Origin of the sequence: Egicoccus sp. AB-alg6-2 (assembly GCF_041821025.1) — a bacterium.
Classification (GTDB): Bacteria; Actinomycetota; Nitriliruptoria; order Nitriliruptorales; family Nitriliruptoraceae; genus Egicoccus.
This window is the reverse complement of sequence record NZ_JBGUAY010000009.1, coordinates 57672-113543: the sequence shown is the minus strand read 5'-3', so window position 1 is coordinate 113543 and position 55872 is coordinate 57672. Positions and strand designations below refer to the sequence as shown.

Here is a 55872-nt window from a genome sequence, read left to right as displayed (position 1 = left end):
GACGACCCTGAACTTCACACTCACCGACGGGTGGGAGCTGGCAGGCGTCACCAACAATGTCAAGATCCACCCGTTCGCCTGCCCGAGTAACCCCAGCACGTTCAAGTACGTCCAACCGGGACAGTTCTCGTCGAAGACGACCGTCAGTTCGACGCAGACTTCGTTCTCGGTGACCGGCTTGACGAACACCACCTGCTACGGCATCCACCTGGATGTCGGACGCTGGGTCCCTGACCCGACCTTCTAGCAGGACAAGGTCGCACGAGACAGCGCTGGGGCCCGCACCGAATCTCGGTGCGGGCCCTCGCTTTGACGCTTACCAGCTCGCGGTCACCAGCTTCGAGCAGCTGGACAGGTCGCAGACCTGGTAGGTGATCGTCGTGCTGCCGCGCTGGCCGGTGGCGTGCTGGTACGAGCCGCTGTTCGGTACCGAGGTGGCACGACCGTCGATCCGCAGTTCGACGCGCGAGCCATTCGCGGCCGACCAGCGAACACTCGCCGTGTTGAGCCCCTTCTGCTTCGACGTGCTCACCAGCAGGCTGATCGTCGGCTCCGGTTCGGGGTCCGGCGCGGGAGCGGGAGCTGGCGAGGGCTCCGGCGTGGGAGCGGGGGCTGGCTCCGGCGCTGGATCGGGTTCCGGGTCCGGCGCTGGTGCCTTGGGCGCCGTCGAGGCCCCGAGGAGGTCCAACGCGGCCTTCGCGTCGATCCGGCCGTAGCGAACGGCGCTCAGCGGGGCGGAACCGTCCTGCAGCGCGGTCCGGGCCGCGGCAGCGCTTGCTCCGGCCGAGCGGAGCAGACCGAGCACTCCTGCGACCGCCGGCGTGGCCGACGAGGTTCCGCCGTACAGGAAGACGGCGCCGTCCTTGTTGAGGGTGCGGTTCTGGCCGGGTGCGGCCACGTCCACCCACGAGCCGAAGTTGGACCAGCTGTAGAGCTCGTCGGAGCTCATCGTTCCCGCCACCGCGATCACTTCGGGATACGCGGCTGGGTAGCGGACGATGCTGTCGCCCTGGTTGCCGGCAGCTGCCACCAATGAGACGTTCCGATCGCGGGCGTAGCGGACCGCGTCGAGCACCGTGGTCGTCCCGCTCGCGCCGCTGAGGCTCATGGAGATGACGTCGGCGCCGTTGTCGGTCGCCCAGACGATGCCGCGGGCGAGGTCGGACATGGTGCCCGAGCTCTCCATGACCTTGACGGGCAGGATGGCGCAGTCCCAGCAGTAGCCGGCCACACCGATGCCGTTGTTGGTGCTGGCCGAGGCGACGCCTGCCGACATCGTGCCGTGACCGTTGCTGTCGGTCGTGTCGCTGGTCCCGGTCATCACGTTGCGCCCGGGAAGCAGTTTGCCCTTCAGGTCGGCGACCGGGGCCACCCCGGTGTCGAGGACGGCGATGACCGTGTCGCGCACGCCGGTGGTGACGGCCCAGGCCTGCGGCGCGTTCACCTTGACCGGCCCCCACTGCCGGTACCACTCCGGGTCGTTGGGCGCAACGGTCTCGGCCTCAACGGCCGCGTCAAGCTCGGCATAGGCGACCCGCGGCGTGCGCTGCAGGGCAGCGAGCGCACGTGGTGACGCCTTGGCCGGAACGGCGAGCACGTCGACGCCCAACGGGTCGATGGCACCGATCTTCTTCGCACCGACTGCCGAACGGGCGGCCGCCTTGGCATGATCGGGTGTGCCCTTCTCCCACTTGACCAGGATCCGGTCGGGGATCCGCCCGGTGTCACTGGCGGCCGCCGGTGCGGCGGCGGTGGAGAACGGCAGCAGCGACGCGATGAGCAGCAGCGTCAGCAGGGCGTGGAGCGGGGCGCGACGCGCGCGGGATTCGGTCATGGCGGAAGCAACCTCGTCGATCGGGAGCCGGCACCCCATGTGCGGGCAGGCGCCCCTGCCGGCTTCACTCAGACATCGGTCGTGGATCGCAGACGCTCGACACGCCATGCCGTGGCCGCGCAATCGCTCAAGGCGCGGCCCGGAAGTGCCGATGGCGGCCGCCTCCGCGCCGTGTGCCCCCTCTGTCGGCGACGACACAGATCGGGTGTGTCACGCGACGTGGTAGCCGCCGAGACCGACGCGCAGCATGGCGAGAGCACGACCGGCCAAGCTTCGGGCAACGCGCTGACCGACCCAGATCTCGCCGCCGGGGATCCTCGGCGCGAGCCCGGGCACCCGCGGGTCCCCATCCCGACGGGTGCCCGGCGGCGCCGATCGGACCGCCACTGGGCCGAATGGGCTGGCCCGGTCGCGCGCCAATTGCACCATTGCGGTCGCATATGGCCCGATTGCCCAAAAATCCCACGTTGAAGCGCTGCTGAAGGCAGGCTCGACCATCGTTTCAACGGCGGACGCAGGGGCAAGCGTGCGAGACGTCAACGCCGGGGGCCGGGCCTCCGTTCACGATGCCGTGTCAGCGGCACGCGCCTCCTCCTTATTGGGGGCGCTCGGGGGTGACGATCTCTCTGCCGTGCTCGGCGCGGCCAGGGTCGTCCGACACGTACGGCGCGAGGTGGTGCTCCGTCGCGCCGACGATGCGGCGCTGGTGGTTCTCCGCGGCGCCGCCAAGGAGCACCGCACCAACCTCGACGGCCTCCAGGTTCTGACCAACGTCCTGGGCCCGGGCGATGTCGGAGGACTGACGACGGCGCTGGGCTACCCGGGCGGAAACGACGTCACGGCGCTCGAACGCTTCGAAGGACTCGTGCTGCGGGGACGCGACCTGCGTGACCTCGCCGCTTCACGCCCACCCGTCGCACAGGCGTGTTTGCGCACGGTCACCGAACAGTACGCCGACCTCCACGAGCGTTCCGTGGCCTTCGCGGGCACGTCAACGACCCGACGGATCGTGCACCGGCTGCTGGAGCTGGCAACCCGGTGGGGGCAGCCGGTCGACGGCGTGGTGATGGTTCGGCTACACCTGACCCAGGAGGAACTGGCGTCGTGGGCCGGTGTCTCGCGGGAGTCGCTGGCCAAGGTGCTCGGCGAGCTGCGACGCGCCCACATCCTCCACACGGGCCGGCGCGAGCTCATCATCCGTGACCTGTCGGCGCTGCAGGCACGGCAGCGCAGCAACGGCACGGCGGCCTCGGTCATCGACGTCCTGCTCGCCGACGCCGGTAGCGACGAGCCACGCACCGCTGGTCAGCGCCGCTGATCGGACGTGCCGTCACGCCAGCGCGGGTGATGCGGGAACCGCTGTCGCAGCGTCGGGTTGGCGCGGTCAGCCGCCGACACCGCTGGAACCTCGATGCCCCAGTCGACGGCGAGGTCGGGATCGTCCCAGGCAACCGCGCGTTTGTCGGCCGTCGCCGCCCATTCGCGGCTGACCTCGTAGACGTAGTCGGCTGGTTCGTCGCCGCGCACGCCATAGGCGTTGGCGAGTCCTTCGGCCACGAACAGCGCGGCCTGCTCCCCCGGGTGGTCGCCGAGCAGGAAGGTCGCCACCTCACCGAAGGTGCCATGATCCGGCCGGATGTCGGCGACGGCCGCCAGCACCGTGCCGCGGGTGACGTGGACCAGCTTGTCCCAGGGCTCGGCGTGGAAGCCGCGGATCACGCCCGGCGCACTTCGGGCATGGTTGCCCTGACGCAGTCGCACCTCGCGGCCGAGGGCATCCTCGAGTTCGCCGAGCTGGAAGGCCTGGCGGAAGAATCCGCGCTCGTCCGTCGCGGGCTCGAAGCGCAGCACGAGCAGACCCTCGATGGCGGTCCGTTGCACGGGCACGAGCGGCGCTCCTGGGCGAACGTGCGTTGCCGTGCGGGCACGCTACTCGGGCGGCTCGGTGCTCCGGCCCCACTCCAGCGTGCGGATGGGCCACGGGATGGTCATGCCCTCGGCCTCGACGGCCGACTTGCAGGCGCGCAGGACGCGGTCGCGTGCGAAGCGGACCTCCTTCATCTGTGGCCGCGACCAGAAGCTGACCTCGAAGTCGACGCTGGAGTCGCCGAGTTCCGTGCACAGCACCTCGGGTTCGGGTACGGGCAGCACACCCTCGACGCCGCGAACCGCCTCGAGCAGTACCTCGCGGGCTCGGTCGTGGTCGTCGCGATAGTCGACGCCGATCGTGATACGGGTGCGCCGGCGACCGAGGCGGGTGAGGTTCACGATCGGCTCGGTGAACACCATCGCGTTGGGGATCAGCACGACCTGGTCGTCGAAGTCGCGGATGCGCGTCACACGCAGGTCGATGTCCTCGACCGTGCCCATGAACTCGTTGGACTCGATCTGGTCGCCGCGCCGGAACGGCTTTCTGATCAGGATGAGGACGCCGGCGACGAAGTTCTCCAGGATGTTCTGCAGTGCGAACGCCAGCGCCAGGCCGGCCAGCCCGAGACCCGCCAGCACCGCGCCGATCTGCACGCCGGCCACGCTCAGGGCGTACAGCGTCACCAACAGCACCAGCACGACCCGCGCGAGCTGGATCGCCAGCCCCTGCACCGTCCGGTCGGCGCGCCGGCTCTGCAGGGCACGTTCGACGCCGCGCAGCACCCACCGCACCAGCAGCAGGCCGGCGAAGAACAGCACCAGGGCCAGCGCGATCAGCGGCAACCGCGCCACGAAGCCTTCCGCCAGCGCCTGGAGCGAATCGCTCAGCAGTTCGACGAGCTCGTCCCAACTGCCGGGCGGATCGACGTCTTCGAGGATGACGGTCTCGCCGCCACCCTCGTCCTCCGGCGTCCCGTCCTCCACCGCTTCCGGCCTCCCCACTCGACACCCGTGCCGCTCGACGTGCGCGGGTGTCTGGGCGCGTGCGCGCGCTCGCGAAGCTAGCTGCTGGCGCCCGATCACGACCGGCCCGACCGACCGGCCGGCCGGTCCCATCGAAGGGGAGGCGACACGTTTGCCACCGCGGCCGGCAGCGGGTGCTCGGCCGTGTCGCGGCCGTGCCGTACCGTGGCCTACGACGGTCAGGACGGCCCGGTCGCCGCCTTCGGGATCGCCACTACGGCACCCGGGCGGGGACGGCGCGCGCCGATGCCGGACCGGCGCCAACTCGCCCGCGCGTCTCGCGCACCGACCACTGAGGGCACCACCACGTGACGGAGTACAGCGCTCAGAGCATCAGCGTCCTGAAGGGCCTCGAGGGCGTGCGCAAGCGGCCCGCGATGTACATCGGCTCGACCGACGTGCGCGGACTGCACCACCTGGTGTGGGAGGTCGTGGACAACGCCGTCGACGAACACCTCGCCGGTCACGCGAAGAAGATCGCCGTACGCATCCTCGAGGACGGCGGCATCGAGGTGTCCGACGATGGACGCGGCATCCCGATCGACAAGCACCCGACCGAGAAAGTGCCGGCCGTCGAACTGGCGCTCACCACCCTGCACGCCGGCGGCAAGTTCGACCGACAGGCGTACGCGGTCTCCGGCGGCCTGCACGGCGTCGGTGTCTCGGTCGTCAACGCCCTGGCTACCCGCACCGAGGTCGAGGTGGTCCGGGGCGGCAGCCGCCACACGATCGCGTTCTCCCGGGGCGAGAAGACCCAAGACCTCGAGAAGGCGGGCAAGGCCAAGGGTTCGGGCACGCTGGTGCGGTTCTGGGCCGACCCCGACATCTTCGAGACCACGACCCTCGACTACGACCGCATCGGCGAGCGCCTGCGCGAGACCGCGCTGCTCAACCCCGGCCTCGAGATCATGCTGGCCGACGACCGCGACGGCCGCTCGCAGACGCTGAAGTTCAAGCACGGACTGACCGACTTCGTCGGCGAACTCCTGCGCGGCAAGGACCCATTGGTCGCACCCATCGAGGTGCACGACCAGCGTGACTTCGAGGGCAACCCGGTCGCCATCGACCTCGCCTTCACCTGGTCCGATGCGTTCCACGACGACCGCCTGCGCAGCTACGTCAACATCGTGCGCACCGCCGACGGCGGCACCCACGAGGAGGGGTTCCGTCGGGCACTGACCACGACGCTCAACAAGTTCGGCCGTGACTCGGGCGCCCTGCTCAAGAAGGACCCCAACCTCACCGGCGACGACATCCGCGAGGGCCTCGTCGCGGTCATCTCCATCAAGCTGCCCGACCCGCAGTTCGAGGGCCAGACCAAGGGACGGCTCGGCTCGACCCTGGCGCGCGGCTACGTCGAACAGGTCGTCGCCGAGGAACTCGCGGCGTGGCTGGTCAAGCACAAGGCTAAGGGCAAGCAGATCATCAAGCGGGCCGCGGTCGCCGCCAAGGCGCGCCAGGCTGCCAAGGCCGCCCGCGAGCTCACCCGGCGCAAGGGCCTGCTCGACACCCAGTCGGCCGGGCTGCCCGGCAAGCTGGCCGACTGCACCAGCCGTGACCCGTCGGAGACCGAGCTCTACATCGTCGAGGGCGACTCCGCCGGCGGCTCGTCGAAGTCGGCCCGCGACCGCCACACCCAGGCGATCCTGCCGTTGCGCGGCAAGGTGCTCAACGTCGAGAAGGCGCAGCTGAACAAGGTGCTGGAGAACGCCGAGATCCAGGCCCTGGTGAAGGCGATCGGGACCGGTGTCGGCGAGGGCTACGACCACGACCGGTTGCGGTACGACAAGATCGTGCTGATGGCCGACGCCGACGTCGACGGCGGGCACATCACCACCCTGCTGCTCACCTTCTTCTACCGGCTCACCCCGAAGCTGATCGAGAAGGGCCACCTCTACCTCGCCCAGCCCCCGCTGTACCAGCTGCGCAAGGGCTCCAAGGTGGCGTACGCCATGAGCGACAAGGAGCGCGACACGCTGCTGCGCACCGAGTTCAAGCGCAACAGCAACGTCGAGGTGCAGCGCTTCAAGGGGCTCGGTGAGATGGACGCCGAGCAGCTGTGGGCCACCACGATGGACCCGGGCCGCCGCACGCTGCTGCGGATCAACATCGAGGAAGCGGCCCGCGCCGACGAGCTGTTCGTCCTGCTCATGGGCAACCAGACCGACCCCCGCCGCGACTGGATCGTGACCAACGCGAAGTTCGCCGAGAACGTGGACGTGTGATGCCGACCGAATCGACGCTCAGCGCCGGCCAGATCCTCGACGTCAGCCTCGAGTCGAGGATGGAACAGTCGTTCCTCGACTACTCGATGTCGGTCATCGTCGGGCGCGCCCTCCCCGACGTCCGCGACGGCCTCAAGCCGGTGCAGCGCCGGATCCTGTACTCGATGTACGAGTCCGGCCTGCACCCCGACCGGCCCTACCGCAAGTGCGCGTCCGCGGTCGGCGAGGTCATGAAGACCTACCACCCGCATGGCGACAGCTCCATCTACGACGCGCTCGTGCGCATGGCCCAGGACTTCTCCACCCGCGAGCCGCTCGTCGACGGGCACGGCAACTTCGGATCGGTCGACGGCGACCCGCCGGCGGCGATGCGCTACACCGAGGCGCGCCTGTCGCCGTTGGCAATGGAACTGCTCGCCGGCATCGACGAGGAGACGGTCGACTTCGTCGACAACTACGACGGCTACGACACCGAACCGTTGGTGCTGCCGTCCCGCTTTCCGAACCTGCTGGTCAACGGTGCGTCCGGCATCGCGGTCGGCATGGCCACCAACATCCCGCCGCACAACCTCGGCGAGGTCATCGACGCCTGCCTGACCCTGCTCGACAAGCCCGATGCCGACCTCGAACGGCTGATGCGCCACGTCCCGGCGCCCGATTTCCCGACCGGCGCCCGCATCATCGAGGGCGGCGGCATCCACGACGCCTACGTCTCCGGGCGCGGCGCGGTCACGGTGGAGGCGGTCGCCAGCACCGAGACCCGCACCGGCAACCTGCCGCGCATCGTCGTCACCGAGATCCCCTACCAGGTCAACAAGTCGGCGCTGCTGCAACGGATCGCCGACCTGGTCAGCAACCGCAAGATCGACGCCATCCGCGACCTGCGCGACGAGTCCTCGCGCGACGGCATGCGCATCGTCATCGAACTCAAGCGCGGCGAGGACCCCTCCGCGGTGCTCGAGAAGCTGTACCGCACCACCGAGTTGCGCACGAACTTCAACGTCAACCTGGTCGCGCTGGTCGACGGCGCCCCGCGCACCCTCGGCCTGCTCGAGTGCCTGCGCCACTACCTCGCCCACCAGCGCCAGGTCCTCACCCGACGCACCGAGCACCGCCTGCGCAAGGCCCAGGCCCGCGCCCACGTCGTCGAAGGCCTGCTGCTCGCCCTCGACCACCTCGACGAGGTCATCGCCCTCATCCGAGGCAGCGAGTCGGCGGCACACGCCCGCACCGGCCTGATCGAACGCTTCGCGATGAGCGAGATCCAGGCCCAGGCGGTCCTCGACATGCAGCTGCGACGGCTGGCCGCGCTGGAGCGCGCCGCGCTCGAGGACGAGTACCAGGAACTGCAGGACCGCATCGGCGAACTGCAGACCATCCTCGGCGACGACGCCGTCCTGGACCAGCTGCTCGGCGAGGAACTGCGCGAGATCAAGCGGGTACACGCCACCCCGCGCCGTTCGCGGCTGGTCGGCGCGGGCATCAGCGCCGAAGACGTGCTCGCCGGCGGCTCGCAGGCCGGCTTCGAGGCACAGGAGGTGACCGTGATGGTCACCCGCGGCGGCTACCTCAAGCCGCTGGCGCGTCGTCGCGCGACCCCGGCGCACAAGCACACCCACGACCCGCTCGTCGCCGTGCTGCGCTGCACCACCGACGACACCCTGCTGCTGGTCGACGAGGCGGGCACCGGCTACCGCGTCGGTGTCGCCGACGTGCCGGTCGTGAAGGCCAGCCAGCGCGGCACCCACGTCGGTGGCCTGCTCGGCGGCGGACCGGACGCCAAGCTCGCCGGTGCCGTGGTGCTGTCCGACGATCCGACGCTGACGGTCGTGACGGCCTCGGCCGCGGGACAGGTCAAGCGGACCGCGATGGTTGAGTTCGCCGAGGCCCGTCAACGGTCGCTGCAGGCCAGCGGCGTGAAGGCCGGCGACCGCATCGTCGGCGCAGCGGTGTGCCGCGACGGCGACCACCTGCTGCTGGCCCACTCCGCCGGCAACGTCACGCGCTTCACCGCCGACGAGGTCCGGCCCATGGGGCGCACCGCCGCCGGCGTGGCCGGGATGAACGTGCCGAAGGACGCCGACGTGGTGGCCCTGACGGTCGTCGACGGTGGCAGCGACGACGGCGAGGTGGTGACCGTCGCCGGTGACGGGACCGCCAAGCGCTCTCCGCTGGCCGACTACCCCGTCAAGGGACGGGGCGGCAAGGGCCTGATGACGGGCGCCTCCCCGCTGTTGTGGTGCGGAGTCGCCACCGACCTGCACGTGCACGGCGAGGAACCGACCGTGCTCCGCGCCGTCGACCTCGTCGAGGCCAGGCGGGCCGGACGTGGCGCCGCCGTCGGGAGCGGGCTCGCCGCACCGGTGGTCGCCGAACGGCTGGTTCCCGGCCCGGCCTGATCGGGCGCTCCCCGTACGGATGGCCGACTCGACCTTTAGGACTTCTGTCCCACGGTCGTAGTCTCGGTCATCGACCCGCCAGCCGTGGCTCGCCCGTGCCACCAGGAGCCCACCGTGCACCCCGACCTGCAGCAGCTCACCACCGAGATCCCCCTCGTCGAAGCCGACCTCGTCACCGGCGAGGTGCGATGGTTCAACGAGGAGAAGGGCTACGGCTTCATCGCCCCCGACGACGACGGTGACGACGTCTTCGTGCGCTACTCCTCCATCGCCGGCGAGGGCTTCAAGTGCCTCAGCGCCGGCCAGCGGGTGCAGTTCGAACGCAGCGACGACGGCCGCGGCCCCCGGGCGCTCCAGGTCCGCCTCGCCTAGTCGGCGACCTCACGCTCGTCCAGCGGGACGCTGCCATCGCTTCGGTGCGCCTCGGCGTGGATGGTGAGCAGCTGTTCGTCGATCGACGGCGCGCTCGAGTCGAGGATGTCGAGGCCCGCGAGGTGCCGGGTGATCGGGCCGTCAGCGCGGTCGAACGCGCGCGCACGGGCGAGCACGTCGGCGACCTCCTGGTCCATGCGCGCATGCTGGGCCAGGTGCTCGTCCCAGTCGTGCACCACGATGAATTCGGTGATCCGGGTCGGGCGGTCGGCGTCGCGGTACAGCGACCAGCGTTGCGCGCCGGTTCGGAAGCGCTGACGACGCAGTTCGCGCATGACCGCCATGAACTCCTCGGCGTCGTCGTGGTCGATCTCCCAGGTGTTGACGATGAGCACGGGTGAACCGGCGACGTGCTGGGCGTGACGCGGAACGTGCCAGTCGTCCGGCGCCGCCGGCTCGTCGAACTCGCCGAGCACGGGCAGGCCGAGCCGGAACGCGACGAGTCCGAGCAGCACGGTGCCGAGGTTCCAGATCGCGACCGAGACCCCCGCCCCCGTGACCTCGGCGAGCGCACCCGCGGCGAACGCCCCGACCGGTTGCAGACCGATCGCCAGCACGTAGAGGGACACGACCCGACTGCGCACCCACCTCGGCGCCAGCATCTGCACCGTCGCGTTCATCGTGACGAGGGTGAAGACCCAGCACAGCCCGTTCATGCTCAGTGCGGCGCCGGCGACGACCGGATGCGGCGCCAGTCCGAACACGACCCCCGAGACCCCGAAGGTCAGCATCGCGCCCGGCAGCATGCGGCGGCCGAACCGCACACGGGCGCGCTCGCGCGAGAGCACGCCGACCAGCGCGCCGGCGCCGAACAGGCCGTAGAGCACGCCGAACCCGGTACCGCCCAGGCCCAGTTCGGTGGAGACGACCGGGAGCAGCGACTGGATGCTCGCCGTCGTCAGCGCGAACGTCGCGCTGACCGCCAGCAGGACCCGGATCGGCCGGGTGAAACGGGCGTAGCGCACACCCATCGCGGTGGAGCGCCACAGCGTCGGGCGCGAATGGTCGGACACGGTCGCGCGTGGGAACGTCAGCAGCACCCCGACGATGGCGAGGTAGGACGCCGCGTTGGCGCCGAACGCCGTGCTGGCAAGCCCGGCCCCGACCAGCACGCCGCCCAGGGCCGGGCCGATGGCGCGGGCGACGTTGAACGCCCCGGAGTTGAGGGTGATGGCCTGGGGCATCAGGTTGCGCGGCACGAGGTCGGGGATCAGCGTCTGGAAGGCCGGCAGACCGATCGCATTGCCGACCCCGAGCAGGAACGACAGGCCGAGCAGCCACAGCGGCGTCAGCAAGCCCGTCACGCTCAGCACCGTCATGGCGGCGACCGAGATCGCGCTGGTGAACTGCCCGATCAGCATCAACGTGCGCCGGTCGACCACGTCGGCGAGCGCCCCCGCGGGCAGCGTGAGCAGCAGACGCGGCAGGGTCAGCGACGTGGTGACCAGTGCGACCAGCAGCGGCGAGCCGGTCATCTCCTGCATGACCCACGGCCCCGCCGTCAGCTGCAGGAACGTGCCCAGGTGGCTGACCAGCGCCGCGGACCAGATGCGGCGGTACTCGCGGACCCGCAGCGGCGCGAACGTCGACACGGGCGGCGCCGGCGGGGGCGTCGCTGGCCGGGGGCCGAGGTTGGTGGGGTCGGTGGTCACGATGGCCAGTCAAGCGGATGTGGCCGGACCCGCGGAACGCGGACCCGGCCACGGGGCGCTGGGGCCTACCGGTTGCGGAGTGCCTCGATGAGTTCGGACTTGTTCATGCCGGAGCGGCCCTCGACGTCGAGCTCGGCGGCCCGCTCCCGCAGGTCATCGACGGTCCAGTCGTCGTAGGAACCGCTCTGCCCGCCCTTCTGCGACGACTCGCTACCGCTGTTGGCGATCCGCGCCGCGGCCTCCTTGCTGTGGCCCTCGTCGCGCAGCGCCTCGTACTGGGCGTCGTTCTTCACGGACGGTCCATGGTCCTTGGCCATGCTCTGCTCCTCGTGTTGCGGAAGAGGTCGTCACGCCCCGGCGCGCACCCGGGGGTCGTCGGCCGGGACGTGGAGGATGTCCTGGCCGGGTGCGGGGCCGGTGACGCCGAGTTCGCCGAGCAACGACGACTCGCCGCGGTCCCAGGCGTCCAGGACCCGCTCGGTCAGCTTGCCCTCGAGCTTGCACAACGCCAGGGCACCGAAGACCACTTCCTGCAACCGGCGCGGTTCCTGCTCGACCAGCCCGCCGGCCAGGTCGGTGGCGGCCACGGTCTGGTGGTGGGCATCGGCGACCACGTGGGTGTCGAAGAACAGGCAGGTCCACGGGTCGAAGTGCAGCCGCCGCAACGCGGTGGCGAAGCGTGCCATCGTGGTGACCGACGACATCTCGAACACGGCGAGGTGGCCGATCACGGCGCCGAGCCAGCGACGGTGCAGGCCGAACATGGACACGAGGTTGACGGTGGCCAGGGTGATGCCCGGCAGCAGGTCGATGTAGTGGTTGGGCCGCGACGACAGGCCGAGGCGTTCCATGGTGAGTGCGTACAGCTCGGCGTGGACATCCTGGTCGACCCCGTCGCCGTACTCGTCGGCCTGGATCTCGACCAGTGCGGCCTTCGGCTTGCCGCCCAACCGCGGGATGGCCCAGCTGTGCGGGTCGGCCTCCTTGAGCTGCCACGCGGTGCGGTGCACGGCCTGCTCGCGGAACTGCTGCAGGTCGCCCTCGTGCTCGATGAACTTCGAGATGGAGCGGCCGTCGCCGTCGTCGGTGGTGAGTTCCTGCAGGAAGACGGTGACGTCGTCGACCTCGGGCAGGTCCCCGACGAGTTCGACCAGTGCCGCCTCGAACCGGTCCTCGAGCTGCCCCCGCAGCCGGATGAGGTCGGGGTGCCACTCCCACCGCTCGTCGACGCCCTCGACGCCGCGGTAGTTGAGCTCGTAGACGAGGTAGAGCGCGAGATGGGTGTCGTCACCCGTCAGCGGGTCGTCGGTGGGTGCGGGCCACACCGGCAGGTCGTGCGGGGCACGAACCAGGTGCTCGACGAGGAAGCTGGTGACCGGGCCACGGGGCTCCGGCAGGGGGCAGGGAAGATGGCGTCCCGGGTGCTGCAGGGGGCGCGGGGCCCCGTCGCCCATGGGCTGGCCCGCCAGTGGCGGCGTGCTTGCGATGGCATCCAAGAGTTCGACGTCCTCCGTTGGACCGCGGTGAGCGCGTGGCTGGTCACCTGACCTGAACGGACCGTACGAAGCCGGACCCGGCAGGCGAACGCCCGCGCCGACCGGCCGACCATGGCCCCGACGGACCGCCCGCCCGTACGGGCAGCGGACCCTGTACGTCAGCTGAAGACGACAGGTCATGCCAACTGCGGCAGTTCCTGCTGCAGTTCGGCCACCGGCGCGAACAGGTCGCCGTGCCGCTGGACGCGCTCGACGACCTCGTCCATCACGAAACGCAGCTTCGCGGGATCGCCCTGATCGGCGCCGTCGGAGACCTCGTCCCAGGTCAGAGGCGTCGACACGGTCGGGCGCTCCCGGGCCCGCGGCGAGTACACGCACACCGTCGTCTTCGTGAGGGTGTTCTGGTACCAGTCGATGAGCACCTTGCCGACCCGCTCGGTCTTGGTCTGGGTCGACACGACCAGCTCGGGGTGCACCCGCTCCAGCAGCTGGGCCACCTCGCGGGAGAAGTCGCTGGTGTCGTCGTAGGTGACCGCGTCCTGGTTGATCGGTACGTACAGCTGCAGTCCCTTGCCACCGGAGGTCTTCGGCACGGCGAGCAGCCCGAGGCGGTCGAACACCTCACGCAGGTGCAGCGCGACCCGGGCGCAGGTCACGACGTCCGCCGGCAGACCGGGGTCGAGGTCGAAGACCACCGCCCGCGGGTTGCCCGGCTCGGGCGCGCGTCCCATGGTGACGTGCAGCTCCAGGGCGGCCAGATTGGCCACCCACACCAACGCCGCCGTGTCGGTGAGGTTGCAGTGGTCGACCATGTCCTCGCGCTCGCCCGGACGAAGCTTCCTCGGCTTCTCCTCCTCGGGCTTCGGCCGTCCCCATCGGCCGGTCCCCCGCTTCGGCAGGGGCGTCGTCGTCAGCCAGTCGGGCTTGTGGGGTGGACACCGCTTCTCGAAGAAGCTCTGCCCGTCGACGCCGTCGGGGTAGCGCTTGAGGGTCACCGGGCGGTCGACGAGGTGGGGCAGCATGACCGGGGCGATCGACACCAGGTAGTTGATGTAGGCCGCCTTGGTGGTGCCGTCTGGCCAGAGGACCTTGTCGAGGTTGGACACGCTCAGCTGGCGCGAGACGGTGTTTCCCTGCGCGTCGACGCCGGGCACCTGCACCGTCTGGCGCTTCGACTCGTCCTTCGGCGCCATCAGGCGGTGTCGCGCTGGCCGTCGCCCTTGTCCGACGCCGCGCCAGCTTTGGCCGCCGACAGCGACGCCTCGAGCGCCGCCATGAGGTCGACCACGTCGCCGGCCTCGCGCTCCGTCTCGGGGACGCTGGCGATGTCCTCGCCCTCGGCCTTGCGCTCGATCAACTCGAGCACGCGCTGGCGGTGCTCGTCCTCGTAGCGACTGGGGTCCCACTCGGTGGTCATGGACTCGATGAGCGAGGTCGCCATCGCGAGCTCCCGATCGGCGACCTCGACGTCGTCGGGCAAGCCGTCGAGCTGTTCCGGCGCGACCACCTCGTCGTGGTAGAGCAGCGTCGAGACGGCCAACGCCTTTCCCACCGGACGCAGCACGGCGAGGTACTGCTTGCTGCGGAGCGTGAAGCGCGCCACGCCCGCCTTGCCGGTCTCCTCCATGGCCCGGCGCAGCAGCTCGTACGACTTGCCAGACATGTCACCGGGCAGGAGGTAGTACGACGACTCGTACTGGAGCGGCTCGATGTCGGCGAGGTCGACGAAGTCCTCGATGTCGATGGCGCGCGACCGCTTGGCGTCGAGGGCCTTGAGCTCCTCCGGGTCGAGCACCACGTAACGGTCGGGCGCGATCTCGTAGCCCTTGACGATCTGGTCGTTGGTGACCTCCTCGCCGTCGGAAGCGGCCACCTTGCGGTGACGGATGCGGGAGTTGTCGCCGCGCCGGATCTCGCGGAAGCGCACCGTCTTGCTCTGCGTCGCCGTCACCAGCTTCACCGGGATGTTCACCAGCCCGAAGCTGATCGCACCGTTCCAGATCGCGCGTGGCATGCGCTGCCTCCTCGCCGTCGCACCCCGCGGGCGGAGTGCGCACGGCCGCAGCGTACTCCCGCCACGCGGTCCGCATCAGTCCTCGCGGACGACGTCCGCGGGGTCCTTGTCGTCGCGGCGGCCGAGGTAGACCGGGTGCCGCAGCCGCCCGTCGGGAGTCCATTCGGTGAAGCGCACGTCGACCACGATGCCGGGTTCGGCGAAGCGTGCGTCGCGGTGCTCGACCGCGTCGACGAACGGGCTGTGCGCACGCGGGACGATCGCCGCCTCGAGCGCCTCGATCTCACGCTCGCCCAGTCCCGACCCGACCCCCCCGGCGTACCGCAGCCCGGTGCCGTCGTTGACGCCGACGAGCAGCGAGCCGATCCGACCCGAACGGTGGCCCTTGCCCGGCCGCCAGCCGCCCACGACGACCTCCTGCCGCCGTGCCAGGCGCAACTTGACCCAGGCGCTGGAACGGACGCCGGGCCGGTACGGCGCGTCGAGCCGCTTCGCGACGACCCCTTCGAGCCCGCGCTCGGTCGCGATGGCCAGGGCCGCGTCGAGGTCGTCGGTGTCGGGCGGCACCGACCACGGCCCGCCGGCGGCGATGTCGAGATCGAGCAGGCCGGCGCGCCGCTGCTGTTGCGGCCACGCCAGGCGGTCGTCGCCGTCGTGGGAGAGCAGATCGAACAGGAGCAGGGCGACCGGACGCGTGGCGGCCGCCTGTGCCGCGCGCGCGGGATCGGCGAGGTGCATCCGCGGTTGCAGGGCCGCGAACGACGGTCGGCCCCGCTCGTCGAAGGCGACGATCTCACCGTCGAGCACGGCGGGGGAACCGACGGCGTCGGGCAGTCCGGCCAGTTCGGGATAGCGCGCGGTGATGTCGACGCCGTTCCGGCTGCGCAGTTGCAGCGAACCGTCGGCGGTGATCGCCACCAAGGCACGCACGCCGTCCCACTTGAACTCGTACCGGTGGCCCCGCCGCACGGCGTCCGGCTGACCGGGCGTCGCCAGCATCGGGCGCAGGCCGGCGAGGTCCATGCGGTCTCCTGGTGTCAGGGGCTGGCGCTAGCTTGCCGGACCGTCACGCCCCGAGGAGCGGTCACGGTGAACGACGGTCTGGTCCTGCGGGCCATCCGGGACGCCGACGGCGACCAACTGGTCCACCTCGTCGGCGCTGCCTACGCGGAGTACCCCGGCTGCGTGCTCGACCTGCCCGACCTCGACGACGACCTGCCGGTGCCGGCGACGACGGCCGCACGACGTGGCGGGCGGTGGTGGGTCGTCGAGGACGTCGGAACGATCGTGGCCAGCGTGGGGACCGGGGCACCCGACGACGACGGTCGCGTCGAGCTCAAACGGCTCTACGTCGCGGCCAGCCACCGACGCCGCGGCCTGGCCGGCCAGCTGGTGCGGCGGGTCGAGGCCCAGGCGGCCGGGATCGGCGCCTCGCACGTCGTGCTGTGGTCCGACACCCGCTTCCACGACGCCCACCGCCTCTACGAGCGGCACGGCTACGCCGACACCGGCGCCCGGCGCGACCTCGACGATCCCTCGCACACCACCGAGATCTGCTTCGAGAAGCCGGTCGCTCCGGCGGCGCCGACCCGCACCGTCGGCTGGGAGGGACCCTTCGGTGCCGAACACGTCGATTGGTACGACCTGCCGGATGGCGTCGTCTTCCGCGGGAACGTCGAACCGTCCGGTGCGGGTGGGTTGTCGGCGGCGCTGGGCTACGAGGTCGAGGTCGACGCCGCCTGGCGCACCCGCCGGGCACGTCTCGAGACCGCCGACGACGTCCGGGTCCTGCACAGCGATGGCCACGGACGCTGGTGGCGGAACGGGCAGCAGGTCACCGACCTCGAGGGTTGCCTCGACGTCGACCTCGAAGCCAGCCCCGTCACCAACACGCTGCCGTTGCGGCGCGCCCGGGGTGGCCCGGTGCGGGCCGCGTGGCTTCGTGTTCCAGGGCCGGCGATCGAGCCGCTCGAGCAGTCCTACGCCGAGGAGGGCGAGGGGCGTTGGACCTACCGCTCCGCCGGTGGTTTCGTGGGTGAGCTGGCCGTGGACGAGCACGGGCTCGTGACCAGCTACGCACAGCGGCACGCCGACGGCGCGACCTCACCGGTCTGGATCCGCGTCTGACGGTCAGGGATAGGGCCACGGGTTGGGAACGCAGCCGTAGGTCGACTTCGACAGCTGCATCATGACGGGGGCGGTTCGGCCGCGGCCCGGGCAGTCGCGGTGGCCGTGCCCCAGGCCGTGTCCGACCTCGTGGTTGACGAGATAGGTCCGGTACAGCTGCAGGTCGGCGACGTGACGGACGCCGCCGAACCAGCGGTCGGCGTTGAGCGCGGCGACCCGACCGTTCCAGCACGAGTAGATGCCGGCGGTGTTGAGCCCGGCCTGGCGGCACAACCGGTCGACGGTCGCGGGGTTGCCGAGGACGACCCGGATCCGGGCTTCGGCCGGCGAAGCGACCCGCTGCAGCCGGTGCTCGCCGCGGGCGGTCCAACCGTGTCCCGGCTCGTGCAGTGCACGCTCCACCCGGCGGGCGAAGTCGGACACGTCCTGGCGTGTCTGCAATCCATCGGCGATCTCGACGGTGTAGCGGGTGACGGTGCCGGAGCGACCGGCGACGTCGGTCGTGCCGCCGGCGACGATCCAACCCTCGGGCGAACGCGAGTACGGGGCGGGTGGCACGGTCGCGGGAGCCCGCCCGCCGGTGACGACCAGGTCGTGAGCCCGGGTCAGGATCGACGCCATCTGGTCGCGGCGCAGGACCAGCTCCGGCCGGTACTGGCCGGTGTCGACGCCGGTCACGACCCCGGCCATCGCCAGTTCGTCGATCGCCCGACGGGTCGCGGCCGGAAGTCGGTCGTCGTCGGTGAACAGGTCGCGGTCCGTCGTCGCGAGCGTCCCGGTGGCGCGCAGGGCTGCCGCCGTCATGACCGCCATCTCGGCCCGGTCGACCGGCGTCCGCCCGCGGAACTCCCCGCCACCGGGCAGGGCGCCCGCTGCGACCAGGCGACCGATCGCGTCGGCGTGGACGCTGCCGGCAAGGTCGTCGTAGGGGTCCGCCGCGGGCTCCGGCAGAGGGTGTCCGGCGGCCTCGAGGGTGCGCACGAGCAGCGAGGCGAGCTGGTCACGGCGAAGTGCCCCGCCCGGCTCGTAGGTGGTGGGGGTCCGGCCCGTGGTGATCCCCAGCAGGTGGACGCAGGTGATCGCGGGCGCGTGGACGCCGCCGACGTCGGTGAAGGGATGGTCGCCCCGTGGACAGCTCTGCGAGGTGTCCCGGCCCGGTGTCGCGGCCGCGACGGGAGCCACGGCCAGCAGCAGCGTGGTGGCCGTCACCACGGCCACCACAAGGCGTGCGAACCGACCCCTCGGTAGCTGCACCTGCCGCCCCTCCCCCCCGTGACGGACCCGATGGTGGCAGACGTCGGCCGGAGGGACGGCGACCACAGTGGACGCGATCGGTGGGCGCACCCGCCACGAGGTGCCGGGTGGGTCGCAGGGCCCCCGTAGGCTGCGCGAGAACGACCTGCCCACCGCCGGAGGAGCCCGCGACGTGTCCGAGCCGACCGCGCCCGAGGACCGGCCCGACTTCGTCGGCCGCGTGATCGGGACCGAGGACGCGACGCCCCTGGAATTCTGGGTCGGCGTCGCCCCGGAGCGCTTCCTCCAGCTCGACGACGTCGTGGCGCTGCAGCGGACCCCGCCCGGCCGGGACCCGGTCATGATCTACGGCATCGTCAGCCAGGTCCGCGCGCGCCACGAGGGTGCCCGCTTCGACTCCGACGTGTTCCTGATCGAGGACGGCGTGCTTCCCGCCGAGGTCGCCGAGGCGGCCAAGGTGCTCAGCACCCGGTTCGAACCCGAGGTGTTCGTCCCGCCGCTGCCCGGCCAGGCGGTGCTGAAGGCGGAGGGCGACGACCGTGACCAGGCGCTGTTCTTCGACCGCATGGCCTCGCGGTTGCCGGCCGGTCTGTCGCGGGACGGGCAGCCGGTGTTCGTCGACCTCGAGTTCCTCGACGGTACGCGCGGCGCCCACGTCAACATCTCGGGCGTGTCGGGGGTCGCGACGAAGACGACCTACGCCACCTTCCTGCTGCACAGCCTGTTCACCTCGGGCGTGGTGCCGGCGGCGCACAACGCGAAGGCGCTGATCTTCAACGTCAAGGGCGAGGACCTGCTGTTCCTCGACCACGCCAACCGCAAGCTCGACGACACCCAACGCGACCGATACGCCGCGCTCGGGCTGCCTGCGAGCGCCTTCAGGTCCGTCGACTTCTGGGCACCGCCGCGCCGCGGGGCGAGCAGTGCCGCACCCGACACCGGCGCCCGCAGCGAGGGCATCACCTCGTTCGCCTGGTCGCTCGAGGAGTTCTGCCGCGACGGACTGCTGCCGTTTTTGTTCGCCGACGCGGGCGACGACCGCCAGCAGTACACGATGGTGGTGCACAACGTCACCGCCCAGCTGCAGCGCGAGGCGGTCGCGATCGGGGACGGGGCGGTTTCCATCGACGGTGAGTCGGCGCGCACCTTCCGCCAGCTGATCGACCTGATCGCCGCCCGGGTCCAGGACGAACTGACGGCGCCCGAGTGGGCCGGCCGGGCGGTCGGGATCGGCACCGTCAACGCGTTCGTGCGACGCCTGTACGGCGCGCAACGCCATCTCGAACACCTCGTCCGGGGCGACCTGGCCGACCCGCGGAAGCACACGATCTCGCACGACGCCCAGGTCACGGTGGTCGACATCCACAACCTCAACGACCGCGCGAAGCGGTTCGTGGTCGGCGTCGTGCTGCAGCGGGCGTTCGAGGCCAAGGAACGCGCCGGCAGCCCGGACCCGTTGACCTTCATCGTGCTCGACGAGCTCAACAAGTACGCCCCACGCGAGGGCACCTCCCCCATCAAGGAGATCCTGCTGGACGTCGCCGAGCGCGGACGCTCGCTCGGCATGATCCTCATCGGGGCCCAGCAGACCGCGTCCGAGGTCGAGCGGCGGGTGGTCGCCAACTCCGCGATCCGCGTCGTCGGCCGCCTCGACGCCGCCGAGGCCGCCCGCGAGGAGTACGGGTTCCTGCCAACGGTGCACCGGCAGCGGGCCACGATCGTCAAGCCGGGCACGATGATCGTGAGCCAGCCGCAGTTGCCGGTCCCGCTCGTCGTGGAGTTCCCCTTCCCGGCGTGGGCGACCCGCCCGTCCGAGGCCGGCGAGGGTCCGCCACGCGAGGAAGGCGCGCTCGTGACCCAGCCCGACGACCCCTTCGCCGACCTCGACAGCGAAGGCTCCGGACTGCCGTTCTGAGCGATCCCGCCCGATCCGTGCATCGAGACGCGCAATTCCCCGCCTTCGGATGCACACTTCCGCGGGGGCGGGCGATCGGTGGCGGTCGCGCGACGCGGGACGAGGCGATGAGCGAAGAGGCGACGGCCGGGCGGCTGCACGTGCCCGACGTACTCGAGGGGCCGACGGTGCGGCTGCGGCGCTTCCGGCCAGACGACGCGGACGCGCTTGCGGCCTACCGCTCTGACCCGGACACGGCCCGTTTCCAGGGCTGGTCGACGCCCTTCCCGCTGGCCAGGGCGCGCGAGCTGGTGGACGAGTTCGCGGCCGGCGAGCCCGGCCGCCCGGGCACCACGTTCCAGTACGCGGTCGAGCGCGTCGAGGCCGCGGGGCTGATCGGTGACGTGATGCTGTCGACGGGCGACGACCTCCGCCTGGTCGAGATCGGGTTCACCCTCGCGCCGGAACACCGCGGTGCCGGCCACGCGACCGCCGCGATCCGGCTGCTGCTCGACCACCTCTTCGCCGCCGGCAGCCCGGTCCACCGGGTCGAGGCCCGCCTGGACCCGCGCAACGCGCGGTCGGCGGCACTGCTCGATCGCCTCGGGTTCACGTGCGAGGGCGTGCTGCGCGAGTCCTACTGGGACGACGGCGGGTGGACCGACGACGCGGTCTACGGCCTGCTCGGCCGGGAGTACACGGCGCGTACGACGAGCGTGGAGCCCCGCGGGCTAGCGTCACCGCCCTCCGGGAGGTCTGATCCGACGTGTCACGCTTCGCATGGGCCAACCGCCTGATCGGCGTGACGGCGGCCGTGGCACTGGCCCTGGCGGCCTGTACCAGCGACGAGCCGTCCGCGTCCCCCGAGGGTGACGACGTCGCCGACGCCGAAACGGACGCCGACACTGAGCCGACCGAGCCGGGCGCCACCGCCGCCGAGGACGAAGGCGGACCCGAACCACGGAACTGTGCCGGCGAGGGTCCCGCAGAGGCGATCAGCGACCTCACCGGTGACGACCCGGTCGCCGTCGCGACCGCCGTGGCCGCCGTCACCCACCGCTGCGCCGACACGGTCGTGGTCGCCGACCCCGATCATGCCTGGGCCGCGACGCTCGCCGCGCCCGTCGCTGCGGCTGCGGGCGCGCCACTGCTGTTGGCGTCGGTCGGCGGACTCGACGCGTTGGGCGAGACCATCACGGCCCTCGAGCCCCCGGCGGTCGTGACGCTCGGACTTCGCGAGGACGTCTCCGGACTCGTGGGCAGCGACGTCGAGGTGACCGCCCTCGGCGCCGACGACGCGACCGACACCGACACCGAGGACACGACCGAGGACGCCACCGACGACGACACGGCCGCCGACGACGCGCCCGAGACCGGCGGCGACGACGCGGCGCCCGATCCAGCGCTCACCTCAGCCGTGATCGACCACCTGGGCGAGGAGCGTGCACTGGGCTTCGCCGCCGGCGACGCGGGCTCGCGGGCGGCCGCGCTCTCACGTGCCGGTGAGGGCCTTCCACTGCTGCCGTTGCCCGAAGACGCGGCCGAGCTGGAGGCCACCGTCACGCAGCTGCCGCCGTCGCTGCGGGTCGAGACCATCGCGCGCGACGGCGAGGCGGCCCAGGCGCTGGCGGACCGCCTCGTCGACCTCGGCGTCGACGCCGAGCCCAGCGCCAGCCCGCGCTTCGCCACCGACCCCTCCGAGGTCGCTTGGCTGGCCGACCCGGTCGACCGGGCGTCCTACGCCGTCGCTGCGGCGTCGGCCGGTGCACGCGACGAGGTGCTGCTGCCCGTCCACGGCGACGCTCCCTGGCGGGAGGCTGGCCGGACCGAACGTGTGCGCGAGGTCGGGCCGGAGCGGGTCGCGCTGGTCGGCGACGCCGACGCCGCTGCCGCCGACTGGCAGCTGCGGACCGTCCTCTCGAACGAACCGCTGCCGTCGGGCGGCTACACCCTCTTCGACACCGAGCGCATGGTCGCGCTGTACGGCACGCCCGGCTCCCGTGCCCTGGGCGCCCTGGGCGAGCAGGACCTCGACGCCACCATCGCCCGTCTGCGCGAGGTCGCCGAGCCCTACGGCGCCGACGGCCGGACGGTGCTGCCCGCGTTCGAGATCATCACGACCGTGGCCTCCGCCGAGGCCGGCGATCGCGGCGACTACAGCCGCCGGTTGGACCCTGAGGGTCTGCAGCCCTGGATCGACCGCGCCGCCGAGGAGGGCATCTACGTCATCCTCGACCTGCAGCCGGGTCGCACCGACTTCCTCGACCAGGCCCAGGAGTACCGCGACCTGCTCGCGCAGCCCCACGTCGGTCTGGCGCTGGACCCCGAGTGGCGGCTCGAGGACGACGAGGTCCACCTGCGCCAGATCGGCTCGGTCGCGGCCGAGGAGGTCCAACGCGTTGCCGACTGGCTCGCCGAGGTGGTGCGCGAGGAGCAGTTGCCGCAGAAGCTGCTGATCCTGCACCAGTTCCGCCACGACATGCTGCCCGACCGCGACACCGTCGAGGTCGGACCCGAACTGGCCGCGGTCGTGCACATGGACGGGCAGGGGCCGATCGGGACCAAGTACGACACCTACGCCGCCATCACCGCCGGCGCGGAGGACCGCTGGTGGTGGGGCTGGAAGAACTTCTACGACGAGGACAGCCCGACGCCCACGCCGGAGCAGGTGCTGGCCCTCGATCCGCTGCCGGTGTTCGTGTCCTACCAGTGACCCCGAGCCCGCCGCGTCACGAGCGCGACGAGCGGCCGGGAGGGGCAGCCGCCGGGGGAATGTCACGGCGGCTCCGTAGAGTGCGACCATGCGCATCCTCCACACCAGCGACTGGCACGTCGGCCGGACCGTCCGTGGCCGGAGCCGGGCCGACGAGCACCGCGCGGTGCTCGCCGAGATCGCCGGCATCGCGCACGAACGGCAGGTCGACCTGATCCTGGTCGCCGGCGACCAGTTCGACACGGGCGCGCCGTCGGCAGAGTCCGAGTCGATCGTCTACCGGGCGTTGCTCGACCTCGCCGCGACCGGCGCCCACGTCGTCGTGCTTGCCGGCAACCACGACAACCCGCGACGCTGGGCCGCCGTCCGCCCGCTGCTCGAGCTCGGCAACGTCCACCTCGCCGACCGCGTCATGCGCCCCGACCACGGCGGCGTCCTCGATCTGCCGACCCCGTCCGGCGAGGTCGCCCGCGTCGCGCTGGTGCCGTTCCTCTCGCAGCGCTCGATCGTCACCGGCGACCAGCTGATGGCCAACGACGCCTCGCAGCAGTCCAGCACCTACGCGGACCGGGCCAGGCGCATCATCGCGGCGCTGACGGCGGACTTCGGCTCCGGCGAGACCGTGGACGTCGTCGTCGGCCACCTCACCGTCGCGTCGGGCGAACCGGTGCTCGGCGGCGGGGAACGCCAGGCCCACACCATCTTCGACTACGTCGTCCCGCCCCAGGCCTTCCCTGCCACGGCGCACTACGTGGCGCTCGGCCACCTGCACCTGCCGCACCGCATCCCCGGGCCGGCGCCGACCTGGTACTGCGGCTCGCCGCTACACCTCGACTTCGGCGAGGCCGACCGGGGCGCGAAGCAGGTCCTGCTCGTCGAGGCGCACCCCGACACGCCTGCGAAGGTCGAGGGCATCGACCTGCGCGCCGGTCGCCGCATGCGCACGCTGCGGGGCAGCGTCGACCAGGTGCTCGCCCGCGGCGCGGAGCTGGCGGACGACTACGTCCGCGTCCTGCTCGAGGAGTCGCCCCGACCCGGCTTGGCCGACCAGGTCCGCGAGGCGCTGCCCCAGGCGGTGGACGTCAGTGTGGTGCGGCCGCAGGACGAGGACGGGCCCACCTCGCACGACGTTAACTTCGACGCCCAGGACCTGCGCCAGTCACCGCTGGCGCTGTTCGGCGAGTACCTCGACGAGCAGGGCATCGAGGACCCGCGGCTCGACAAGCTGTTCGCCGAGCTCCTCGAGGAGGCGACCCTCGCCGAGGACGACCCGGGCGGCGCCGCCGGCGGGAGGGTGGCGCCATGAGACCGCTGCGACTCGAGATGGAGGGGTTCAGCAGCTTCCGGGACGCGACGTCGGTCGAACTGGCCGACGCGGACCTGTTCGTGCTGTCGGGCCCGACCGGCGCCGGCAAGAGCTCGATCATCGACGCGATCGTCTTCGCGCTCTACGGCAGCGTGCCGCGCTACGACGACCGCCGCCTGGTGGCCCCGATCGTCAACCAGGGGCGCAACGAGGCCAGGGTCCGGCTCACGTTCGCCGTCGCCGAACGCACCTACCAGGCGACCCGCGTGGTGCGCCGGACCGCGACGGGCGCCACCACCAAGGAGGCGCGGCTCGAGGACGTCACCGACGGCGGCATCGCCACCGTGGCCGGAACCGCCGACGAGCTCTCGACGGCCATCGGCCGTCTCCTCGGGCTCACCTTCGAGCAGTTCACGCGTTCGGTCGTGCTCCCCCAGGGTGACTTCGACCGGTTCCTGTTCGCCAAGCCGCGCGAGCGCAACGACCTGCTGGTGCAGCTGCTCGACCTCGGTGTGTACGAGGAGATCGGCAAGCGCGCCCGGCTGCGCGCGACCCAGGCCGAAGCGCGCATCACCGAACTGCGGCGACGGCTCGATGGCGAGCTCGCCGAGGCGACCCCCGAGGCGCGGGACGAGGCCGCGGCACGGCTGCAGCACCTGCGGGAACTGACGAGTCGCTGTGAAGAACTGCAGCCCGAGCTCGAGCGCATCGTCGAAGAAGGTCGGCGCCGCCGGCAGGAGGCGGACGACGCCCGTCAGGCAGCCGAAGCGCTGTCGCAGCTGGCCATGCCCGACGGAGCCGCGGAGCTCGGGGACCGGCTCCGACAGGCGGCCGAACTCGGCACGACGGCCGAGCGGGCGCTGGCGGACGCCATCACGGCCGTCGAGGCGGCCGAACACGCGCTCGAGAACGTCCCGCCGCTGGAGGTCGCGACCGAGCTGTCCCGGGTGCTGGAGGAACTGACCGCCGCGGCCGACCGCGCTCGCGCCTTGCACGCGACCGCCGAGGCCGCCGCCACCACCGCCGGGGAAGCCGCAGCCGCCGAGGAAGCCGCCGTCGCGGCGGTGTCCGATGCCCGCGCCGCCGTCGAGGACGCGACCCGGGGCGAGTTGGCGCTCACGCTGGCCGCGCACCTGCAGGTCGGCTCGCCGTGCCCGGTATGCCTGGCCGAGGTCGCCGACCTGCCGCAGCATCCTCCAGCCGAACGGACCGAGGCCGCCCGAGCCGCGCTGACGGCCGCCGAGCAGGTCGCGGCGCAGGCCGGCCGCACGCGGTCACAGGCCGACCGTGAGCGTGCGGTCGCCGAGCAGGCGGTGCGCGCCCACGACGAACGCACCGGTCAGCTCACCGACCGCCGCGACGCGTTGGCCTCGCAGCTGCAGGTCGCACCCGATCCCGACGAGGTCGCCGCACTGCTCGGACGCATCCGGGCCGGCCAGCAGGCGCTGACCGACGCACGCGCCCACGAACGGCGCGCCCGTCACGACGTCCAGCAGGCGACCAGGGCCGCCGACGAGCTGCGCGACCGCGAGCGCGAGGCATGGGCCGCCTTCGACCGGGCCCGCGACGCCGTCGCCGCCCTGCGCCCGCCCGCCGCCGACCGCGACGACCTCACCCGTGCCTGGCGCGAACTGCTCACCTGGGCGCGCGACCAGGTTCCGCGGGCGCAGGAACGCGCGGAGCTGGCGCTGGCCGAGGTCGACCGCGCCAAGCAGCGGTGGCGCGAGGTGGACGGGCGCCTGCGGGAGGAGTGCGCCGGTGCCGGCGTCGAGGTGCCCGCGGGCTCGACCCCGGCGCTCGCCGTCTCCGGTGCGTCGGCGCGCGCCGAGGAACGCCTGAAGACGCTGGAGGATCGACTGGCGCGGGCCGGCCAGGCACGCCTCGACCTGGCGGCGGCGCGCGACGAGCAGGCGGTTGCGAAGGCGCTGGGTGACCATCTGCGTGCCAACGGCTTCGAACGGTGGCTGCTCAACCGGGCACTCACGCTGCTGGTCGTCGGGGCGTCGCACCTCATGCGCGACCTGTCCTCCGGGGGGTACTCGCTGGCGCTCGACGACGCCAACCAGTTCCTCGTGCTCGACCACCGCAACGCCGACGAACCGCGCACGGTCCGCAGCCTGTCCGGTGGCGAGCGGTTCCTCGCCTCGCTCGCCCTGGCTTTGGCGCTCGCCGAGCACGTCGCCGACCTCGCCGCCGAGGGCGCCGCCCGCCTCGAGTCGCTGTTCCTCGACGAGGGGTTCGGCACCCTCGACGCCGACACCCTCGACGTGGTCGCGGCCGCCATCGAGGAACTCGGATCGCGCGGTCGCATGGTCGGCATCGTCACCCACGTGGCCGACCTCGCCGAACGCCTGCCGGTGCGCTTCGAGGTGCGGCGGGGGCCGTCGGGGTCGGTCGTCACCCGCCACGACGGCGGCGCGACCGCCGGGGCCGAGTCCGACGCGGAGGATGCGGCGTGAAGCTGGCGGTCGAGAGTTGGGCACCCGAGATGGGCGGCCCCGGCGGAGGCGACGACCTGCCGGCGGGTCCGGGCGAGGTCGATCCCGACGTCGAGGTGGCAGCAGCCCGGTGGGCACCGCGCCGACCTCCGGAGGGCGACGCCGCACCGGTCGCCTTCGTCGACGGGGTGCGTCGGGTCGAGGGCCTCGTCTGGGGCGCCGACGACGCGCCGGCCGGCGTCGTTCGGCAGGCCGCGGCCGTGTCCATCGCCGCGGGTGCGGTGTGTTGCGCCGGGGACAAGGCGACCATCACCACCACCGAGGTGCAGCGGTTGCTCATCGGGCCGGCGGGGTTCGCCCCACTGCAGACGCGGGCCGGACGCTTCGAGCCCCGGGCGGTCGCCGACGACGACCCGGCCGCGCTGCAGCGCGGGATGCAGGAGCGCCTGCGGCGCCTGGAGCGCCGCCTGCTCGATCGCCTCGCCTGGCCCGACGGCGTGGGCGAGGTCGGCCTGCTCGTCCTCGACGGCCCGCTGGACGGCTCGGTGGAGGTCCCCCACGCCATCGGCTACGTCAAGACCCACCACGTCGCCTACCTGCCCGAGGAGGTCCGGCACGTCGTCGGTGCGCTGGCCCCGGGTGAGCGCACCCCGCTGTTCCTGGCCCAGTCGTCGTGGACGCGCTTCTCCTGGTATCAGCGGTTGCCGTACGGCGGCGACCATCCCTGGGCGGGGATCGTGCGCTGTGAGGCATCGGCCGACGTGGGCGTCGCCGAGGCGGCGCGGCTGGCCGACCTCGCCGCCGGCCGACTCCCCCGGTTCGCCTCGCGTCCCCACAAGGACCGTCGCGCGCCGCAGAACCTGTACCCCATCGCCGGGCTCGAGCGGCATCTCAAGCGGCTCCTCGGCGACGGCAACCACGTGCTTCGTGCCCTGCGCGAGGCCGCCGGTCGACCGCCGGCGACGGCCTGACCTCGCGCCCCTGTGCAGCGAGGCGAGCGAACGGCTATGCTTCGTGCATCGCGTGGTCAGGACCCCAAGTTCCTCGCTTTCGTCGGGAACATCCTGGACCGCGCGTTTTTCGATAGGAAACGAAACATGCCAGAGGGCACCGTCAAGTGGTTCAACGCTGACAAGGGCTTCGGGTTCATCACCCCGGCCGAGGGCGGCGATGACCTGTTCGTCCACTTCTCCGCGATCCAGTCCCAGGGCTACAAGTCCCTGGACGAAGGTCAGCGCGTCGAGTTCAACGTCGGTCAGGGTCAGAAGGGCCCGCAGGCGACCGAGGTCACGCCCCTCTGAGGGGATTGACGCACGGACGATCTTGAGGTTCGCGTAAGGCGTTGTAGCCCGACGGACACCACGATCGAGACGAGCCCCGCTTCGGCGGGGCTCGTGCTGTTGTCGATGGTCGAGGTCAGACCGCCGGCGCGGCCACCAGGGCGGCATGGATCTCGTCGGCCCACGACGCCACGTCGGCCCAGTTCCGGAAGTCACCGACGGGTGCCCGCAGCGCCCGCACCAACGCCCGCTCCCCGAAGGTGAGCCGGTCGCGGTCGATCCGGCCCGCGAAGACCCGGTGGGCACGGGCGCCGAGTTCACGCGCGAGCCGTTGCGGCTCGAGCGCCTCCTCGACCGGCTTCGGTGGCGTACCGACCGGCCCGGACGAGAACAGCCACAGCGGCCGCTGCATCAGCGGGTCGCGCAACCGCTCGACCAGGTCGCGGGCCGACTCGAGCCAGTGCCCGGCGTACACGGCGCTCCCGAGCACGACGGCGTCGTAGCGTTCGAGGTCGTCGACGACCTCGGCATCTGCCACCACCACGCGCAGGCCATGTCCCGCAAGGCGCTCACCGAGTGCGGCCGCGATCTCGTGGGTGGCACCGTGCCGCGACGCCACCGCCACCAGTACCCGCATCCTCGTGTCCCCTCGTGTCGAACCGGTGCCCCCAGGTTGCGCCGATCTCCGGTGGTGGCACAGGGCCTTCGGGCCCCACTTCACCGGGCCGCGTGCCGCGCCCGCGATGGTGACCTGGCGGGGTGGCCGCGGCCAGGTTCGCGGGCGGCGGACGGTGGCTACCTTGCATCCTTTGCGCCAGAAACGTTCAGACAAGGAGCGTTGCGTGCCCGACCCATCCCTCGACGACGCCGAGGCGTTCGCTGCGCTCCGACGCAGCGAGGAACGCTTCCAGCTGTTCGTCGAGTCGGTCACCGACCACGCGATCTACCTGCTGGGGCCGACCGGCCTGGTCGAGAGCTGGAACGTCGGCGCCCAACGCCTGCACGGCCACCTGCCCGACGACGTCCTCGGGTCCCACGACGCCGTCTTCCACGCCGGCGATCAGCTCGACGCTGACCTGCCCGCTCATCTGCTGAAGACGGCGCTGGCCGAAGGACGGGCCGAGCACAGCGGCTGGCGGGTCCGCAAGGACGGGTCGACGTTCTGGGCCGACGTCGTGACCACCCCCCTCTTCGACGACGCCGGCGAGCACAGCGGGTTCGCGCAGGTCGTCCGCGACGTGACCCAGGGCCACCAGTCCGCGGCGTCACGCGAACGGCTGCTCGAGGAACGCGGCCAGGCGTTGACCCGGCTCGAGGAACTCGACCGGTGGCGGCGCGACTTCATCAACACCGTCGTCCACGATCTGCAGACCCCCATCATCGGCATCAGCGGTTTCCTCGACCTGCTTGCGGCCGGCGACCTCCCCGACGACATGAAGGACGACATCCATCAACGTCTGCGGTCCAACGCCCGCACGCTGCAGGAACTGATCTCGAACCTGAGTTCCTACACCCGTCTCAGCGAGGGCTGCGTCGTGCTGCGACCCGCCCGGGTCCCGTTGGCGACCTTCGTCGGGCGCCTGCTGTCGGACATGACACCGGTGTTCGGCAACCGGAACGTGACCTGCAAGGTCGACGACCTCGTCGTCGAGGCCGATCCCCACGGCCTCGAACGGATCCTTCGCAACCTGCTCGGCAACGCGGCGCGCCACACCCCGGAGGGCACGGCGATCGCCGTGTGCGCCGAGGTCGACGGCGACCACGTCGTCGTCGAGGTCAACGACGACGGGCCCGGCATCCCGGCCGAACTCCTGGCGCGGGTCTTCGACCGGTTCGAGCGCGGCGACCGGGGCGGAACGGGGCTCGGCCTGTCCATCGCCAGACAGTTCGTCGAGATGCACGGCGGCAGGCTCACCGCCGACAGCCCACGAGGTGCCGGCGCCACCTTCCGGTTCACGCTCCCCAGGGCCGCCTGAGCCGGGTCGTTCTGCCAGAATCGCGGTCAACGAGGACCGATGAGTTCGGTCCCCCGCCGTCGTCTGCCCAACGGACGACCACAGCGACGACGAAGGAGAGCGACCGATGGCTGGCGTGCGGGTCCTGGTGGGCACGGCGAAGGGCGCGTTCGTGCTCGCGTCGGACGAGCGACGCAGGGACTGGGACGTCCAGGGGCCGTTGTTCGGCGGGTGGGAGGTCTTCCACGTCCAGGGCTCGCCACTCGACCCCGACCGCATCTACGCCTCCCAGTGCGGCGGCTGGTTCGGGCAGGTGATCCAGCGCTCGGACGACGGTGGACGCTCGTGGAACCCGGTCGGCAACGAGTTCAGCTATGCCAGCGTGCCCGGCACCCACCAGTGGTACGACGGCACGCCGCACCCGTGGGAGTTCGCCAAGGTGTGGCACCTCGAGCCGTCGCTGACCGAACCCGACGTCGTCTACGCCGGCATCGAGGACGCGGGGTTGTTCCGCTCGGACGACGCCGGCGGGACGTGGCAGGAGCTGCGCGGCCTGCGCGAGCACGGCACCGGCTCGTCGTGGCAGCCCGGGGCCGGAGGCCTGTGCCTGCACACCATCGTCCAGGATCCGACGGACCCGCAACGGCTGCTGGTGGCGATCTCGGCCGCGGGCACCTTCCGCACCGACGACGGCGGGGCGACCTGGAAGGCGACCAACAAGGGGCTGCGATCCGGGGAGATCCCCGATCAGGACGCCGAGGTCGGCCACTGCGTGCACAAGATCGCGCGGCATCCGTCGACACCACAGACGCTGTTCATGCAGAAGCACTGGGACGTGATGCGCAGCGATGACGGCGGTGACTCCTGGCGTGAGGTCAGCGGCGACCTTCCCACCGACTTCGGCTTCGTCATCGACGTGCATGCCCACGAACCCGAGACGGTCTACGTCGTACCGATCAAGTCCGACGCGGAGCACTACCCCATCGACGGCGCGCTGAAGGTCTATCGCAGCCGGACCGGCGGCGGCGAGTGGGAGCCGCTCACCAAGGGGCTGCCGCAGCAGAACTGCTACGTCAACGTCCTGCGCGACGCGATGGCGGTCGACCACCTCGACGACTGCGGCGTGTACGTCGGCACCACCAGCGGGCAGTTGTTCGGTTCGGCCGACGCGGGCGACTCCTGGGCGCCGATCGTCGAGGGGTTGCCGCGCATCCTCTCGGTCGAGGTGCAGACGCTGTCATGATCCGCGTCCTGCTCCCCACCCACCTGCGAACGCTGGCGAAGGTGGGTCACGAGGTCCGACTGGAGGTCGACGGCCCGGTCACCCAGCGTGCGGTGCTCGACGCCCTCGAGGCGAGCTACCCGGTCCTGCGCGGCACGATCCGCGACCACGGCACCCACCAGCGGCGGGCGTTCGTGCGCTTCTTCGCCTGCGGCCGCGACCTCTCGCACGACTCCCCCGACGATCCGCTGCCCGAGGCGATCGCGCGCGGCGAGGAACCGTTCGCCGTCATCGGCGCCATGGCCGGCGGCTGACATCGGCGCGGCGGACAACCATGTCGCGACTCCTCATCCATGTCGCGGCAGCTACGCACCGGTGCGGGTCTGGCGCGACACCGACGCGCTGCCGCGACATGGTCAGCGGCGGGCGACGTAGACGGTGTTCGTCGACTCGCCGCCGGTGTAGAAGTTGTCGAAGGCCACGACCTCGGCACGGGCGTGGCTGAACAGCTCGTGCAGCACGTCGAGGAAGCCGTCGTCGGGCGGATCGTCGGACCACAGGGCGAACACGCCGTCCGGACCGAGGAAGCGGGACATCGCGCGCAACCCGTCCGGGGTGTAGAAGCCGGCATGGCTGCGATGCAGGACGTGGCGGGGCGAGTGGTCGACGTCCAACAGGATCGCGTCGAACCTCCGCCCGGGCGCGTGCGGATCGAAGCCCTCGTCCCCGGCCGCCAGCGCGAAGAAGTCGCCGCGAACCAGCCGCGTGCGGCCGTCGTCGACCAACCGGGACGCTTCGGGCAGCAGGCGACGTTCGTGCCAGCCGATGACCTCCGGCAGTGCCTCGACGACGGTCAACGACCGGACCCGTTCGTCCTCGAGCGCGGCGACGGCCGTGTAGCCGAGCCCCAGCCCCCCGACCACCACGTCGAGGTCGTCGCCGTCGACCGCGGCGAGTCCGAGACGTGCGAGTTCGATCTCGGCGACCGTGAACAGGCTCGACATCAGGAACTCGTCACCGAGCTTGACCTCGTAGACGTCGACCTGCCGCGACGGCTCGATCCGCCGCCGCAGATTGATCTCGCCCATCGGCGTCGACTGCGAATCCAGTTCCTCGAACGGCAGCCGCACCATCACGCCCAGCCGAGTTCGTGCAACCGGTCGTCGTCGATGCCGAGGTGATGGGCGAACTCGTGCACGACCGTGACATAGACCTCGTCGACGAGGTGCTGCTCGTCCTCGCAGAAGTCGCACAGCGCGAGCCGGAAGACCCGGATGACGTCGGGCATCGCGCCCGCGTACTCCTCGCGTTCGGTCAGCGGGATGCCCTCATAGATCCCGAGCAGGTCCGGTTCGTCCTCGTGACGGTCCTCGATGAGGACCACGACGTTGTCGAACTGCTCCCACAGTTCGTCGGGCACCTCGTCGAGGGCCTCACCGACCAGTTGTTCGAAGCGCTCCTCGGAGATCGGGTCCACGCGTCAGCGGATCCGGGTGCCGGCCGAGCGCAGCATCTGGCACGCCTCGACGACGCGCTTCGCCATGCCGGCCTCCGCCGACGCGCCCCAGCTGCGCGGGTCGTAGACCTTCTTGTTGCCGACCTCGCCGTCGACCTTCAGCACGCCGTCGTAGTTGCGCAGCATGTGGTCGGCGACGGGACGCGTGAACGCGTACTGCGTGTCTGTGTCGATGTTCATCTTCACGACGCCGTGGTCGAGCGCCTCGTGGATCTCCTCGAGCGTGGAGCCCGAACCGCCGTGGAAGACGAGGTCGAACGGCTGCTTGGTGCCCGTCGAGCCGGCGACGGCGTCCTGGAGGTCCTTGAGGATCGAGGGCCGCAGCTGCACGTGCCCCGGCTTGTAGACCCCGTGGACGTTGCCGAAGGTGGCGGCGAGCAGGTAGCGGCCGTTCTCACCGGTGCCCAGCGTCTCGGCCACCCGCATGGCGTCGCCCGGCGTGGAGTACAGCTTCTCGTTCATCTCGCCGACGATGCCGTCCTCCTCGCCACCGACGACGCCGATCTCCATCTCCATGATGGTCCTGCCGGCCGTGCAGGTCGCGAGCAGTTCGCGGGCGATCGAGAGGTTCTCCTCGAGTTCGACCGCCGAGCCGTCCCACATGTGCGAGTTGAACAGTGGCTGTTCGCCGCGAGCCACGCGCTGCTTGGAGATCTCGGCCAGCGGCCGCATGAAGTCGTCGAGCTTGTCCTTGGGGCAGTGATCGGTGTGCAGCGCCACGTTGACCGGGTACTGCTCGGCGACGACCCGTGCGTACTCGGCGAACGCGACCGCGCCGGTGACCATGTTCTTCTGCGTCGAGCCCGACCAGTAGGCCGCACCACCGGTCGAGACCTGCACGATCCCGTCGCTCTCGGCCTCGGCGAGACCGGCCAGGGCGGCGTTGAGGGTCTGCGACGAGGTGACGTTGATCGCGGGGAAGGCGAAGGCGCCACGCTTGGCGCTGTCGAGCATCTGCTCGTAGACCTCGGGCGTTGCGATCGGCATGGGTGCGACTCCTGCTGGTGCGGGGATCGAAGGGGAACGAGCGTAGGCGGGGCGACGAGGACGTGGAGCGAACCGGACGAGCGCGCCCGGGGCGGAGGGCTCAGAGCCCGACGAAGGCGGCGAGCTCCTCGGCGACCGTCGTGGCGCGGGCGAGCAACTCTTCACTGCGCGCGTCGAGATCGTCCTCGGGGCGCACCTCGCCGCGCAGGTCGACGTAGATCTTGAGCTTGGGTTCGGTGCCCGAGGGACGGATCAGGGCCCGCCCGTCGGTCAGCTCGAACGCCACCATGTCGTGCGCCTCCAGCCAGGGCGGACGTTCCTCGGCGCCGGTGCGGTAGTCGACGCTGGACAGGACCTGCTGGCCGGCGAGCGCCTCGGGGACCTGGGTCTCGAGCTTGGCCATCGCGGTCGCGATCTCGGCCAGGCCGGCACTGCCGGGGCGGGTGATGGAGTGCTGGTGGCTCACCCACAGCCCGTGGCGCCGGTACAGCTCGTCGAGACGGTCGCTGACGGTGCGGCCCTCGGCGGCCAGGGACCGGGCGAGCCCGGCGAACGCCACCGCGGCACCGATCCCGTCCTTGTCGCGGACGACGGTGCCGACCGAGGATCCCAACGCCTCCTCGAAGCCGTAGACGAAGGAGCGTCCATCGGCACGTTCGAGGTCACGTGCCGCGGCGCAGATCCACTTGAAGCCGGTGAGCGTGAACTCGGCGTGGGCGCCGTAGTGGGCCGCGACGTCGCGAAACATCGGTGTCGACACGATCGAGGCCACCACCAGGGGGCGGTCCGCGTCGCTGCCGGCGAGCAGGTGGTCGGTGAGCAGGACACCGATCTGGTTGCCGGTGAGCAACCGGTAGCCGCCAGCGCCGTCGGGGACGGCGGCAGCCAGCCGATCCGCGTCGGGGTCGTTGGCGATCACCAAATCGGCGTCGACCTCGCGGGCCAGTTCGACCGCGGCGTCCATGGCGCCCGGTTCCTCGGGGTTGGGGAACCGCACGGTCGGGAACCGCCCGTCCGGCTCCGCCTGCGATGGAACGACGTGGAAGTCGGCGAACCCCGCTTCGGCCATGGCGCGTTGGACGAGTTCGCCGCCGACGCCGTGCAGTGGGGTGTAGACCAGGGTCAGGTCCGGTCCCGGCGTGTCGGGCCGCGCCGCCGCGAGCTCGTCGAGGTAGCGGTCGACGACCGAGGCGGGGACGGGCGCGACGAGGTCGCTCGTGAGCGGGTCGACCAACGGGATGTCGACGGACGGACCGGTCGCCTCGATGGCGGCGGCGATCGCCGCGTCGGCCGGCGGGACGATCTGCGCGGCCCCCTCGGCGTACACCTTGTAGCCGTTGTACTCCGGCGGGTTGTGGCTGGCGGTGATCACGACCGCGGCCGCGGCATCCAGCACCTTCTGCGCGTAGGCGACCAGTGGCGTCGGCCGCGGCGAGGGGAACCACTGCACCTTCAGTCCCGCGCCGGCGAACACCGCCACCGCCTCACGGGCGAAGGCCTCGGAGTCGATGCGGGCGTCGAAGCCCACCACCACCCCGCGGTCGGCGGCGTCGGGGACGGTCGCGAGCAGATGATCGGCCAGACCGCGGCTGGTGCGGCGGATGACGGCGAGGTTCATCCGGTTGGTGCCGGCACCGACGATGCCGCGCAGGCCGGCGGTGCCGAACTCGAGCCCGACGCCGACGCGTTCGCGGAGTTCGGCCTCGTCGCCCGCGTCGACCAGCGCCTGCAGTTCGCTGCGGGTGGTCTCGTCGGGGTCGCCCGCGATCCAGGCGCGCGCACGCGCCTGGAGGTCGTCGAGCTGCGGCTGGGGGGCGGGTTCGTGGTCGCTCATGGCGGCCACTCTAGAGCGGGGCGCACCTGCGCCCCGCCCTGACGGCCCGGCCGCTGGTCACCGTCGTCCAGGCACGCGCCCCCCGCGCCCCGCACGGACGAAGGCCGCCGCCGCGATCACCAGCAACAGGTCGCCGACACCGGCGACGGCCCACCTCGCCCACGTCGGCAGGTGGAGCGGGTCCAGCCCGGCGACGACCAGCAGCGCCGCGCCGAGCACCAGGTCGACGACCGCGAGGGGCGGGATGTTCCGGAAGGCATTGGTGGTCGTGACGGATCGGGTCGTGGCTGACATGGCTGCCTCCTCGGGCACCGCCCCGGCGCACTCGGCCGGGGTCGCACCCTCACCTTCGATGGGCGAGGTCGCCGCGTCGATGACCTCGCCGGTAAGGGACGCACCCGTCGCGCCGACCTATGGTGCGCCTCGGCGGCGTCGACGATCGGAGTGGTCATGGGGGCACCGCAGCAGGCGGGTTCGGCATTCGGCGAGCGGCTCCGCGACTGGCGCGTCCGGCGCCGGTTCAGCCAGCTCGAACTGTCCTTGGCCGCCGAGGTATCGGCGCGTCACCTCAGCTTTCTGGAGACGGGGCGGTCGCGGCCGAGTCGCGACATGGTGCTCGCCCTCGCCGACGCGCTCGACGTCCCCCTGCGCGAGCGCAACGTGCTGCTCACCAGCGCCGGCTTCGCGGCCGGATTTCCGCAGCGGCCGCTCGAAGCGCCCGAATTGACCGCGGTACGGGTCGCGGTCGACACGGTCCTTCGTGGACACCTTCCGAATCCTGCGCTCGCCGTCGACGGGCGCTGGGACCTGATCGCGGCGAACGGCGCCGTACCGCTGCTTCTCGAGGGCGTCGACCAGGAACTGCTCGGCCCGCCGACCAACGTCTACCGGGTGTCCCTGCATCCCGACGGCCTCGCCGGCCGCATCGTCAACTTCGACGAGGTCGCCCACCACCTGCTGAGCCGGCTGCGTCGGGAGGTGCAGATCAGCGGCGACGACGGCCTCGCCGATCTGCTCGCCGAGGTGGAGCGGTATCCGAGCGTCCGAAGCCTCCCCCGCCACCTCGACGTCCCCGCCGACGTGGTGATCCCGCTGCGGCTGCGTCACCCGGAGGGCGAGTTGGCCTTCTTCACCACCATCACCACGTTCGGCACACCCGTCGATGTCACGGTGGCCGAGCTCGCGATCGAGACGTTCTTCCCCCTCGACGAGCGAACCGACACACGGCTCGGCGAGCTCATGCCGAGCGACTGAGCGTCACTCGACGGCTTCGACGATGCGCAGGTCGCGTTCAGCGCCGTCGCCGAGCGCCTCGAGCGCACGCTGGTAGGCGGGGCTCTCGTAGGTCGCCACCGCCTGGTCCGCGCTGGGGAACTCGATGATCACCGTGCGCTGGTCCACGCCGGCCTCGAAGACCCGTGCGGGCATGCCGCGGGACAGGAACCTGCCTCCGCCCTCGAGGATCGCGGGACCGGCCAGCTCGACGTAGGCAGCGACCCTGTCCGCATCGCGGACGGAACGCACCGCGTTGATCCAGTAGGCCTTGGGCATCGCGCATCTCCTCGTGGACGTGGAGCCGGGACGCTAGCCGTCTCCCCGGTCCTGCCATGTGCACACGCAGGCCTCGTTGCCCTCGGCATCGGCGAGGACCCAGAACGCCCGGGCATGGCGGTCCTCGACCATGGTGCCGCCGGCGGCGAGGGCGGCGGCGATGCGCGCGTCGGCCTGGTCGTGCGGGACGGTGACGTCGAGGTGGAACCGGTTGCGCTGCGTCCGCGGCTGATCCATCTGCTGAAACCACAACGCGGGACCGAGTCGCAGCGGGTCCACGAGCGCGCCCCGGTCGTCGACGTAGCCGAGGACCGCGGCCCAGAACGGCCGGATCCGATCGGCGTCCATGGTGTCGAGCGCGATCTCGAGCGCCTGCAGATCGGCGGGGCCGGGGCTGGCCCCGGCGTCGTCGGCGAGCGCGTTGACATGACGGGCCAGGGCGACGTCGCGGTCGGTCAGGGTCCCGGCGGCGTGGGACACGAGACTGACGCGGAGGCGGTCCGGGTAGCGCAGGTCGAGGTCCGGATGATGGTCGGCCGCATCGGCCGCCTCGGCGATCGATGCCGCCAGTGCCGCGGCGGCCGAGAACGAACCGGCCCGGAACTCGGCGTGGATCGCACCCAGCAGCACGCGCCAGTCCCTGAGGTCGTCGAGCGCGGCGACGTCTACGGCAGAAACCTCGGTGTGGTCCATGGCAGAAGCTCCCTCGGTCGTGGCGCCGGTCGCGCCTGCGCCTCAGTCTGCCGCGCGGGTGAGCACCGCGTCGGCCAGACCGCGCAGCCAGTCGCGGCGTTGTGGGAGCCGTCGCGCCTCGGGGTTGATCGCGACGGAGTCGATCAGGCCGTGAACCGCCATCACCGTGGTGCGGGCGTCGTCGGCGTGCAGATGCGGTGCCGTGCGGCGCAGCGCGTCGACCCAGGCGTCGAGGTAGCGGCGGTGGTTGCGGGCTGCCCGGCGCCGGTAGTCCTCGGGCAGGTGGCGCAGCTCGCGCACCAGCAGGACGAGCGCCGACGGCTGGCCGAGGGCGAGCTCGAGCTGGGCGTCGAGCAGCGTCTGCAGCGCGAGGTCCGGTTCCTGCTCGGCCGCGACGTCGATGGCCGGTCGCAGTTGGCCCCAGATCCGGTCGAGCACGGCCATCAACAGGGCGTCCTTCGACGGGAAGTGGCGGTACAGCCCGGGCCCCGAGATGCCCGCGGCAGCGCCGATGTCGTCGACGCTGGTGCCGTGGAAGCCGTGTTCGAAGAACAACTGCTCGGCCGCGTCGAGCACCGCCTCCCGCCGACGACGCCCCCGCGCCGTGGCGGGGACGACGTCGACGCCGGGTTCGCTCACAGGCCCAGCACGTCGCCCAGCAGACGGCGGTGCAGGTGCGGGTCGCCGAGCAGCAGCTTGGTGGCCTTCGCCCGCTTGAAGTACAGATGGGCATCGTGCTCCCACGTGAACCCGATGCCGCCGTGCAGCTGGATCGCGTCCGCCGTGATGGCCTCGTACACCTCGCTGCACAGGGACTTGGCCATGGGCGCGGCGATCGCGATCTCCTGCCGGTCACCGGCGGCCACGGCGCGGGCGGCATGGAGCGCGGCCGAGCGGGCCGCCTCGAGCTTCACGAGGCCCTCCGCGAGGAGGTGCTTGACCGCCTGGAAGGAGCCGATCGCCCGCCCGAACTGGATCCGTTCGCGCGCGTACGCCGTCGTCATCTCCAACACGTGCTGGGCGCCGCCGACCTGCTCGGAGGCAATCGCGACCACGCCGGCGGTCACCGCGTCGTGCACGGCGGTCGTCGGATCCCCACCGTCGAGCACGGCGTCGGCGGCGACCCGGACACCGTCGTAGCCGAGTGTGGCGAGCGGCCGGGTGAGGTCGAGCGCCGGCACGGCGTCACGGGTCAGTCCGTCCACGTCGCCCGCAACGGCGAACAGCTGCGGGCCCTCGTCGGTGGTCGCGGCGGTGAGCACGAGATCGGCGGTGCGCCCGTCGATCACGTAGCCGGCGGTGCCGTCGAGCACCCATCCGTCACCGTCCCGACGCGCGTGCACGCCCGGATCGGCGGTCAGCCGTCCGCGTTCGTCGAGGTGCGCGAGGGCCAGCCGGAGGGCACCGGTGGCGACCTCGGGCAGCCACTGCTGCTTCTGCTGGTCCGTGGCGGCCACCAACAGCGCGGTCGTCCCGAGCACCGCCGACGACAGCAGCGGCACCGGCAGCAGCCGCTTCCCCGCTTCCTCGACGACCAGGGCCAGCTCGACGAACGCCGACCCGGCACCGCCGTACTCCTCGGGAATCGGCAGCCCGAGCAGCCCGTACTCGCCCAGCTCCTTCCAGGCAGCCTCGTCCACGCCGGTGTCGCCCTGCATCACCTCGCGGACCCGCTCGGACGTTGCGCGGGCGGCCAGGAAGTCGCGGAGCATGCCGCGCAACTGCTGCTGCTCGTCGGTCTCGCCGAACGAGATGGTCATCGTCGTCATCGTCGGCCCCTTGTCAGCTGCGCGGCACGTCGCGCCAGGCGACGTTCTTGTCCACACGCGGTTCGCCCGGCAGGCCGAGCACGCGTTCTCCCAGGATGTTCTTCATGATCTCGCTGGTGCCGCCCTCGATGGAGTTCGCCCGGGCGCGCAGGAACGCCTTGTGCGGGTCCTCGGTGCGATTGGCGGTCAGGTCGGGGCGCGAGAACGCGTAGCCCTGGGGGTAGGTCATGCCTTCGGCCCCCATCAGGTCGATGGCGAACGAGGTGATCGACTTGTTCAGGTCGGCCCAGTGCAGCTTTGCGGTCGACCCCTCCGGTCCCGGTGTGCCCCGTTTGGCGGCCTCGCCCGCACGGATGGCGGTCAGTCGCATCGCTTCCGACTCGATCCAGTACGCCAGCAACTGATCGCGCGCGACCGCGTCGTCCCGGTCGGTCTGTTCCCAGGCAGCGACGGCGTGGGCGATGGCGCCACTCCCCCGCGGGGCGACCTGACCACCGATGGCGACGCGCTCGTTCATCAAGGTGGTCATCGCCACCGACCAGCCCTCGCCGACCTCGCCGAGCCGGAGGTCGTCGGGGATGTGCACGTCGGTGAAATAGACCTCGTTGAACTCGGCCTCACCCGTGATCTGGTGCAGCGGCCGGACGTCGACGCCCTCGGCCTCCATGTCCACCACGAAGTAGGTCAGGCCGGCGTGCTTGGGAACGTCGGGATCCGTGCGGGTGACGAGCAACCCCCACTTGGCGAGGTGGGCCAGGGTGTTCCACACCTTCTGCCCGTTGACGATCCAGGTGTCACCCTCACGCACGGCGGTCGTCGACAACGCCGCCAGGTCCGAGCCGGCACCGGGCTCGGAGAACAACTGACACCAGATCTCCTCGGTGGTGAACATCGGACGCAGGAAGCGACGCTGGTGTTCCTCGGTGCCGTGCGCCAGCAGGGTGCCGGCACCCATGCCGATGCCGAGCACGTTGTTGAAGCGGTTGCGGATCGAGCCCCCGGCCTCCTCGATGCGCCGGTTGACCTCCGCCTGCCACCGCGGGCTCACGCCGAGTCCACCGAGCCCCTCGGGAAACTGCACCCACGCCAACCCGTGGTCGTACTGGGCGCCCCAGAACTGCTGTTCCGGCATGTCGGCCGGCGGGTACGAGGCGAACAGGGCCTCGATCTGGGCCTCGACCCGTGCACGCTCGTCCGTGGCCACGCGAACGTCTCCCTCTCCAAGTGAACGATCACTAACAGAGAAGGCTAGCGCTCCCGGCGGCGGTCGGCTCGTCCGGCGCGACTGGCTCCGTAGGTCGGTCGACGGAGGCGGTTGATCCAGCCGGCGGGTCGCAGGTTCGGGCCGGTGTGCCACGGGTCGAAGGCCAGGGTGCCGTCGTCGCCGGGCCGGGCGTTCCCCTCGACGTCGACCGTGCCGAGCAGCGTCTCGCCGGCCCCGCCCACCCGGACCTCGAACCGCGGAGGCGCGGCCCCCTCGGAGACCTCGTGGTAGGAGACCGTCGGCGTGGCGGACGCAACGGCGACCAGCGGATGACGTCCCGCCCCCGCGATGTCATAGGGCAGGAGCGTGCTGAACACGCCGCCGGACAGCATCCGCGAGGGGCGCAGCAGTCGACGTCCGATCCGGCCACGGCCGGTGGAGGTGAACAGCAGGTCCTGGTCGCGGCCGTCACCGTGGACGTCGGGGACCTTCAGGGCGACGCCGAGGAGGTCGGGGGCACCGGCGGGCAGCCCGATGCCGTGCGAGAACCGGACCAGCGCGGGACGATCCCGCTCGAGCAGGGGCGCACCGACGAGGATCTCGCGGCCCGCGTCCGAGGGGCGCCAGACGGCGTCGAGCACGACGCCGTGGGGATGGAACGCCCGTGCTCCCCGCAGCCGCGCCCCGAGCCGGAACGCGGTCGTCAACAGCGGCACGGCACGTCCTGTCGTTCGGCGGGACCTCGGTGGTACCCCACGCAAGCGCCGTCCGATGGTCCCGGGACCTGCCCGTCGGCGGGTGGCGGTTCCGCCCGGCGACTGCGGCATGCCGTGTTCCCGGCGGCGATCGGCCCTGCCACGCTCGCCACGCGACTATCGTCGGCCGGCTCCCGACGGCCAGGACGAAACGCATGGATGAACACACCCAGGTGAACCTGGCCAACTGGGAGTCCCGCGTCCCGATCCACGCCACCAGCACGGCCTACGGGTTGCAGCGCTTCGTCGATCATCCGCGCCACCTGTCGGGCGTCGTGGCGTGGGACGCACCGCATCTCGGCGATCTGCGCGGCAAGCGGGTGGTGCACGTGCAGTGCCACATCGGGACGGACACCTTGTCGTTGGCGCGACTCGGAGCCGAGGTGACCGGGGTCGACTTCTCGCCCGCGGCGCTCGAGGTCGCCCGTGACCTGAGCGAGCGAGCGGGTCCGCACGTCCGCTACGTGCATGCGGCGGTCGACGAGATCCCCGCCGCCCTGCCCGAGACGTTCGACCTCGTCTACACCGGCGTGGGCGCCATCAACTGGCTTCCGTCCATCGCCCGGTGGGCCCGCATCGTGGCCGGCCTGCTGGCGCCGGGTGGGCGGCTCTATCTGCGCGAGGGCCATCCGATGCTCGGCACCATCGACGACGAGCGCGACGACGACCTGCTGGTCGTCACCTATCCGTACTTCGAGACCGAGGAACCGAGCGAGTGGGTCAGCGAGGTGACCTACACGGGCGACGACGCGAGGCTCGAGTCGCCCGTCGCCCGCGAGTGGGCGCACGGCCTGGCGGAAACGGTGCAGGCGGTGCTGGACGCGGGTCTGACCCTCACCCGGCTGGAGGAGCACACCGAGCTCGAGTGGCAGTTCCTCGACGGGATGGTTCCCACCGGGGACGGCCGTTGGGCGCTCTCCCATGGCCGTGAGCGCCTGCCGCTGATGTTCACCCTCGAGGCGGTCAAGCCCGGCTGAGTGCCCGGCTCACGGGTAGGCGTGCCGGTAGGTGAGACTGATCCGCGGTCCGGCGCTGGCGACCTTCGGAACGGTGTGCTGCCAGGTGCGCTGACAGCTGCCTCCCATGACCAGCAGATCGCCGTTGCCGAGCGAGAAACCGAGGCTCGCGCCGCCCTCACGCGGGCGCAGCCGGAAGGTTCGGGGCGCGCCGACCGACACGATCGCGATCAGGGCCTGCGGCAGGTCGCGGGCGATCCGATCGCCGTGCCAGGCCACCGAGTCGCGGCCCGTGCGGTACAGGTTCGCGCCGATCCGCTCGAAGTGGCGCCCATAGCGGTCGTCGAGGATGCGCCCGATCTCGCCGAGGACCTCGAGGCCGGCCGGCGGCGCTTCGACCGGGATGGAGGCAGTCAGCCGCGGCTGGAGGAGTTCCTGCCCGTGGAGCCGCTCGGTCCGCTGCCCCCAGGGGAGGCGCTCGAGGGCGGTGGCGAAGACCGCGTCGGCGCCATGCAGCCAACCCGGCAGGTGGTCGACCCAGGCGCCGTTCGAGAGCTCGTGCCGCTGCAGGCCGCGGAGCCCGGCATCCACGGTCGGCGTCTCGGCCCCGAGCAGCGAGCCCTGCCATGCAAGTTCGATCATGGCACGACGATACCGAACGTGTGTTCGACGTGCACGGGACAGAGGTCCCGTCAGTCCTCGGCGAGGTGGACCAACTCGTAGCTCGGTGCGGCCCCGGGTAGGCCGCCACAGGTCAGCGGTGCGGGGGGCGCGTCGCGCCGCGTCACCACCTCGACGACCAGACGGCGGCCACCGGGTCGCGCGAACCGCACCCGGTGGCGGTCACCGGCCCGTTGCACGTCGACCACCCGCAAAGCCCCGGTTCCCTGCAGTCCCATCCGCTGACGCGCGAGCGCCTCGGCCGCCTGCACCGGGAACGCGTGGCACGAGCGGCCGCGGAAGTGGTCGAGATCGATCCGGCCGCCCTCGTTGGCCGCCACGGCGACGCGGGCCGTGTCGGCGTCGAGGTGGCCATAGAAGAGGCCGTCGGGAAGGCAGACCAGGTTGCCGGCGAAGCGGTCGCCGCCGACGTGGGAGCACTCCCACACCCGGTCGCCGACGACGTCCAGCAGACTCTGCGCCACGGGCAGCCCGAACTTTGCGCAACACGGGTCGTGCTTGCCGTTGGTGCAGACGAGGTAGAGCGGATCCACGACCCGGATTCCGCCGATGCTGCGGCCGTCGCGCAACGGCGACACGTCGAGGTCGAGCACCTCGCGGACGTGTCCCAGTTCGATCGCCTCGAGCCAGCTGCCCTGCGGCGCGCTGACGCCCGCGTACAGCAGACGCTCGGCCCCGAGCGGCCGGTCGCCGCCGGGCCGACGCAGCAGCAGCACGCGGACGGGCACCTCGCGGGACCAGGCCTCGAGTTGCTCGGCGACCGCTGCAGGCAGGTCGGACGCACGCAGCGCGTCGCGTCCCCAGGAACCGGGTTGCTCGAGCAGCAGCCAGCGCCGGGCCCGCGAGGCGGTGCCGAGCGGCCCTTCGCCCCGGGTGCGCGATTCCTGCGCGCACCAGTCGGTCACGCCGGGTCGCCGTCCCCGGCACCGTGCAGGGTCAACAGCCCCTCCCGGACCAGTCGGCGGCACAGCACCAGTCGGCTGGCCTCGTCGAGATGATCGTCGAGATCGGCCGGACGGAACCGGCCGACCCCGAGCATCCAGCGCAGCGCCGGTTCGACGGCTGCGGGCATGCGCACGCGCCGGTCGGCCAGCACGAGCACGGCCACGTCCCGGTCCAACTCGAGGTTGACGCTGAGGTGCGGTCGAACCCGGAGCGCGGTGGCGTCGTCGAGTTGGTCGACCGCGAGGAGGTCCTGCAGTCCACCACTGCGGTCGGGGACGCGGTTGGACCAGAAGGCCGCCGCCGCATCCCGAAGCGCGGTGTCCGGGTCCCCATTGCGCAGCGCGTCGGCCACGGTCTCGAGCTGTCGTGCGAGCAGGTCACGGTGGTCGCCTGGGGTGTCCGCCCAGCCCGCCGGCACCGTCCGGTCGAGCTCGGCTGAGGACAGGGCCGCGTCGAAGGCGCGCCGGACGAGCTGCGACCAACGCATCGTCCGGACCCCGATGGTGAGGTGCAGCGAGGCGGACTCGACGGTCTGCGCGGCATGCCGCGTGCCTGCCGGCAGGTAGAGCACGTCCCCGGGCTTGAGTTCGAGGTCCCACGCCGCCGTGCCGTCTGGCGGATGCACGACCCACCGCTTGACCCCGTGGGTCTGGACGGCGAACACGTCGTGGGGATCCTCGTGCAGGTGCAGGCCCTGCGCGACCGGCGGCGTCAGGTAGGCGTTGGCCTGCACGGGATGGGTCAGCTCGACCTCCAGTTCACGACAGAGCTGTGCGACCGGACGCCACGAGCGATGCAGTCCCTGCAGCACCACGGTCGCTCCGTCGGCGAACGCGGCGTGGACCGCCGCGACGTCGGCGAGATCGTCCACCGGCCGCGAGCCGATCCGCGCCTTGCGCGTCACGCGGCTGGCGGGCAGCGTCGCGCCCTGCTTCACGACCCGGAAGCCGGGGGCGCGCAAGCCGGAGGCGGCCACGATCTCGTCGACGTGGACCAGGGACAGGACGTCGTCGAAGGCGTCGGGTGCGGCCGCCGGGACGTGCAGCGGCACCTCGCCGAACACCCGGTCCAGGAAGTGCCGCACGTCCCCGACCAACCGGGTCAGGGACGAGCCGGTCATCAGGCGTCGGTGCCGTCGGCGTCGGCGCCGTCGGTCGCATCGCCGTCGTTGCCGTCGGCGTCGTTGCCGTCCGCGTCGTCGGCGTCGGTGCCGTCCGCGTCGCCGGCGTCCCCGTCGCTGACATCGGTGGCATCGCCGTCCCGGGTGGTGGCAGTGGTGGCGACGTCGGTGGTGGTGCCGACCGTCTCGATGTCGGCTTCCGTCAGTCCTTGCACGCGCATGGATCGCTCCCTCGGTTCGGGCGTCGTCGCCCGAGCCTAGAGCGCAGACCGCCTCCGTGGTGGGGGCCGTCCGGGCAGGCGGCTAGGCGCCGGCCTCGCCCTCCGCCCCGTCGGGGCCGTCGCCCGCTGGTGGTCCGCACCCGGTGTGGGCGTCGGGCCGCCACGTCAGCATGGCGTCCGTCAGCCGTCCGTTGCGGGCCTTGAGGAACTGCCGTCTCGCCCGGTGTCCCTTGGCCGCGCCGAGCTGGCGCAGCTCGGCCACGTTGCGGGCGACCTGGCGTTCTGCCTCGACGGCGCAGCCGCGGGAGCAAACCGTGCCCTCGGCTGCCTTGTCACCGCACACGACACAGCCGGTCAGGCCGAGCGCCTGGAGATCGGCTTCGGATGGAGATCGAGGTGACGGAAGAAGCATTCGGGGCCCCCGTGGGTCGTCGCGCTCGTGCGGCGGTCAGGCCCCGCTGCTTGACACCCGACCAGAAGACCGTACCGGCGAACTGGACAGATGACAACACCCATGCTACGCGCCGCTCACTGGCGCGATCGCGGCGCCTCGCGGGCCGTTCGGACGTAGGCTCGCCGGAACGAAGGAGCCGGCGTGCGCAGGCGAGATCAGCCGGTCCGGGCCGATGGCTGAGGGGCTGCGGATCCGGCACGAGGCGGGCGTGGCGACCGCCACGTTGGCGCGCGGCTCCGGCAACCTGCTCACCGAGGACATCTGCCGCGCGTTGCGCCAGCTGCTCCTCCAGCCACCGCACGACCTGCACGTCCTGCACCTCCGCGCCGAGGGCCCGGCCTTCTGCCTCGGCCGCGAACGCACCGCGGAGGATCCGGCGGCACTTCGAGGCGAGGTCGGGGCACTCGTCGGTCTCAACCGCGCCTTCGGTGTGTCGCGGCTCGTCAGTGTCGCCGAGATCCAGGGTGACGCCGCCGGCATCGGCGTGGGTCTACCGGCGCTCTGCGACGTGGCCATTGCTGCGGAATCGGCGCTCTTCTGGTTCCCCGAGGTGGAGATCGACCTCGCGCCGACGGTCGTGCTGTCCTGGCTCCCCGCCATCGTCGGCCCGAAGCGAGCCTTCCACCTGACGGCCACCGGCGAGCGGTTCGGCGCCGCGGTCGCGGCCGACCTCGGACTTCTGACCCGGGCGGTGCCCGATGCGTCGTTGGCGGCAACCGTCCGCGAGGAGATCTCGCGCCTGCGGCAGTTCTCGCCTCGCGTCCATGCGCAGATCAAGGGGTTTCTCGCCGACACGGCCGGACTCGACCAGGGGCAGGCCTATGCGCTTGCGACCGAGCGCCTCATCCTCGGCTCCATGGCACGACGCCGCTGACCGGCCGGAGCACATATTCCTTGACGGGAATATATGGGCGGCATAGCGTGCAACGCATGGATGCGAACACCTTCGCCGCCCTCGGTGAACCAAGTCGACTGCAGATGGTCGGGCTGCTGCGCGAGCGCCCCCGGTCCGTCGGCGACCTCGCGGAGGCGCTGTCCATCCGACAGCCGCAGGTCTCGAAGCACCTCCGGGTGCTCCGCGAGGCAGGCATCGTCGAGGCCGAGCCGGTCGCCCGCCGACGGATCTACCACCTGCGGGCCGAGCCCTTCGAGCAGATCAGCGTCTGGGTCCACACGTTCGAGCAGCAGTGGGAGGCACGTCTGAACGCGCTGGACACGTTCCTGCACGCGACAGGCGAACCGAACCGGGACAGGAGAGCACGACCATGATCACCCAGTTGTTCAGGCGGAAGAAGGAACTCACCTTCGAGCGGTCCTACCCGGCGCCCATCACCGCCGTGTGGGACGCATGGACGCGGCCCGAACTGCTGCGCCAGTGGTGGGGCCCCGAGGACACCACGGTGACCGACGCGGAGGTCGAGTTGCACGTCGGCGGCCGGCTCTACCTGGTGATGGAGGCCGGCGAGGGCATGGGCAAGTACCAGGGCACGCGCTGGCCCATGGCGGGCACCTTCACGCACATCGAGCAGCACCGCCATCTCGCCTACGAGGCGCGGTCATGGACCGAGGGCGAGGAGGAGACCACCACGATCGAACACGTCAACGACGTGCGCTTCGCCGAGGACGGCAACGAGACGACCGTCAACCTGCGCATCACGATCGTCGAGATCGGCTCCGGCGCGAAGATGGCCGCGTTCGGCATGAGGTGGGGCTACAAGGCGCAGCTGGACAAGCTCGGTGCGCACCTCGCGGCGACGGGTCCCGACGTCGCATGACGGCGACCATTCCGGCACGCACGGACGTGGCTGCCCCATGGGCATGAGGGTGGCGAGCTTCCGCGACGGTGCCTGGACCGTCGATGACGGCACACCGGTTGCCGAGCAACTCGTCGACGCCGTCAGCTGCCGGGGTCTCCTGTGGATCCAGCTCACCGAGCCCAGCCGCGCGGACCTCGATGAGATCGCCGATCTGACCGCGCTTCCCGATACGGCCGTCGCGGTCATCGGACGCGACCAGGCACGGCCACGACTCGAGCGTCACGGCAGCGCCCTCGTCGTGGTGTTCAAGAGCGCCGTCTACGTCGACCGCGAGGAGGTGATCAACGTCGGCCAGCTCGGCGTGGTCGTCGACGAACACGTCGTCGTCAGCAGCGCGACCGGTTCACAGCCCGAGCCCGGTTTCCGCGCGGTCGACCTCGATCCCCGCGCCCTCACCCTCGGACCGGCCGGAATCGTGGCCGCCGTCGCGAGCCGCGTCGTGCGCAGCTACACGCCGGTCCTGGCCGGGCTCGACCAGGACGTCCAGGAGATCGAGGCGCAGGTCTTCTCTGGCGACCGCGGAAGCCATGCGGAGCGGATCTACCGTCTCAAGAGCGAGGTTCAGCAGTTCCGTCGCGCGGTCGCCGCTCTGCCCGACGAGATCGAGCAGCTGCTCGACGACGAGGCCGTCGCCGCCCCTCGCGATGACGAGCCGGGGCGCGCCGAGGTGCTCGTTCGGCTGCGCGGCATCCAGGTCGAGGCGACCCGGGTCTGGGAGCAGGTCGCCAGCCTCGATGACCTGCTCAACAGTGCCTTCTCCGCGCATCTGGCTCAGATCGGTGTCCGCCAGAACGAGGACATGCGACGCATTGCGGCCTGGGTGGCCATCGCAGCGGTACCGACGGCAATCGCCGCGATCTATGGCATGAACTTCGAGTACATGCCCGAACTCGAGTGGCGTTACGCCTACTTCGTCGTGCTCGGTTTCATGGCGAGCGCATGCGCCGTGCTGTATCGACTGTTCAAGCGCAGCGGGTGGCTGTGACGATCACCGCGGCTTACGACGGTCCCGTTCGTGCCGAGGAGCCCACCCGCGCCCGGCTCGAGGGCCGGCTGCGCGCGGCTGGTGTCGTGTGCCGGCCCGTGACCTTCGCGGCGAGCTCCCGCCCCCACGCGCTGGCGCGGTCGACCTCGCCGGCAAGGAGCGGTCCGGACAGGTCTTCCACGAGAAACGTTTCGGGCGGTAGCTGCAGGCGCAGGCCGAGGCTGCGCAGCCGCCGTGCTGCCTTGTGCGCCGCCGAGCCCGGCAGGTCGGGTCTGGCGACCTTGGTGTCGAACGCCGCCGCCAGCGGTAGCGGGGCCTGGATCGATACGTCGGCCAGCCACTCACGGATGCCCTGACGGTCCCGCATTCCCGCAGGTGCACCGTGTTCTACCGCGGACGTACGCGTCGATGCCCGACTCATTCCGAACGCGTGCGTCGGACCGCCGACCACCACCAGGTCCCAGCCGGCCGCCAACTGCGTCGGTGCCTCGTGGGCCTCGGACAGGACGACCTCGAGGGTGTCGCGCAAACCGGCCACGATGGCCGTCGCGATCTTCGCCGTGTTGCCGAACATGGACTCGTACACCACCAGGGCTCGCATGGTCGATACCTCCTCGCGACGACCGTTCTGGACGCTCTCCATGCCGCGTCCACGAACCAGCTTGCGCCCTCCAGCGTCGCCCGTCCCGGGCCGGAAGCCCCTACGACCATCCCCATCGCGAGCCGTCACCTGACACGAGACTCGGCTCCTTCGGCGGCCCGACCGCTCCGGGACGCAGCGCGCGACGGGTCGTGGCCGCTCACACCTCCCGGCGCTCCAACCTCCGGACCGTCAGCAGGAGCAGCACCGGGGTCACGACCACCGTCGTTGCGAGGGCCCGGAGGTGATCGCCCGCGTCGCTGCCGGCGGCGAGCCCCGGCAACACGCCGATCAACCGGCTCGGGAGCCACGGTGCCAGCGCTTCGACCACGCTGAGGACCAGGAGCCCGAGCAGCACGACCACCGTGACGGCGACCGCAGTCAAGACGCTGCGCGTGAGGCTCGTGGCGAGCGCGGTGACCGCCACGGCGAAGGCGAGGTAGGCGCCGGTGAGCAGCGTGCCGACCACCATGCCGGCGGCGTCCGGGGCGCCGATCAGCACGACCGTCTCGTACCACGTGGCAAGGACGCCGAGCGCGAAAGCGGCCACGATGGCGAGCGTGGACACGACGTACCGCGGCAGGATCAACTGCCAGATGCTCCCCGAGCGGGTGCGCAGGAAGGTGGCCAGCTCGGGCCTGGCGTCGAACGCGAGGGCGCCGGCGGCGACGACGATCGCGACCAGCACACCGATCTGTGAAGCGTTGGAGGTGAACTGCCCCACCGCCAGCTCGGGGGTGGGGTCCGGGGCCTGGATGACGAGGCCCTGGCCGGCGGCGCCCACCAGCTGGTCCATGTAAGCCGTGATCACCGGGGCGGTGAAACCGAAGAAGGCGAAGACCATCACGAGCGCAAGCAGACGGCGGGTCCGCACCAGGCGGTACCACTCGAGGCGCCAGGCGGTCACCGCTCTCCCTCCGTGACCGCGGTGCCCGTCAGCTCGAGGAACACCTGCTCGAGGTCGCCCCGTTCGGGAGTGAGGCTCACGACTCGCGCACCCAGCCGCGCCAGGGCGCGGACAAGCTCACGCTCGGCGTGCTCGGCGGTGACGGTGACGACCCGGAGCACGTACGGGCCGTCCACGTCGACGTGGGATATCCAGGGCTCGTCACGCAGCGACGCCGTCAGTGCCGCCGCACGGTCGCGGACATGCACGCGCACGGCCGGCGAGGCGCGCCCGACGAGCAGTTCGGTCAGGGGTCCCTGGAACAGCAGGACGCCGTCGCGAAGGATCCCCACCGTGTCGCTGACCTGTTGGACGTCGGCGAGGATGTGGCTGGAGAACAGCACGGTCGACTGCTCGCCGATCGCGGACACGAGGTCGAGCACGTCGCGCCGGCCGGCCGGATCAAGCGCGCTGGCCGGTTCGTCCAGGATCAGCAGTTCGGGGTCACCGACGACGGCGGCAGCCAGCCCCAGACGCTGCAGCATCCCTCGCGAGAACCCCCCGCAACGTCGGTCCGCGGCGTCCGCCAGGCCGGTACGTCCGAGGGCGTCGTCCACGCGCGATGCCGGCATCGACCCGTCCAGCAGGTGGCGGGAGAGGTCAACGACCTCGCGTGCCGACAGCCAGGGATCGAACTGCGGCGTGTCCGCAACGGCGGCGATGCGCGTGCGCGCCACCTCGAGGTGGATGGTCCCCGACGTCGGCTGCCGCAGACCGAGCAGCAACGACAGCAACGTGGTCTTTCCGGCACCGTTGGGGCCCACGAGGCCGTAGACGCCGCCCGCCGGGACGGCCAGATCGACGTCGCGGAGGGCGGTGTGGTCGCGGTATCGCTTCGTCAATCCCTGCGTGAGGACGGCAGGCGGAGTCAAGACGGCCGGCCCCAGACCAGATAGGCGATACCGCCCAGCGGCACAGAGACCACGATCAGGACGGCCCATCCCCAGATCGGCAGTCCACGAACGTCGTCGGAGCGCAGCAGGTCGACCAGGCAGTACACGATGAATGCCAGCGCCAGAACAACCAGCGGAGCCAGGGCAGCAAAGGGGACGTCCACGTCACCTCGAGTCGGAAGAGGAAGCGCTGCGCCGAAGGAGCGACGGCGCGGAAGGACCAACCGACTTCAGACGTTAGACCGCCGCCCACGGCCCGTCCCCCGAAGCTGGGCCGCTCTTCCCAGGCCGGACGCCTCTACCCGTGCCGGTGATGCCGTGCTCATGAACGACGAACCCCCGCCGAAGCGGGGTTTCGTGGAGCGGATGACGAGATTCGAACTCGCGACCTCCACCTTGGCAAGGTGGCGCTCTAGCCAACTGAGCTACATCCGCGTGCGGTCGGGAAGGTAACCGCTCCCACCGAACCGAGCAAAACGATGTCGTGCTGGCGCCTCAGCCCCGGGTACCGCGCCCGGTCGACCCGAAGCCGCCATCACCGCGGGCCGTGTCGTCCAGCTCGTCGACCTCGTGCACCTCCGCACGACCGACACGCTGAAGCAGCAGTTGGGCGATGCGCTCCCCCGGTTCCAGCACCACGGTGTCCTCCCCCAGGTTGACCAGCAGCACGAGCACCTCGCCCCGGTAGCCGGCGTCGATGGTCCCCGGGGCGTTCGCGACCGTGATGCCGTGCCGGCGGGCGAGCCCGGACCTCGGATGGACGAGCCCCACCCACCCGTCGGGCACCGCGATCGCCAGTCCGGTGGCCACCGCGGCGCGGCCACCGGGCGCAAGCGTCACCGCCTCGACACTGGCCAGGTCGAGGCCCGCGTCACCGGGATGCGCGTACGTGGGCACCTGCGCGTCCGGATGCAGGCGCCTGACCTGCAGTTCGAGTGTTTCTCCACCCATGGGCGGCCCTTTCCCTGCGCTGCGCGCCGCGGCATGACCCCGTCCGTCCGGCACCGTCCATGTGGACGGGGACCGAGTGGGGCGTGCCGCGCCGGACCGTACCCTCGAGGGCCGTCGCGCCCCCGCCGTGTGGGCGCCTTTGCTTGCTTCCCCCGCTCGAGGAATCACCCATGCCTGCCCACGTTCCCGGCAAAGCCACCGCCACCCTGCTCGGTCTCGCCCTGGTGGCCGGCGCCGCCGGTGCCACGATCAGCGCCCGCAGCGCCACCGCCGAGGCCGAGCGGGTCGAGCGCGCCGAGCTCGCGGCCGCCTCGACGGACCTGGCTCGCGAGTTGGCACAGCTGCGTGCCGTCGTCGCGGCGCCGACGCACGACGCGCAACAGACCACGGCCGCGCTGCAGGTGCTGACGGCGGAGGCCATCACCGGATCCGACCGCGACCCGGCCGCGGTCGCCGCCGACATCGAACGCCAGGCGGCACTGTTGCGTGATCAGGCCGATCGGATCGAGGAGGCGGCCGCGGTCCCGATGCCAGACCGCCCCGACGCCCTGCCGGTCGCCGACGTCGACCCGCTGTTCGCACGCATCGACCCGCTCGAGGACCAGTTGCTCGACCTGGCGGAGGACCTCCGCGCCTCGGCGGACGCCGTCACCGAGCTCGGCGCGGTCGCCGCCGGGTTGCACGGTGCCGCCGCCGACTACGCGGCGACCGTGGACGCCATGCCCGAGGGTGACGACCCGGACGTGCACGCGACCGCGTGGCGCAACGAGCGCTCGCGTCTCGCGGACTACCGGGCCGCGGTCGAGCAGGCAGCGTCGTTCCCGGGGATCGAGGACCTGGCCGCCGCCCACGCCGAACTGCTCGACGCGCTCGACGCGTTCGCCGACGAGTCGCTGGCCGCGCTCGAGGCCGGCGACGTCGACGGCTACAACGCCCGGGTCGCCGCGGGCGTCGGCGACGACGTGCTGGCGACCTGGCGCAGCGGTCTCGAGGCCGGTGCCGAGACCGCGCTCGAGTCCCCGGCGATCCTGCAACTCGACCGGTCGCGCGCCCTCGCCCTCGGCGTGGTCAAGGAACTCGACAACGTCCGTCGCTCGTCCAACAGTGCGCTGGCGGTCGGCTGACCCGCCAGCGCGGATCATCCGGCCTCGACGGCCTCGGCGCAGCGCAGCAGGTCGGCGTAGGCGTCGCGCAGGTGCCCGGTCACCTGCTCGATGTGTGGCAGCGCGTCGTAGTCGGCCGTGAAGCCGAAGTTGAGCCACCCGTCGATCGAGGTCAGGCCGACCGCGAACGACTGCGTCGCAGCCAGTGGGGCGAACGGGAACGCGCCGAGCAGCCGCGCCCCCAGGCAGTAGATCGGCACCTGCGGCCCAGGCACGTTGGTCACGAGGAAGTTGAACAACCGGCTGTTGACGGCGGCCCGCGCCGCCATCGCGTGCAGGGTCGGCGGTGCGAACTCGGTGAGGCCGATCAGGAATCCCGCGCCGACCGCGTGGTGACTCGACTTGACCTCGCGCATGGCCTCGTGGCAGATCCGCAACCGCTCGATCGGGTCGAGCTCGAAGACGGGCAGGTCGACGAAGACCGCCACGACGCGGTTGCCCAGCGCGTGCGCCTCGGAGCCCGCGCGTGTGCTGACCGGCACCATCGCCCGCAGCCAGAGCCCGTCCGTCGTCGCCCCGTGGTCGCGCAGGAATCGGCCGATCGCATCGGAGACCGCGGCCAGCACGGTGTCGTTGACCGTCGTGCCGAAGGCGTTCTTGATCCGCTTGGCGTCCTGCAGCGGGATGCGCTGGATCGCGAAGCGACGGTGCGGTCCCGGGGGCTGGTTGAGCAGCGACCGTGGCGCGGTGTGGACGAGGCTGGTGCGCGCCATCGACGCGGCCGCGCGTCCGATCTCGAGGGCTCGACGGGCCGACTTCGTCGGCGCGGCGACCAGTTGCCGCCCCGACGCCACGAGGTGGGCGGGGCTGGTCAACGCGTCGCGGACGGCGGCACCGAGCAGTCGGGCCCGCCCGGGCGCGGGCGCCGGCACCCACGGCTCGGGCTCGGGCGGCGTCCCGGTGTCTGACGTGACATCGAGCATGACCGTCGCGATGTCGATCCCGGCGAGACCGTCGATCATGGCGTGGTGGTTCTTGCCCAGCAGGGCGAAACGGCCCTCCTCGAGCCCTTCGATGACGTAGAGCTCCCACAGGGGACGGTCACGGTCCAGCGGGCGGGAGAGGATCCGGGCGCAGTACTCGGTCAACTGCGCGATGGTGCCGGGGCGCGGGAGCGCCGCATGGCGCACGTGGTAGGACAGGTCGAAATGGTCGTCGTCCACCCACACCGGGTTGCCCAGTGCGAGAGGCGGGAAGGCGAGCTTCTGGCGGTAGCGCGGGACCAGGTGGAGCCGCGAGCGGACCAGTTCCAGGAAGCCGGTGTGGTCGAGGTCCCGTGGCTCGCCCTGTTCCTTGCCCGGCGGGTCGAAGATGAACAGTCCACCCACGTGCATGTGGCGCGTGGGCGCCTCCATGTTCAGGAATGCCGCGTCCAGCGACGTGAGCCGGTCCGCGTGTCCGATCGTCTCCACACCGCTCCCGCCGCCGTGGTCCTCATCTGCCCGGTCGGTGACGCGTCCGGACAGCCGTTGCGGAGCCTACTTCGCCCCGGGGGCCGCCTTCGCGGGCCGGACCGACAGCGGGCGACGTACCCCGATACCGCGCAGACGGACCGGACGCAGCCGCCGTGTGGTGAGGCCGCCGGGCACGACCTCGGCGAGGTCGTCGTCCACCAGCAGGCTCCAGGGCCGGGCGAGATCGGTCAGTCGCGCCGCCCGGTTCACCGGCGGGCCGTAGACGTCGCCTTCGCGGACCAGGGCGCCCCCGGCGGCCATGCCACCGCGCAACGGCACGTCCTCGAGCTCGGGTACCGGACTGGTCAGCTCCACCATGGCACCGATCAGCAGCGCCGGGTCGGCCGCCACCAGCATGACCGCGTCGCCGAGGTACTTGACCACGCTCACCTGGCGATCCGGCGCGGTGACCGCGACCACCCGCTCCTCGAACGCATCGAGCACGTCGTCGAGTCCGGCCGGGTCCACCCGTGACGACAGGGAGGTCCAGCCGACCACGTCGACGAACCCGACCGCGACCTGCACCTCGGCGGCCTGCGTGCGCGTCAGCACGGCGGCGAGCTCGGTCCCCAGCTGGTGCTCGAGATGCAGGCCGTAGGTGATGGTCAGCACGTCACGGCTGAGCTCGTCGAGGAGCCGCGCGGTCTGCGCCAGCCCGGAGGCGATGGCGAGGTCGTCGGCGCCGGCCTGGCGCATCGGCAACAGCACCTCGTCGCGCACGACGCCGAGATCGCTGCGTGCCACCATGCTCAGCGCGGTGCCGCGGGCACGCGCCGACCGGACCACCGCCTCGACCGGCAGCACCTCGAGCAACGCCTCGAGGTGGGTCGCCCAGCGAAGGTCGGTGTCGCTGAACCGCTCTGGCAGTTCCAGGCCGCTGGCGACCCGGACCCGCTGGAGCACGGCGGCGGGCACGCCCGAACGGGCGGCGAGTTCCTCCAGGTCATACCTCGGCACGTCACCGAGGAGGCGTTGAGCCAGCACCAGCGGGACCCGGCCCTCGGCGACGGCGGACCGGGCCTGCGCCGGCGTCAGGCCCAATTCCACCAGCGCCTGCTCGGTGGCACGGTCCTCGTCGGTGAGCGGCCGTGCGCGGCCCAGCACGTCGCGCAGGAACGGCGGCAGTTCGCCGGTCCGTTCGTCGGGGCGCTCGGTCACCGCTCGGCCGTTCTCCCGTTCAGCGAGGCGCCATGCGCAGCGCCCC

Annotated in this window: 58 protein-coding genes and 1 tRNA gene (2 of these 59 running past the window's edge); 23 read left to right on the top strand and 36 right to left on the bottom strand. The window is 71.6% G+C overall.

Annotation, left to right across the window (positions count from 1 at the left end; translation table 11 throughout):
* Positions 1 to 247, top strand: partial view of a hypothetical protein gene (locus ACERMF_RS16165; protein ID WP_373670174.1) — the 3' end only. Its footprint begins 1370 nt before the window's first position; the window shows 247 of its 1617 coding nt (coding positions 1371-1617); its start codon lies beyond the left edge, outside the window; it ends in the stop codon at positions 245 to 247.
* A 69-nt stretch (positions 248 to 316) separates the two neighbouring features.
* On the opposite strand, the gene ACERMF_RS16160 is transcribed toward ACERMF_RS16165, so the two are convergent.
* Entirely contained in the window at positions 317 to 1834 is a 1518-nt protein-coding gene (locus ACERMF_RS16160; RefSeq protein ID WP_373670173.1) for a S8 family serine peptidase, read from the bottom strand.
* Positions 1835 to 2405: 571 nt separating this feature from the next.
* On the opposite strand from ACERMF_RS16160, the gene ACERMF_RS16155 reads away from it, so the two are divergent.
* Complete coding sequence (locus ACERMF_RS16155) at positions 2406 to 3152, top strand: Crp/Fnr family transcriptional regulator (protein ID WP_373670172.1); 747 nt, start codon at positions 2406 to 2408, stop codon at positions 3150 to 3152.
* Here ACERMF_RS16155 and ACERMF_RS16150 read toward each other — a convergent pair.
* Both ACERMF_RS16150 and ACERMF_RS16145 read right to left on the bottom strand, forming a co-directional pair.
* Entirely contained in the window at positions 3140 to 3721 is a 582-nt protein-coding gene (locus ACERMF_RS16150; RefSeq protein ID WP_373670171.1) for a dTDP-4-dehydrorhamnose 3,5-epimerase family protein, read from the bottom strand. The two genes, ACERMF_RS16155 and ACERMF_RS16150, sit on opposite strands and share 13 nt — an antisense overlap.
* A 42-nt stretch (positions 3722 to 3763) precedes the next feature.
* Positions 3764 to 4687 carry a mechanosensitive ion channel family protein gene (locus ACERMF_RS16145; RefSeq protein ID WP_373670170.1) on the bottom strand — a complete coding sequence of 308 codons (924 nt, stop codon included), beginning with the start codon at positions 4685 to 4687 and terminating at the stop codon, positions 3764 to 3766.
* 347 nt (positions 4688 to 5034) lie between these two features.
* Between ACERMF_RS16145 and ACERMF_RS16140 the strand changes: the two genes are divergently transcribed.
* The 3 genes from ACERMF_RS16140 (at position 5035) to ACERMF_RS16130 (ending at position 9722) form a co-directional block, all read left to right on the top strand.
* Entirely contained in the window at positions 5035 to 6951 is a 1917-nt protein-coding gene (locus ACERMF_RS16140; RefSeq protein ID WP_373670169.1) for a type IIA DNA topoisomerase subunit B, read from the top strand.
* The gene (locus ACERMF_RS16135; protein WP_373670212.1) at positions 6951 to 9350 is read left to right on the top strand and encodes a DNA topoisomerase (ATP-hydrolyzing) subunit A; all 2400 of its coding nucleotides are present in this window, start codon (positions 6951 to 6953) and stop codon (positions 9348 to 9350) included. Before ACERMF_RS16140 ends, ACERMF_RS16135 begins: the two co-directional genes overlap by 1 nt.
* Positions 9351 to 9497: 147 nt before the next feature.
* The gene (locus ACERMF_RS16130; protein ID WP_373670211.1) at positions 9498 to 9722 is read left to right on the top strand and encodes a cold-shock protein; all 225 of its coding nucleotides are present in this window, start codon (positions 9498 to 9500) and stop codon (positions 9720 to 9722) included.
* Here ACERMF_RS16130 and ACERMF_RS16125 read toward each other — a convergent pair.
* From ACERMF_RS16125 to ligD, 6 genes are all read right to left on the bottom strand, one after another.
* Positions 9719 to 11374, bottom strand: coding sequence for an MFS transporter (locus ACERMF_RS16125; RefSeq protein ID WP_373670168.1), 1656 nt, complete (start codon positions 11372 to 11374; stop codon positions 9719 to 9721). The two genes, ACERMF_RS16130 and ACERMF_RS16125, sit on opposite strands and share 4 nt — an antisense overlap.
* A 125-nt stretch (positions 11375 to 11499) precedes the next feature.
* On the bottom strand, positions 11500 to 11751 hold the full coding sequence (locus ACERMF_RS16120) for a Rho termination factor N-terminal domain-containing protein (RefSeq protein ID WP_373670167.1): 252 nt from the start codon (positions 11749 to 11751) through the stop codon (positions 11500 to 11502).
* Positions 11752 to 11781: 30 nt separating this feature from the next.
* A complete protein-coding gene (locus tag ACERMF_RS16115) occupies positions 11782 to 12930 on the bottom strand; it encodes an iron-containing redox enzyme family protein (RefSeq protein WP_373670166.1) in 1149 nt (382 codons plus the stop codon).
* Positions 12931 to 13106: 176 nt separating this feature from the next.
* Complete coding sequence (locus tag ACERMF_RS16110; protein WP_373670165.1) at positions 13107 to 14123, bottom strand: DNA polymerase domain-containing protein; 1017 nt, start codon at positions 14121 to 14123, stop codon at positions 13107 to 13109.
* Positions 14123 to 14944 (bottom strand): Ku protein, encoded by an 822-nt coding sequence (locus tag ACERMF_RS16105; RefSeq protein WP_373670164.1) that lies wholly within the window; start codon positions 14942 to 14944, stop codon positions 14123 to 14125. Before ACERMF_RS16105 ends, ACERMF_RS16110 begins: the two co-directional genes overlap by 1 nt.
* A gap of 75 nt (positions 14945 to 15019) precedes the next feature.
* Positions 15020 to 15967 (bottom strand): non-homologous end-joining DNA ligase, encoded by a 948-nt coding sequence (ligD, locus tag ACERMF_RS16100; RefSeq protein ID WP_373670163.1) that lies wholly within the window; start codon positions 15965 to 15967, stop codon positions 15020 to 15022.
* Between the two features lie 66 nt (positions 15968 to 16033).
* Here ligD and ACERMF_RS16095 point away from each other — a divergent pair, with 66 nt between their 5' ends.
* Positions 16034 to 17071 carry a putative glycolipid-binding domain-containing protein gene (locus ACERMF_RS16095; RefSeq protein WP_373670162.1) on the top strand — a complete coding sequence of 346 codons (1038 nt, stop codon included), beginning with the start codon at positions 16034 to 16036 and terminating at the stop codon, positions 17069 to 17071.
* 3 nt (positions 17072 to 17074) lie between these two features.
* Here the strand turns inward: ACERMF_RS16095 and ACERMF_RS16090 are convergent, their stop codons facing one another.
* Positions 17075 to 18280 (bottom strand): DUF3152 domain-containing protein, encoded by a 1206-nt coding sequence (locus ACERMF_RS16090; protein WP_373670161.1) that lies wholly within the window; start codon positions 18278 to 18280, stop codon positions 17075 to 17077.
* Positions 18281 to 18497: 217 nt separating this feature from the next.
* Between ACERMF_RS16090 and ACERMF_RS16085 the strand changes: the two genes are divergently transcribed.
* From ACERMF_RS16085 to ACERMF_RS16055, 7 genes are all read left to right on the top strand, one after another.
* Positions 18498 to 20240 carry an ATP-binding protein gene (locus ACERMF_RS16085; protein WP_373670160.1) on the top strand — a complete coding sequence of 581 codons (1743 nt, stop codon included), beginning with the start codon at positions 18498 to 18500 and terminating at the stop codon, positions 20238 to 20240.
* Between the two features lie 107 nt (positions 20241 to 20347).
* Complete coding sequence (locus ACERMF_RS16080; protein WP_373670159.1) at positions 20348 to 21016, top strand: GNAT family N-acetyltransferase; 669 nt, start codon at positions 20348 to 20350, stop codon at positions 21014 to 21016.
* Positions 20986 to 22932, top strand: a complete 1947-nt coding sequence (locus ACERMF_RS16075; protein WP_373670158.1) for a hypothetical protein — start codon at positions 20986 to 20988, stop codon at positions 22930 to 22932. The genes ACERMF_RS16080 and ACERMF_RS16075 overlap by 31 nt, the downstream gene beginning before the upstream one ends.
* Before the next feature lie 88 nt (positions 22933 to 23020).
* Entirely contained in the window at positions 23021 to 24238 is a 1218-nt protein-coding gene (locus ACERMF_RS16070) for an exonuclease SbcCD subunit D (RefSeq protein ID WP_373670157.1), read from the top strand.
* A complete protein-coding gene (locus ACERMF_RS16065; protein ID WP_373670156.1) occupies positions 24235 to 26697 on the top strand; it encodes an AAA family ATPase in 2463 nt (820 codons plus the stop codon). Before ACERMF_RS16070 ends, ACERMF_RS16065 begins: the two co-directional genes overlap by 4 nt.
* A complete protein-coding gene (locus ACERMF_RS16060; RefSeq protein ID WP_373670155.1) occupies positions 26694 to 27647 on the top strand; it encodes a hypothetical protein in 954 nt (317 codons plus the stop codon). Before ACERMF_RS16065 ends, ACERMF_RS16060 begins: the two co-directional genes overlap by 4 nt.
* A 126-nt stretch (positions 27648 to 27773) precedes the next feature.
* Complete coding sequence (locus tag ACERMF_RS16055) at positions 27774 to 27977, top strand: cold-shock protein (protein WP_325232542.1); 204 nt, start codon at positions 27774 to 27776, stop codon at positions 27975 to 27977.
* Between the two features lie 115 nt (positions 27978 to 28092).
* Here the strand turns inward: ACERMF_RS16055 and ACERMF_RS16050 are convergent, their stop codons facing one another.
* Positions 28093 to 28593 carry a flavodoxin domain-containing protein gene (locus ACERMF_RS16050; RefSeq protein WP_373670154.1) on the bottom strand — a complete coding sequence of 167 codons (501 nt, stop codon included), beginning with the start codon at positions 28591 to 28593 and terminating at the stop codon, positions 28093 to 28095.
* 205 nt (positions 28594 to 28798) lie between these two features.
* Here ACERMF_RS16050 and ACERMF_RS16045 point away from each other — a divergent pair, with 205 nt between their 5' ends.
* From ACERMF_RS16045 to ACERMF_RS16035, 3 genes are all read left to right on the top strand, one after another.
* Positions 28799 to 29932: an ATP-binding protein gene (locus ACERMF_RS16045; protein ID WP_373670153.1), complete on the top strand. Its 1134-nt coding sequence runs from the start codon at positions 28799 to 28801 to the stop codon at positions 29930 to 29932.
* A gap of 106 nt (positions 29933 to 30038) precedes the next feature.
* Positions 30039 to 31154 (top strand): WD40/YVTN/BNR-like repeat-containing protein, encoded by a 1116-nt coding sequence (locus ACERMF_RS16040; protein WP_373670152.1) that lies wholly within the window; start codon positions 30039 to 30041, stop codon positions 31152 to 31154.
* Positions 31151 to 31447 carry a MoaD/ThiS family protein gene (locus ACERMF_RS16035; protein WP_373670151.1) on the top strand — a complete coding sequence of 99 codons (297 nt, stop codon included), beginning with the start codon at positions 31151 to 31153 and terminating at the stop codon, positions 31445 to 31447. The genes ACERMF_RS16040 and ACERMF_RS16035 overlap by 4 nt, the downstream gene beginning before the upstream one ends.
* A gap of 102 nt (positions 31448 to 31549) precedes the next feature.
* Here ACERMF_RS16035 and ACERMF_RS16030 read toward each other — a convergent pair whose 3' ends face one another.
* The 5 genes from ACERMF_RS16030 to ACERMF_RS16010 form a co-directional block, all read right to left on the bottom strand.
* Positions 31550 to 32266 carry a spermidine synthase gene (locus tag ACERMF_RS16030; RefSeq protein ID WP_373670210.1) on the bottom strand — a complete coding sequence of 239 codons (717 nt, stop codon included), beginning with the start codon at positions 32264 to 32266 and terminating at the stop codon, positions 31550 to 31552.
* Positions 32266 to 32601, bottom strand: a complete 336-nt coding sequence (locus tag ACERMF_RS16025; protein ID WP_373670209.1) for a metallopeptidase family protein — start codon at positions 32599 to 32601, stop codon at positions 32266 to 32268. The genes ACERMF_RS16030 and ACERMF_RS16025 overlap by 1 nt, the downstream gene beginning before the upstream one ends.
* Before the next feature lie 12 nt (positions 32602 to 32613).
* Entirely contained in the window at positions 32614 to 33636 is a 1023-nt protein-coding gene (gene fbaA / locus ACERMF_RS16020) for a class II fructose-bisphosphate aldolase (protein WP_373670150.1), read from the bottom strand.
* Positions 33637 to 33736: 100 nt separating this feature from the next.
* The gene (locus tag ACERMF_RS16015) at positions 33737 to 35470 is read right to left on the bottom strand and encodes a phospho-sugar mutase (RefSeq protein ID WP_373670149.1); all 1734 of its coding nucleotides are present in this window, start codon (positions 35468 to 35470) and stop codon (positions 33737 to 33739) included.
* A gap of 57 nt (positions 35471 to 35527) precedes the next feature.
* Positions 35528 to 35764: a hypothetical protein gene (locus ACERMF_RS16010; RefSeq protein WP_373670148.1), complete on the bottom strand. Its 237-nt coding sequence runs from the start codon at positions 35762 to 35764 to the stop codon at positions 35528 to 35530.
* Between the two features lie 156 nt (positions 35765 to 35920).
* Between ACERMF_RS16010 and ACERMF_RS16005 the strand changes: the two genes are divergently transcribed.
* Complete coding sequence (locus ACERMF_RS16005; protein WP_373670147.1) at positions 35921 to 36724, top strand: helix-turn-helix domain-containing protein; 804 nt, start codon at positions 35921 to 35923, stop codon at positions 36722 to 36724.
* Positions 36725 to 36727: 3 nt separating this feature from the next.
* Here the strand turns inward: ACERMF_RS16005 and ACERMF_RS16000 are convergent, their stop codons facing one another.
* The 6 genes from ACERMF_RS16000 to ACERMF_RS15975 are packed head-to-tail and all read right to left on the bottom strand — an operon-like array spanning position 36728 to position 41403.
* Entirely contained in the window at positions 36728 to 37021 is a 294-nt protein-coding gene (locus tag ACERMF_RS16000; RefSeq protein WP_373670146.1) for a DUF1330 domain-containing protein, read from the bottom strand.
* A gap of 33 nt (positions 37022 to 37054) precedes the next feature.
* Positions 37055 to 37714 (bottom strand): VOC family protein, encoded by a 660-nt coding sequence (locus ACERMF_RS15995; RefSeq protein ID WP_373670145.1) that lies wholly within the window; start codon positions 37712 to 37714, stop codon positions 37055 to 37057.
* Between the two features lie 42 nt (positions 37715 to 37756).
* Entirely contained in the window at positions 37757 to 38353 is a 597-nt protein-coding gene (locus ACERMF_RS15990; protein WP_373670144.1) for a TetR/AcrR family transcriptional regulator, read from the bottom strand.
* Positions 38350 to 39483 carry an acyl-CoA dehydrogenase family protein gene (locus ACERMF_RS15985; protein WP_373670143.1) on the bottom strand — a complete coding sequence of 378 codons (1134 nt, stop codon included), beginning with the start codon at positions 39481 to 39483 and terminating at the stop codon, positions 38350 to 38352. The genes ACERMF_RS15990 and ACERMF_RS15985 overlap by 4 nt, the downstream gene beginning before the upstream one ends.
* Before the next feature lie 13 nt (positions 39484 to 39496).
* Positions 39497 to 40687, bottom strand: coding sequence for an acyl-CoA dehydrogenase family protein (locus ACERMF_RS15980; RefSeq protein ID WP_373670142.1), 1191 nt, complete (start codon positions 40685 to 40687; stop codon positions 39497 to 39499).
* A 44-nt stretch (positions 40688 to 40731) separates the two neighbouring features.
* Complete coding sequence (locus tag ACERMF_RS15975) at positions 40732 to 41403, bottom strand: hypothetical protein (protein WP_373670141.1); 672 nt, start codon at positions 41401 to 41403, stop codon at positions 40732 to 40734.
* A 194-nt stretch (positions 41404 to 41597) separates the two neighbouring features.
* Between ACERMF_RS15975 and ACERMF_RS15970 the strand changes: the two genes are divergently transcribed.
* Entirely contained in the window at positions 41598 to 42419 is an 822-nt protein-coding gene (locus ACERMF_RS15970) for a class I SAM-dependent methyltransferase (protein ID WP_373670140.1), read from the top strand.
* A gap of 9 nt (positions 42420 to 42428) precedes the next feature.
* Here the strand turns inward: ACERMF_RS15970 and ACERMF_RS15965 are convergent, their stop codons facing one another.
* The 5 genes from ACERMF_RS15965 to ACERMF_RS15945 form a co-directional block, all read right to left on the bottom strand.
* Positions 42429 to 43040 (bottom strand): alpha-ketoglutarate-dependent dioxygenase AlkB, encoded by a 612-nt coding sequence (locus tag ACERMF_RS15965; RefSeq protein ID WP_373670139.1) that lies wholly within the window; start codon positions 43038 to 43040, stop codon positions 42429 to 42431.
* Between the two features lie 50 nt (positions 43041 to 43090).
* Positions 43091 to 43984 carry a sucrase ferredoxin gene (locus ACERMF_RS15960; RefSeq protein WP_373670138.1) on the bottom strand — a complete coding sequence of 298 codons (894 nt, stop codon included), beginning with the start codon at positions 43982 to 43984 and terminating at the stop codon, positions 43091 to 43093.
* On the bottom strand, positions 43981 to 45144 hold the full coding sequence (locus tag ACERMF_RS15955; protein WP_373670137.1) for a cupin domain-containing protein: 1164 nt from the start codon (positions 45142 to 45144) through the stop codon (positions 43981 to 43983). Before ACERMF_RS15955 ends, ACERMF_RS15960 begins: the two co-directional genes overlap by 4 nt.
* Positions 45144 to 45365: a hypothetical protein gene (locus ACERMF_RS15950; protein ID WP_373670136.1), complete on the bottom strand. Its 222-nt coding sequence runs from the start codon at positions 45363 to 45365 to the stop codon at positions 45144 to 45146. The genes ACERMF_RS15955 and ACERMF_RS15950 overlap by 1 nt, the downstream gene beginning before the upstream one ends.
* Before the next feature lie 82 nt (positions 45366 to 45447).
* A complete protein-coding gene (locus ACERMF_RS15945; RefSeq protein ID WP_373670135.1) occupies positions 45448 to 45627 on the bottom strand; it encodes a hypothetical protein in 180 nt (59 codons plus the stop codon).
* A 364-nt stretch (positions 45628 to 45991) separates the two neighbouring features.
* On the opposite strand from ACERMF_RS15945, the gene ACERMF_RS15940 reads away from it, so the two are divergent.
* Genes ACERMF_RS15940 through ACERMF_RS15925 form a run of 4 tightly spaced genes read left to right on the top strand, consistent with a single transcriptional unit; the run spans position 45992 to position 48621 of the window.
* Positions 45992 to 46693: an enoyl-CoA hydratase/isomerase family protein gene (locus ACERMF_RS15940; protein ID WP_373670134.1), complete on the top strand. Its 702-nt coding sequence runs from the start codon at positions 45992 to 45994 to the stop codon at positions 46691 to 46693.
* A 56-nt stretch (positions 46694 to 46749) separates the two neighbouring features.
* Positions 46750 to 47088, top strand: a complete 339-nt coding sequence (locus tag ACERMF_RS15935) for an ArsR/SmtB family transcription factor (protein WP_373670133.1) — start codon at positions 46750 to 46752, stop codon at positions 47086 to 47088.
* The gene (locus tag ACERMF_RS15930) at positions 47085 to 47594 is read left to right on the top strand and encodes an SRPBCC domain-containing protein (RefSeq protein WP_373670132.1); all 510 of its coding nucleotides are present in this window, start codon (positions 47085 to 47087) and stop codon (positions 47592 to 47594) included. Before ACERMF_RS15935 ends, ACERMF_RS15930 begins: the two co-directional genes overlap by 4 nt.
* A gap of 37 nt (positions 47595 to 47631) precedes the next feature.
* Positions 47632 to 48621, top strand: coding sequence for a magnesium and cobalt transport protein CorA (locus ACERMF_RS15925; RefSeq protein ID WP_373670131.1), 990 nt, complete (start codon positions 47632 to 47634; stop codon positions 48619 to 48621).
* Between the two features lie 13 nt (positions 48622 to 48634).
* On the opposite strand, the gene ACERMF_RS15920 is transcribed toward ACERMF_RS15925, so the two are convergent.
* From ACERMF_RS15920 to dut, 6 genes are all read right to left on the bottom strand, one after another.
* Complete coding sequence (locus ACERMF_RS15920; protein WP_373670130.1) at positions 48635 to 49264, bottom strand: flavodoxin domain-containing protein; 630 nt, start codon at positions 49262 to 49264, stop codon at positions 48635 to 48637.
* A gap of 157 nt (positions 49265 to 49421) precedes the next feature.
* Positions 49422 to 50168, bottom strand: a complete 747-nt coding sequence (locus tag ACERMF_RS15915) for an ABC transporter (RefSeq protein ID WP_373670129.1) — start codon at positions 50166 to 50168, stop codon at positions 49422 to 49424.
* The gene (locus ACERMF_RS15910; protein WP_373670128.1) at positions 50165 to 51049 is read right to left on the bottom strand and encodes an ABC transporter ATP-binding protein; all 885 of its coding nucleotides are present in this window, start codon (positions 51047 to 51049) and stop codon (positions 50165 to 50167) included. The genes ACERMF_RS15915 and ACERMF_RS15910 overlap by 4 nt, the downstream gene beginning before the upstream one ends.
* A 26-nt stretch (positions 51050 to 51075) precedes the next feature.
* Complete coding sequence (locus tag ACERMF_RS15905; RefSeq protein WP_373670127.1) at positions 51076 to 51264, bottom strand: PLDc N-terminal domain-containing protein; 189 nt, start codon at positions 51262 to 51264, stop codon at positions 51076 to 51078.
* Positions 51265 to 51458: 194 nt separating this feature from the next.
* Positions 51459 to 51535 (bottom strand) — tRNA-Gly (locus tag ACERMF_RS15900).
* 60 nt (positions 51536 to 51595) lie between these two features.
* The gene (gene dut, locus ACERMF_RS15895; protein ID WP_373670126.1) at positions 51596 to 52051 is read right to left on the bottom strand and encodes a dUTP diphosphatase; all 456 of its coding nucleotides are present in this window, start codon (positions 52049 to 52051) and stop codon (positions 51596 to 51598) included.
* A gap of 170 nt (positions 52052 to 52221) precedes the next feature.
* Between dut and ACERMF_RS15890 the strand changes: the two genes are divergently transcribed.
* Complete coding sequence (locus ACERMF_RS15890; protein WP_373670125.1) at positions 52222 to 53175, top strand: hypothetical protein; 954 nt, start codon at positions 52222 to 52224, stop codon at positions 53173 to 53175.
* A gap of 14 nt (positions 53176 to 53189) precedes the next feature.
* On the opposite strand, the gene ACERMF_RS15885 is transcribed toward ACERMF_RS15890, so the two are convergent.
* The 3 genes from ACERMF_RS15885 to ACERMF_RS15875 form a co-directional block, all read right to left on the bottom strand.
* Entirely contained in the window at positions 53190 to 54626 is a 1437-nt protein-coding gene (locus ACERMF_RS15885; protein ID WP_373670124.1) for a wax ester/triacylglycerol synthase family O-acyltransferase, read from the bottom strand.
* A 66-nt stretch (positions 54627 to 54692) separates the two neighbouring features.
* Positions 54693 to 55826 carry a hypothetical protein gene (locus ACERMF_RS15880; protein WP_373670123.1) on the bottom strand — a complete coding sequence of 378 codons (1134 nt, stop codon included), beginning with the start codon at positions 55824 to 55826 and terminating at the stop codon, positions 54693 to 54695.
* Between the two features lie 19 nt (positions 55827 to 55845).
* Positions 55846 to 55872: the 3' portion of a 3-hydroxyacyl-CoA dehydrogenase gene (locus tag ACERMF_RS15875; protein WP_373670122.1), read on the bottom strand. Its footprint extends 738 nt past the window's final position; the window shows 27 of its 765 coding nt (coding positions 739-765); its start codon lies beyond the right edge, outside the window; its stop codon occupies positions 55846 to 55848.

Excerpts from the sequence above, each read along its gene's own strand:
- ACERMF_RS16160 (WP_373670173.1), bottom strand. The coding sequence starts at position 1,834 with ATGACCGAATCCCGCGCGCGTCGCGCCCCGCTCCACGCCCTGCTGACG.
- ACERMF_RS16135 (WP_373670212.1), top strand. The coding sequence starts at position 6,951 with ATGCCGACCGAATCGACGCTCAGCGCCGGCCAGATCCTCGACGTCAGC.
- ACERMF_RS16120 (WP_373670167.1), bottom strand. The coding sequence starts at position 11,751 with ATGGCCAAGGACCATGGACCGTCCGTGAAGAACGACGCCCAGTACGAG.
- ACERMF_RS16110 (WP_373670165.1), bottom strand. The coding sequence starts at position 14,123 with ATGGCGCCGAAGGACGAGTCGAAGCGCCAGACGGTGCAGGTGCCCGGC.
- ACERMF_RS16105 (WP_373670164.1), bottom strand. The coding sequence starts at position 14,944 with ATGCCACGCGCGATCTGGAACGGTGCGATCAGCTTCGGGCTGGTGAAC.
- ligD (WP_373670163.1), bottom strand. The coding sequence starts at position 15,967 with ATGGACCTCGCCGGCCTGCGCCCGATGCTGGCGACGCCCGGTCAGCCG.
- ACERMF_RS16080 (WP_373670159.1), top strand. The coding sequence starts at position 20,348 with ATGAGCGAAGAGGCGACGGCCGGGCGGCTGCACGTGCCCGACGTACTC.
- ACERMF_RS16070 (WP_373670157.1), top strand. The coding sequence starts at position 23,021 with ATGCGCATCCTCCACACCAGCGACTGGCACGTCGGCCGGACCGTCCGT.
- ACERMF_RS16065 (WP_373670156.1), top strand. The coding sequence starts at position 24,235 with ATGAGACCGCTGCGACTCGAGATGGAGGGGTTCAGCAGCTTCCGGGAC.
- ACERMF_RS16055 (WP_325232542.1), top strand. The coding sequence starts at position 27,774 with ATGCCAGAGGGCACCGTCAAGTGGTTCAACGCTGACAAGGGCTTCGGG.
- ACERMF_RS16050 (WP_373670154.1), bottom strand. The coding sequence starts at position 28,593 with ATGCGGGTACTGGTGGCGGTGGCGTCGCGGCACGGTGCCACCCACGAG.
- ACERMF_RS16040 (WP_373670152.1), top strand. The coding sequence starts at position 30,039 with ATGGCTGGCGTGCGGGTCCTGGTGGGCACGGCGAAGGGCGCGTTCGTG.
- ACERMF_RS16035 (WP_373670151.1), top strand. The coding sequence starts at position 31,151 with ATGATCCGCGTCCTGCTCCCCACCCACCTGCGAACGCTGGCGAAGGTG.
- ACERMF_RS16030 (WP_373670210.1), bottom strand. The coding sequence starts at position 32,266 with ATGGTGCGGCTGCCGTTCGAGGAACTGGATTCGCAGTCGACGCCGATG.
- fbaA (WP_373670150.1), bottom strand. The coding sequence starts at position 33,636 with ATGCCGATCGCAACGCCCGAGGTCTACGAGCAGATGCTCGACAGCGCC.
- ACERMF_RS16015 (WP_373670149.1), bottom strand. The coding sequence starts at position 35,470 with ATGAGCGACCACGAACCCGCCCCCCAGCCGCAGCTCGACGACCTCCAG.
- ACERMF_RS16010 (WP_373670148.1), bottom strand. The coding sequence starts at position 35,764 with ATGTCAGCCACGACCCGATCCGTCACGACCACCAATGCCTTCCGGAAC.
- ACERMF_RS16005 (WP_373670147.1), top strand. The coding sequence starts at position 35,921 with ATGGGGGCACCGCAGCAGGCGGGTTCGGCATTCGGCGAGCGGCTCCGC.
- ACERMF_RS16000 (WP_373670146.1), bottom strand. The coding sequence starts at position 37,021 with ATGCCCAAGGCCTACTGGATCAACGCGGTGCGTTCCGTCCGCGATGCG.
- ACERMF_RS15995 (WP_373670145.1), bottom strand. The coding sequence starts at position 37,714 with ATGGACCACACCGAGGTTTCTGCCGTAGACGTCGCCGCGCTCGACGAC.
- ACERMF_RS15985 (WP_373670143.1), bottom strand. The coding sequence starts at position 39,483 with ATGACGACGATGACCATCTCGTTCGGCGAGACCGACGAGCAGCAGCAG.
- ACERMF_RS15970 (WP_373670140.1), top strand. The coding sequence starts at position 41,598 with ATGGATGAACACACCCAGGTGAACCTGGCCAACTGGGAGTCCCGCGTC.
- ACERMF_RS15965 (WP_373670139.1), bottom strand. The coding sequence starts at position 43,040 with ATGATCGAACTTGCATGGCAGGGCTCGCTGCTCGGGGCCGAGACGCCG.
- ACERMF_RS15955 (WP_373670137.1), bottom strand. The coding sequence starts at position 45,144 with ATGACCGGCTCGTCCCTGACCCGGTTGGTCGGGGACGTGCGGCACTTC.
- ACERMF_RS15950 (WP_373670136.1), bottom strand. The coding sequence starts at position 45,365 with ATGCGCGTGCAAGGACTGACGGAAGCCGACATCGAGACGGTCGGCACC.
- ACERMF_RS15940 (WP_373670134.1), top strand. The coding sequence starts at position 45,992 with ATGGCTGAGGGGCTGCGGATCCGGCACGAGGCGGGCGTGGCGACCGCC.
- ACERMF_RS15935 (WP_373670133.1), top strand. The coding sequence starts at position 46,750 with ATGGATGCGAACACCTTCGCCGCCCTCGGTGAACCAAGTCGACTGCAG.
- ACERMF_RS15930 (WP_373670132.1), top strand. The coding sequence starts at position 47,085 with ATGATCACCCAGTTGTTCAGGCGGAAGAAGGAACTCACCTTCGAGCGG.
- ACERMF_RS15925 (WP_373670131.1), top strand. The coding sequence starts at position 47,632 with ATGGGCATGAGGGTGGCGAGCTTCCGCGACGGTGCCTGGACCGTCGAT.
- ACERMF_RS15920 (WP_373670130.1), bottom strand. The coding sequence starts at position 49,264 with ATGGAGAGCGTCCAGAACGGTCGTCGCGAGGAGGTATCGACCATGCGA.
- dut (WP_373670126.1), bottom strand. The coding sequence starts at position 52,051 with ATGGGTGGAGAAACACTCGAACTGCAGGTCAGGCGCCTGCATCCGGAC.
- ACERMF_RS15890 (WP_373670125.1), top strand. The coding sequence starts at position 52,222 with ATGCCTGCCCACGTTCCCGGCAAAGCCACCGCCACCCTGCTCGGTCTC.